Consider the following 57096-nt stretch of genomic DNA (forward strand, 5'->3'; position numbering starts at 1 on the left):
CGAGATGGGTATTGCTGACCAGTGCACCGATACGCAGGCCGCCATCCGGCAAACTCTCGATCCGGTCGAAACCCAATCCATTCACATCAACGAGATGAACCGGCGTTTCGATTTCCAGCTTCATGAGATCAAGCAGATTGGTCCCACCCGCGATGAATTTGGCACCCGGGTGACGCGAAGCGGCTGCCACGGCTTCGGCCGCCGACTGCGCTTTCTGATAGGTAAAGGATTTCATTTGCGGCCTCCTCCCACCTCGGTAATTGCTTCGACGATATTGGAATAGGCACCGCAACGACAGATGTTGCCACTCATGCGCTCGCGGATTTCGCTCTCGCTCAGCACGGGCGCCGCCAACAGATCAGGCGTCACATGGCTGGGAATGCCAAGTCGGACTTCATTGACCACCGCAACGGCAGAACATATCTGGCCCGGCGTGCAATAACCGCATTGATAGCCATCATGCTTGATGAAAGCTGCCTGCATGGGATGCAGATTATCCTTGCTACCCAGACCTTCGATGGTGGTGATGTCGGCCCCTTCATGCATGATCGCCAGCGCCAGACAGGCATTGATGCGTTGCCCATCGACAATGACCGTACACGCACCGCACTGACCGTGATCACACCCCTTCTTGGTTCCCGTCAGTTGAAGATGCTCGCGCAGTGCGTCAAGCAAGGTGGTGCGATTGTCGATCACCAATGTCTGGGGCTGACCATTGACGCGGAAAGATACCTGCGACATCGAAAGTGGCGCTGAAGAAGTATTGACTGATGGGGAAAGATTTTGGGCACCGACGACCGTCGGTACGGCCAGCGTGGTTGCCGACAGTGCGCCGACCTTAAGCACACCACGGCGACTGATCCTGATCTCGCGAAACTCATCCATTGTTTGCATCCTCTTGGCTGGTGTATTGGCTAATGATTGCTTGCCGTGCGACCAACCTCCTGCTACAAGATTAGCCAAAGCAAACAAAGGAGCGAGTGCCCCTGGAACGGTTGCAAATCGGTGGACACGATAAAGTCGCAGAAGTGCCCGAGGACGCGAATTTTGAACAGCGATGTGCGACAAACCGCACGCAAACGACTTTTCGCGCATCGATCCACAGGGATGCGTCGTTTAGCGACATATTGCGAATGAAGCTGAACAGACCTTGTTGCGACAATTCACTCCGCAATGCACGCCCTCTACCAGGGAATAGCCATATTGGTGACAAGGCGAACGAACTCGCAGTGTTCCTTATAATGCCGCCATGCCTACTTCGTCTGTCGCTCGCTCCGCACCGTCCCCATCCACACGCATCGCTTCGATCGATGCTCTGCGCGGCCTGGTGATCCTGCTCATGCTGGTCGACCATACGCGCGAGTTTTTCTTTCTGCGCGCGCAAGTCGGCGATCCGATGGATCTTTCGACGACCGAACCCGCACTATTCTTCACACGGCTGACTTCGCATCTATGCGCACCGATCTTCGTCGCCCTAACCGGTCTGGCGGCATACATATATGCCGACCGAAAAGGCAGCACGCGTGAAGCGTCCGCCTTCCTGTTCAAGCGAGGACTGTTTCTGATTATTTTGGAATGGACGGTAATCAACTTCGCCTGGACCTTCGACCTCACGCCCAAACTGTTTTACCTGCAAGTGATCTGGGCAATCGGCTTGTCAATGATCGCGCTATCGCTCTTGCTGCACCTGCCGCGCCGCTGGCTGATCGCACTCGCCATCCTGATCATGCTGGGCCACAACCTGCTCGATGCCATCTCGTTCGAGAAAAGCGAATGGGGCTATACCGTCTGGAGCATCCTGCATGATCGGGGCTATCTGTCCCTGCCCTGGCTGCCTTGGGACGCACAGGCACGGACTTCCTATCCGCTGCTACCGTGGATCGGCGTCATCATGATCGGCTATGGCATCGGCCCGTGGTTTGCTCGTAACAGACCGGCACAGCAACGGTTTTACCGGCTCGTGACAAGTGGCGCGATATGCATCGGCCTGTTTCTGGTGCTGCGTGGCGCGAACGGCTATGGAGAAACGCAACCGTGGCAGGCTGGCGATACGTTCATGCTCAGCCTCATGAGTTTTTTCAACCTGACCAAGTATCCGCCCTCGGCAGATTTTCTTTTATTGACGCTCGGCGTCGGCGCACTGCTTCTCGCCGCGCTGGAAAGGTTGCCAGGTACAGCAAGCCAATGGTTGCTGGCTTTTGGCGCAGCGCCGTTATTTTTCTACATCCTGCATCTCTATTTTTTGCACGCACTCAATCGCATGATTGGCGCCACGCTGACAAATGACTCAGGCCTGATCAGTGTACCGAATGTGCCCAGCGTCTGGCTGCTGGCCATCATCATCGCCATTCCATGCTGGTTTGCCTGCCGCTGGTTTGCCCGCTACAAGCAAACGCATAAAAAATGGTGGGTCAGCTATCTTTGATGCAACCAACACACCAACCGGCAATCCGGTCATGCATCAGTTTTTACGCTCCCTGCCATTGGCGGAGCACGGTAATGCCTTCGACTGAACCCGGCCACAAGTGCACGTCATAACGATCCTCGCCATCGAGACCATCCTCGCTTAGCGTGTCCAATCCGGTGAAGATGATCATCACCCCCAGCTCTCCCGCGGGCACACGCCTGCGCGGCGCTTGCGGCAAGTAGTCGTTCAAGCCGGCAATCACTATTTCACCTGATGTGTGAAGATGCCCCTCGACCACGTGATCCGCGGCATCTATATCGATTTGCGGCCGTCGTTCATGCAGGATCACACGCACCGGTACCGTCATGTTTCTCTCTGTGGCCACGATAAGAACGCCCGGTCCGCTTAGAAGACGTGTATTCAGCGCGTCATCATTCCAATTGGTCGGCAGATCGACATTCCCTGCCGCATCGGCCAGGTAAAACTGATGGTAGTCGGCAAGCAGACTACCGTCGAACAAAATTGGCATATGACATCCCTCCCACTCAAATTAAAGGAAAATGGTATCGGGAAGATAAAGCAGATTGGTGATCGTCACGCATGCTGCCCGCATGCTCAGTTTCGAGCGCTCCCACGCTTGCACGGGAAAGCATGCCGCAATGCTTCAGCAACCAGCGGCGCAGCATTTTCTTTCTGACGTTTCGCCGGCAAGTCGGAGAGATAGGTATAAACGCGATCGTTCAATTCATGCGGCAAGATGCCAAGAGATGGAGGACACCATATTGAACCCTGCGTCTGGTCGGCAACGCCGAGAACATACGCGCCTCCGTAAGCGTTGGAAAACAGTCGGCGCATGTCTGCATCGCTTAATTCGGACAGCCTCTTGCCTTCCAGCGCTGCAATCAACTCTGAACCAGTCAAATGCCAGGTCCGATTCTCTTCTGCCTGACAAAGACTGGACATCACCAGCATCATGGCACCGAATGTGATGAGTTTTTTTCGCATGGCATTTATCTTTAAATTTATCGAATGTTCTTGCTGCCCATATGATTTCTGCTTGCCAGCGCATCAGCATGGCAGGTTCGTAGCATGACAAACGCATCGTGGAAAATATCCTGAACATGCTTTCCTGCGATAAAAATCCACACGTCACGCCAACAGTTGAAATGGATAGGGCTGAAATGGATACGGCCTCATCCCTCTCACCGCTTTTGGTTGGTGTTGAACGATACGAATAAGCAATAAATCAATTTTAGTGACAAACCTAACCCCTGTTTTATTGCATCCACAAGCCAACAAGATCACTTCCAATGATGTCCAGCACTGATATGTTTCGGGCTTGTTGCCGACCACATGTTCCCACGCCCATCTCACAGCGTCCCAAAGAGGAACTTGCCCGCGACAATTTGGTTATAAATGGTTTTAAAACACGCTGCTACACGCCGCTAACGATGGCGAATTGACTTGATTTCGGGCCCGAGATATATTGCGCAGGTGGGCAGAAACGTAGCCTATATTGAGCACCATCCTTCATCGCTCATTCTCATCCATTTATCCGGGACGGGCCGGCTCTTAAGCATCGAGAATTTTTCTCGCATGGAGCCAGTCATGATTGCCTTGCGGCCGGTTACACGTCGTGTCATTTACGTCATCTCTTATGAGCTCGTTGCCATAGTCCTGTCTACGGCACTACTAACGTTCATGAGTAATGACGATGCACACAATTCCACACCTATCGCCATCACGATTTCACTGTTGGCCGTGATCTGGAATTACATCTTCAACCTGCTCTTTGAAACATGGGAAAAACGGCGAGGCGCAACATCTCGCAGCATCGCGACGCGTGTAGCTCATGCAACAGGATTTGAGGTTGGACTCTGCCTGTTCACCATCCCACTTTACATGTGGTGGTACGAAGTCAGCGCATTACAGGCAATGGTGATGGAATTTTTCATCTTGCTGTTTTTCCTGGCATACACCTATTGCTTCACATGGGCTTTCGACACGATCTTCGGACTATCCCAGCAAACATCAAGTCCACGGAATAAATCATGCGCTCGCGAACGAGTGCAGCCATCCAGCTAGCCAATCACAGGCAGCGCATTTCAACGCAGTCAGAAGATTTAATTTCGGCGGCAATTCCACCAAAGAACGTTTGCGCCTTGGTTTTCTGAAATTGTGCGGCTGGCGCAGTTCCCGCCATTTGCTGCAGGAAAAAAGCCAGTATTGGTCTCAGTAATAAAGCCTTTGCTGAACTGTTAAAGCCAGCAAGGGATTCGCGAGTTCTTTCAATGAAGTGTGGCCGAAGGGAAGTTCGCCTGCCGCGAATTGAAAATTAAAAAGCCCTTGAATAATCAAGGGCTTAGTATGTCTGGCGGAGAGGGTGGGATTCGAACCCACGGTACGCTTGCACGTACGCCTGATTTCGAGTCAGGTACATTCGACCACTCTGCCACCTCTCCGGATGCGGTCTGATTCGCTTTTACTGCTCACGAAGCCAAAGATTATAGCAGAGCTTTTTTGCATTGGGAAATTATTTCTACGATAGCGAATGAGGCCTTGCGAAAAACCAAGCACGGTAGCTTTCATCATCATCCTGTCATAAATGGTGCTTAGCATTCGGCCGAGATCAATCCGTTTGTGGCGTGCGTCATGTCTTCCCTCCCTCCAGCCCAGCTTCTTCCCGCATTCGCCATCCGGCACGAGGAAGGCATTGCGCCTGCTGCCAATAACACGCCACCTTATCGCTTCAAGCTCAAGGAGCCGACCTTGCCGTTTGCTATCCACGACCTTCAGTCGAGGCAACCGGCGACGCCGGCCAATGACCAAGACAGCCACCTCGTGCATCGTCTGCATGAAATCTTGCTGCACCGAGAACTGACGCCCTTGTATCAACCGATCATCGATATGCAAAGCGGCGATATCATCGGTTACGAAGGCTTGATTCGCGGTCCGTCGGATAGCCCGCTGCATTCGCCACTCAATCTCTTCAAGGTAGCGCGAAGCTGTGGCCTGAGCGTCGAAGTCGAACATTTGTGCCGACGCATCACACTCGAAAAATTCGCGGAGTTACAGCTATCTGGAAAGCTGTTTCTCAACGTCAGTCCTGAGTGTCTCGTGCAATCTGGCCAACGACGCGGTGAAACACTGGGCTTCATCGACGAAGTCGGCATTCATCCGGATCGCGTCATTATCGAACTGACGGAAAGCCACCCTACCTACGATTACGACTTGCTGCGCGAAGCCGTACGGCATTATCGCGCGCTGGGTTTCGTGATCGCCATCGATGATCTGGGCGAAGGGTTTTCCAGCCTGCGCCTGTGGTCGGAGATTCGCCCGGAATACGTGAAGATCGACATGCACTTCGTGCAGGGTATCAATCACGATCCGATCAAGTTGCAGTTCGTGCGCTCGATTCAGGAAATCGCGGAAAAATCCGGTACCGTGGTCATCGCCGAAGGCATAGAAACCGATGCCGAGCTGCTGATGATCCGCGATCTCGGCGTGCCTTTAGGCCAGGGTTACCGGATTGCACGACCGCATGCCAACCCGGACACACGCATTGCCAGCGATCTGTATACGCAATTGCGCCGTAACTGTGTGGCCATCTATCCGCAGGAGACACGGCGAACACATGAAGTGCTGACAGCCGCAAAATTGTTGCGCCGTGTTGAAGCCGTTACGCCGGAAATACAGAACAACTGCATTTACGACATGTTCAAGAACGATCCTTCTCTGGAAATCATCCCCGTGGTTGCCAGCGGGGTGCCGATCGGCCTGATTACACGTGCCAATCTGATTGATCGCTTTGCGCGCCCTTATCTGCGCGAGCTGCATGGCCGAAAATCCTGCACGCTGTTCATGGATACCAATCCACTCATCGCGGAAAAGAGCACGCCGCTGCACGCCCTGAGTCAATTGATTGTGGATGCGGATCGTCATCATCTGTTCAATGGTTTCATCATCACGGATAACGGCCAATATGCAGGCATGGGCAATGCGCATGACCTGATGCGCGAGATCACACAGATGCAGATCAACGCAGCGCGCTATGCCAATCCGCTAACAATGTTGCCAGGCAATGTGCCCATCGACGAACATATCGATCGCCTGCTGGAAAGCCGCACCCCGTTCTGCGTTTGCTACGTCGATCTTGATCACTTCAAGCCATACAACGATGTCTACGGCTACCGCAAGGGTGACGACATGATCCGGCTGACGGGTCAGCTGCTGTCGGCACATATCGATCCCGAGCGTGACTTCGTCGGCCACATTGGCGGCGACGATTTCATTGTGCTGTTTCAAAGCGAAGATTGGGAACAGCGCTGCCATGTCATCCTTGACGCCTTCGCCACGGCCATCTTGCCTTTCTACACGGAAGATCATTTGTTCCAAGGCGGCTACATCAGCGAAGACCGGTGCGGGCGACGCGTATTCCATGCACTCGCGACCATGTCACTGGGATTATTAAAGGTCATACCGGGCAACTATGGCTCGCATCACCAGATTGCGACTGCGGCTGCCGATGCAAAAAAGCAGGCCAAGAAAATCCCCGGCAACAGTCTCTTCATTGATCGCCGTCTCGGCCCTTCCCTGCCGATACAGGATTACCTGCCAGACCATGAATGAATGCGACGGCGGCGCATGAAGATGGAAAAAATCCATGCACCTCCCGCTGAATGAAAGAAAAACGCCGCTACGCAATCAAACGTAACGGCGTTATACGACGGCCTGCGCAAGCATCTCACAGCCACATGCGTAGCTCACCCAAACGAACAGCAAGTGCTACAAGCTGCAATCGTTTACACGACCTTGAGCGAAATGCTCGGCAAGCGTGCGATATACCCTTCCATCACATCGCCACGCACCACCGGCCCGACATTCTCGGGTGTTCCTGAATAAATGATGTCGCCCGGCATCAGCTCGAAAGCCCTTGAAAGATTGCTGATCTGCTCCGCTACCGACCAGATCATGTTTTTCAAATCCGAACTCTGCTTGACTTGTCCATTCACCTTCAGCCAGATCGCACCTTCACTGAAATGACCGATACTGCTGACCGGATGCAAAGGGCCGATGGGCGCTGACTTGTCGAAACTCTTGCCAATCTCCCACGGCTTTTCTTCCTTCTTCATGGCCGCCTGCAGATCGCGCCGCGTCATGTCCAGACCGACTGCGTAACCGAACACGTGATCGAGCGCCGTCTGCACCGGAATGTCTTTGCCACCTTTGTGCAAGGCCGCGACAAGCTCGATTTCATAGTGATAATTCTTTGTCAGTGTCGGGTAGGGATGATCGACAGTCTGTCCAATCGGCACGTTCTGGATCGCATCCGTCGGTTTCTGAAAAAAGAAGGGCGGCTCGCGTGTCGGGTCCGAACCCATCTCCCGTGCGTGCGCCGCATAATTGCGGCCAATGCAGTAGATACGCCGCACCTGGAACCGGTCTGCGCGACCAGCGATGGGAATCGTCGTCTGCGGCACCGAAAACAATGCCTGCTCATTGGCATTACCGCGCGAAGCGGCACAGCCACTCAACGCCCCCACGGTTAATACACCCGCTGCTTGCAACATGCCACGTCTATTCAGGTCCGTCATGGTGTCTCCTCGATAGTTATCGCTATTGATGAATCACGACATGGCCAGCAGGGGAAACCGCAAAGCGCTTCCTAGCTTTCCATCGAATGACTATAGACACGAAACACGCATGCCGCAATGCGACGATGACGATGCGATACAGCAAGCATCAAACGAATCGGCGGGCAACGAAACACTGGACGAAAAAAATCCCGGGTAACAACCCGGGATTTTTTCACAACGTATTCTGCCGATTAATCAAGCATGCGGCGCAAGACGCGTCAGCCCATTCATGTACGGACGCAGCACTTCGGGAATCGTCACACTGCCATCGGCTTCCTGATAGTTTTCCAGTACGGCAACCAGAGTACGGCCGACAGCCAGACCGGAACCATTGAGGGTGTGCACCAGTTCCGGTTTGCCTTGCGCATTGCGGAAACGCGCCTGCATGCGGCGCGCCTGGAATGCTTCGCAGTTGGAAACCGACGAAATTTCGCGATAGGTATTCTGCGCCGGCAGCCACACTTCGAGATCGTAGGTCTTGCTGGAGCCAAAGCCCATGTCGCCCGTGCACAGCGTAATCACGCGATACGGCAAACCGAGTTTCTTCAAAATCGCTTCGGCATGACCGCACATTTCTTCGAGGGCTTCGTACGACTTTTCTGGCTGCACCACTTGGACCATCTCGACCTTGTCGAATTGATGCTGACGGATCATGCCGCGCGTGTCACGGCCATAGCTGCCGGCTTCCGAGCGGAAACAAGGCGAATGCGCCGTCATCTTCAGTGGCAGTTCCTCACCGGCGAGAATCTCGTCGCGCACGATATTGGTCAGCGATACTTCTGCTGTCGGAATCAGGTACAGCGACTCGCCCTCGCCTTCCTGCCCCCCCTTCTTCACCGCAAACAGATCGGCTTCGAACTTGGGCAACTGCCCCGTGCCGAACAGGGAATCGGAATTGACGATGTAAGGCGTATAGCACTCGGTGTAACCATGTTCGCCCGTATGGGTGTCGAGCATGAACTGGGCCAGTGCGCGATGCAGGCGTGCGATCCCGCCCTTCATGACCGCAAAGCGCGAACCCGTGAGCTTGGTGGCGACGTCAAAATCCAGCCCGATAGTAGCGCCGACATCGACGTGATCCTTGATCTCGAAATCGAACTGGCGCGGCGTGCCGACCTTGCGCAACTCGATGTTTCCGCTTTCGTCCGTACCAACCGGCACCGATTCGTGCGGCAAATTGGGAATCGCCTGCATGAATTCGCTGATCTTGCCCTGCAGTTCGTCCAGACGTGCTGCCGATGCCTTGAGCTCATCGCCCAGCCCGGCGACCTGCGCCATCACGACCGACGTATCCTCGCCCTTGCCCTTGAGCATGCCGATCTGCTTGGACAGCGTGTTGCGCTTGTTCTGCAGCTCTTCAGTGCTCGACTGGATCTGCTTGCGCTCTGCTTCGAGAGCATTAAATGTCGCGACATCGAGCTGAAATTTGCGACCGGCCAGACGTGTCGCCACGCCATCGATGTCTTTGCGAAGAAGTTGGATGTCGATCATGGAAAAGGACGAAAGAAAAAATCAAACCGGGATTGTACCAAGCGCCAGCCGTTGCGGCCATGCGCGGCCCCTTACAAGGCGCACCGGTTTAGCCCTAGCGTGGTTGTACGGTACCATTGCGGAAATTCTTCTACAGACATAACGATGGCAGACCAAGACAATCCACGCCCGCTTCCGCTGACCGTTCTCCTCGTCGGTTTTTTCTTCATGGCTGCACTGGCACTGTGGACGGGCAGCCGCTTCTTTCTGCACGGTGACAGCCCTGCGTACGGGATTATCGGTGGCATCAGTCTCGGTGCCGCCTATGCCTTCGGCAAACAGATTCACCTGCATTACATGAACAAGGGGCGCGCAGGGAAATAATTCCGGCCGAGGCGTCGTCACAAACCATCAAAGGGAAAAGGAGGCACGATGCTCGCTATCGATACTAGCCACCCGGTGCTAGTAACCGGTGCCACCGGCTATGTCGCTGGTTGGATCATCGCGCGTCTGCTGGAATCCGGCCTGACTGTACACGCGGCCGTGCGCAACCCATCTGATAACACACGCCTCGCACATCTTGACAAGTTGGCGGCAAGCAGCAGCGGCACGATTCGCTACTTCAAGGCCGACCTGCTTTCTGAGGGCTCCTACGATGAAGCCATGGCGGGCTGCCGCATCGTGTTCCATACGGCTTCGCCATTCACGCTCGACGTACGCGATCCACAAACCCAGTTGATCGATCCCGCTCTGCGTGGCACACAAAATATCCTCGATAGCGTCGAACGCAGCGTCACCGTTGAACGTCTCGTCCTGACCAGCAGCTGCGCCGCCATCTACGGCGATAATCGCGATCTGAAGCAGACCGCCAATGGCGTCTTCACCGAAGACGACTGGAATACCACGTCATCACTGCAGCATCAGCCTTATTTCTATTCCAAAACGCTGGCCGAACGTGCTGCTTGGAAAGCTGCAGAACGCCAGTCACGCTGGAAGCTCGTAGTGCTCAATCCCAGCCTCGTCATCGGCCCCGGACTGAACCCGCACGCCACATCCGAAAGCTTCAATGTCATTCGCCAGTTCGGTGACGGCCGCATGCGCTTCGGCGCACCGGATCTCGGACTGGGCGTGGTCGATGTGCGCGATGTGGCCGAAGCTCACCTACGCGCCGCGTTTTTGCCAGAGGCTAGCGGGCGCCACATTATTTCTGGCTACAACACCTCACTGCCGGCGCTGGCGCAAACCCTGCTGCCTCGCTATGCGGCATATCCAATCCCGCGCCGTACTTTGCCAACATGGCTAGTGTGGTTGGCAGCTCCTCTTACCGATCGCAGCATCACGCGTCGTTTCGTGCGCAACAATGTCGGCCTGCCGTGGATTGTCGATAACAGCAAGAGCCAACGCGCACTGGGTCTGCGATATCGTCCCTTGCGGGAATCCATGCATGAGATGTTTGCGCAACTGATCGCCAGTGGCCAACTGCCAAAGCACTAACCCCAACGGAGCACGCCATACATACGGCCTCGCCTTTTTTCAAACGTCGTGTACTGGTGGCCGGGGCATCCGGGCTGGTCGGTTCGCGCATCTTGCAGCGTTTGCTGGAAGAAGAAAGTGTTGCGGAAGTACATGCCTTGTTTCGTCGTCCGGCTGAGTTCACCCATCCCAAACTGACCGTGCATGTAGTGGATTTCAACGCACTTCCACCGATGCCGCAAACTGATGAAGTGTATCTGGCACTCGGCACAACCATCCGGCAGGCCGGCAGTCAGGCGGCATTTCGCGCAGTGGATTTCACTGCCACACTCGCCGTCGCGACTGCAGCCATGCAGGCTGGCGCAAGCCGTATCGGCGTCGTGAGCGCGATGCAGGCCAATGCGCATTCGCGAATCTTTTACAACCGCGTCAAGGGAGAGATGGAAGAGGCGTTGCGTGCACTGAATCCGCAAACGCTCGTGGTGGCTCGTCCTTCAGTGCTAACAGGCGATCGCCATGTTCTGCAACAACCGGCTCGGTATGCTGAACGTATCGGCATCTTGCTGGGAAAAGTTTTGGCACCGCTGTTACCCGCAAACTATCGCCCCATCGAAGCAGACTGCGTGGCAAACGCACTCACGACATTGCTGCCGAATGAGCAAGGCATGCGCATCGTGGAATCTGGCGAACTGCAACGCTTCGCAAAAAAACGCCATCGCACCTGAGACGAAACCTACTCTTTCGCTTCGTCGTCCCACTGTTTCAACTGCGCAAGCTTGTCACCGATCTTGATTTCCAGACCGCGTGGTACCGGCTGATACCAGCGCGGTTCCTGCATGCCATCAGGCAGATAGGTTTCGCCAGCTGCATAGGCGTTCGGCTCATTGTGCGCGTAGCGATACAGCTTGCCGTAACCGAGTTCCTTCATGAGCTTGGTCGGCGCATTACGCAAATGCTCTGGCACGGGACGCGTCTTGTCTTTCGACACGAATGCACGTGCCTGATTGTAGGCGTTGTAACCCGCATTACTCTTGGCAGCAATTGCCAGATAAATGACAGCCTGCCCGAGCGCCAGTTCGCCCTCAGGCGACCCAAGACGTTCATAGGTCGCTGCCGCTTCATTGGCAATCGTCATCGCACGCGGATCGGCCAACCCGATGTCTTCCCATGCCATACGTACGATGCGCCGTGACAGATAGCGTGGATCGGCACCACCATCCAGCATGCGCGTCAGCCAGTAGAGCGCAGCATCGGGATGTGAGCCGCGTACGGATTTGTGCAGCGCCGAAATCTGGTCATAGAAATTGTCGCCGCCCTTGTCGAAGCGCCGTAACGCATCGCCCAAGGTTGCCTGCAATAGCGGCACATCTATCTCGTCCTGCTTCTTCGCCTGCGCTGCGCGCGCGACGATTTCGAGGTTGTTCAACAGTTTGCGGCCATCGCCGTCGGCACTCGCTACCAGTATGGCTTTCGCCTCGGGCGCGTATTGCATGCCATCGAGTTCTTCGATAGCGGCACGATCCAGCATGGCTGCAAGATCGTCTTCCGTGAGCGATTTGAGCACGTACACGGCAGCACGCGACAGCAATGCGCCATTGACTTCGAAAGAGGGATTTTCAGTCGTCGCACCAATAAAGGTGAACAAGCCACTTTCCACATGCGGGAGAAAGGCATCCTGCTGACTCTTGTTGAATCGATGCACTTCATCGACGAACAGAATCGTACGACGGCCCATCGCATTGCGCGAGAGCTCCGCCCGTTCGACTGCCTCGCGAATATCTTTGACGCCCGACAAGACCGCAGACAGGGCAATGAAATCTGCCTGGAAACTGTCGGCCATCAACCTCGCCAGCGTCGTCTTGCCCACGCCCGGCGGCCCCCACAGAATCATCGAATGCGGTTCACCCGATTCAAATGCAACCCGCAGCGGCTTGCCCGGCCCGAGGATATGCTGCTGGCCGATGACATCATCGAGCGTATGCGGTCGGAGTCGTTCGGCAAGCGGTATGGCCATGGTGGATTTCAATAGAAGGGAAATTCAGAAACGGGATCAATCATTGGCGATGACATCGCCATAAAGCAAACGACGCCAGCCGAACGATTCAGACTGGCGTCGCGCAGACAGCACGTGCACGTATTGTAATGCGCGTTACTGGAACACGTCCGCGCCTTTGGGGATCGCAAATTTGAACTGGCTCGCAGGCATCGATGGATTCCGCTCGAAATGGCCGAACGTCAGCAGCGACACCTGACCGAACGAATCACGCAATTCCATTGCTGCTGGCACACCATCCTTCATGCCGATGCCGATGCGCTCGAAGGTCGTATCCTTGGTTTTCGGCGTGGCTTCCAGCCATTCCATGCCATTCTTCGCGCCAGCTTCCTTCAGGCTGAAATTCTGTTCGAGATTGTTGCTGCCGAACAGGATGGCTGCCGGTGATGAACCAAGCGCATCACCGAGCTTCTTGATCGTGACCTGATTCAGGTCCTTGTCGTAGATATAGAGCTTTTCGCCATCGGCTTGCAGCAATTGCTCGTACGGCTTCTGGTAGGTCCAGATAAACTTGCCAGGGCGCGAAAAAACAAACGTACCCGTCGATTGGTTTGAGACCTTGGCCGTACCGCTATCGACCTTGACCAGTTGCTGCGTAAAGCTGCCCTTGGCCGATTGCGTAGACGAAACGAAGGACTTGAATTGCTCCAGCGCTGCCGCTTTTGCCAAGGAGGGAACTGTAATCGCCGCAGCAACCAGCAGGACGCTCAGCACAGGCAGCCGCCAGTCAAAACGACGTGCGACGGCCTTGCCATGTTCACTGCGACGCGCAGAAGCAGCAGAAGAAATCGAAGAACGCTCCATATTCACTTTCTATTCGTTTGCATTCCCCGCCGGCACGAGAATCTCGCGATTGCCGTTGGATTGCATTGTAGATACGAGCCCGCTTTGCTCCATCTGCTCCAGCAGACGTGCCGCGCGGTTGTATCCAATACGCAGATGGCGCTGCACCAGCGAGATCGATGCACGACGATTCTTGAGCACGATCGCTACGGCCTGATCGTACAGCGCATCGCCTTCACCGCCGCCCGCACCTTCTGCTCCCAGAGACAGATCACCATCCTCGGTGGTGCCCCCTTCTAGGATGCCTTCGACGTAATTTGGTTCGCCTTGCTCCTTGAGGTGGTTCACCACGCGATGTACCTCATCGTCCGACACGAATGCGCCATGCACACGAATCGGCAGGCCCGTGCCCGGCGGCATGTAGAGCATGTCGCCCATGCCGAGCAGCGCTTCTGCACCCATCTGATCCAGAATCGTGCGCGAGTCGATCTTGCTGCTGACCTGGAATGCAACACGCGTCGGGATGTTGGCCTTGATGAGACCGGTGATCACGTCTACAGATGGGCGCTGCGTCGCCAGAATCAAGTGGATGCCGGCAGCACGTGCCTTTTGCGCAATACGCGCGATCAATTCCTCGACCTTCTTGCCGACGACCATCATGAGATCAGCCAGCTCGTCGATGATGATGACTATGGTCGGCAGTTTTTCTAATGGTTCAGGTGCATCCGGCGTCAGGCTGAATGGATTCGGAATCTTCTGTTCGTTCTTTTCGGCTTCAGCAATCTTGGCGTTGTAACCGGCCAGATTACGCACACCCAGCTTGCTCATGAGCTTGTAGCGGCGCTCCATCTCGTTGACGCCCCAGTTCAGCGCATGACCGGCCTGACGCATGTCGGTAACAACGGGTGCCAACAGATGCGGGATGCCTTCGTAGATCGACAATTCCAGCATCTTCGGATCGATCAGGATCATGCGCACCTGCTTGGGATCGGACTTGTAGAGCAGCGACAGGATCGTCGCGTTGATGCCCACCGATTTACCTGAACCCGTCGTGCCCGCCACCAACAGGTGCGGCATCTTGGCGAGATCGGCCGTGACCGGGTTGCCGGCAATGTCCTTGCCCAGCGCCACGGTCAAACTCGAAGAGCTGTCGTTGTAGACCTTGGAACTCAGGATTTCTGTCAGGCGTACGATCTGCCGTTTCGGATTCGGCAATTCCAGCGCCATGTAGTTTTTGCCCGGTATGGTTTCGACCACGCGCAGCGACGTCAGCGATAGCGAGCGCGCCAAATCACGCGCGAGGTTGACGATCTGGCTGCCCTTGACGCCCGTCGCCGGCTCGATTTCATAGCGTGTGACAACCGGTCCTGGATAAGCTGCAACGACCTTCACCGAAATACCGAAATCGGACAGTTTTTTCTCGATCAAACGGCTGGTGAATTCCAGCGTTTCAACGCTGACGGTTTCCTGCGCTTCGGGTGCGTCATCCAGCAGGGACAACGGCGGCAGGTTGGTGTCTGGCATGTCGTTGAACAGCGACGATTGCCGCTCCTTATCCACCCGCTCCGACTTCTGCACCGCGACGATCTGTGGCTCGATACGCACTGGCGGTGCCTCGACGATCTTGGCACGTTCCTGCACCACGACTTCCTCACGCTTCGCAGTGGCAACCTGGCCCATCTGCCTATCCTTGCGCGCCCCATAGAAATTGCCGATCAGGCGCACGCTGCGCTCCAGCATTTCGCCGATGCGCTCGGCCACGTTCAGCCAAGACACATGAAAAAACAGGCTGAAACCCAGGCCGAACAGCAAGAGCAGCAAGAGCGTTGCCCCCATGAAACCAAAGGCATTCTGCGCTGCACTGCCGATCAACTCGCCGAGCACGCCACCGGGCGCGCGTGGCAGTTCGGCATGCATCGAATGCATCCGCAGATATTCGATGCCGACGCTGCCGATCATCATTACGAAGAAACCGATACCGCGAATCAGATTTTCATGCGGCACCGGCTCTTCCGGCTCATCCTTGAGCAGAAAACGTTGCGACAAGCGACGGTAACCGTTCCACACCAGGCGCAGGCAAAAAATGCACAGCCACCAGGCTGACAAACCAAAAATGAACAGCAGCAGATCAGCCAGCCAGGCACCAGTCTTGCCACCGAGGTTGTGCAGCTTGGTCACCATGTTGGCGTGCGACCAGCCGGGATCGACAGGCGAATACGTCAAGAAAATCAGGATCAGATAGAGCGTGACCACCGAAAGGATCAGCCAACGCGCTTCGGACAGCAGCTTGGCAATGCGGCCCGGAGGCGGCGGTGCTTTCGTATTATTGGTCTTGCGGGTATAGGCTTGGCTTGTTTTCGTCATAAATCAGGACGCGTTGCGTCAATAGGGAACCCGGCATCGCCCCTTGAGCAAAGGAAGAACGATGTCTGCCTGGTTCAGCGGCAGAGGGTAAAACAAAGTCGGCGGGACGCGCCGTCGACGCCGAGTCTGCCGGCACGGCGTCAGGAAGCACTGCTGGAGCGGCATTCATCGCGGCCCGAGCGGTTCGTCTATAATCTTAACCAGTTTTCATCTGTTACACGAATAATTCCGGCGCCCGTTGAAATTTTGCCGCCCTGCCGGCATATCCGATCAGGCAATAACCGGTTTCCCGTCTTACCCATCCAATTCCAGAAATCATTCCATGTCCACCGTCAAACACGCCAAAGTCCTGATTCTCGGTTCCGGCCCAGCCGGCTATAGCGCTGCCATTTATGCGGCACGCGCCAACCTTCATCCGGTGATGATCACCGGTGTGGAGCAGGGCGGCCAGTTGATGACGACTACCGATGTCGAGAACTGGCCAGGCGACCCGCTGGGCGTGCAAGGTCCTGAACTGATGCAGCGCCTGCTGCAACACGCAGAACGTTTTAACACCGAAATCATCTTCGATCACGTGCATACCACGCATCTGAACGAAAAACCGATCCGCCTGGTAGGCGACATGGGTGAATACACCTGCGACTCGCTGATCATCGCCACTGGCGCTTCGGCCCAGTATCTGGGTCTGCCTTCCGAGCAAGCCTTCATGGGCAAAGGCGTGTCGGCTTGCGCCACGTGCGATGGCTTTTTCTATCGTGAGCAGGAAGTCGCCGTGATCGGTGGCGGCAACACGGCGGTCGAGGAAGCACTGTATCTGGCGAATATCGCCAAGAAGGTTACCGTGATCCACCGCCGGGACAAGTTCCGCGCCGAAGCCATCCTGATCGACCGCCTGATGGCGAAGGTCGAGGAAGGCAAGATCGAGGTGAAATGGAACCACACGCTGGATGAAGTCGTCGGCAACGACAGCGGCGTGACCGGCCTGAAGATCAAATCAACCGTGGATGACAGCGTGAGCGAACTGACGGTGCACGGCCTGTTCGTCGCAATCGGCCACAAGCCGAATACCGACATCTTCGCTGGTCAGCTCGACATGCATAACGGCTACATCAAGACCAAGACCGGTCTCGAAGGCATGGCAACCTCGACCAATATTCCGGGTGTGTTTGCCGCAGGCGACGTACAGGATCACGTCTATCGTCAAGCCATTACCAGCGCCGGTACGGGCTGCATGGCAGCGCTGGATGCACAGCGTTATCTGGAAAGCCTGGAATAAACGCATGCAGGCCGGCTTCGCGCCGGCCTTATGGTGCACATACACTGCACACACTTTCCCGGATCTTTTTGCGGAGTTGCGTCATGCCGCCAGGCCCGATCAAGGATTTCAGCGCCCTCAAATCGCTGCACAAGGATTTGAAAAAGCAGGAAGAAGCGCGTCTGCTTGCCGAAGCCGAACGTGCTCGCGCCGAACAAGCAGCGCGCGTGGAAGCGGATCTGTTTCGCGCCAGCATCGGCAACATCACGCCGCTCAAACCGAGCGAAAAAATCCTGCATACGGCAACGCCGCCGTCGCCCATCGCGCGCCAGCATCTGGCCGATGAACAAGCCGCATTGCGCGAATCCCTCTCTGACGAATTCACTGTTGAATCGCTACTCGATACCGACGAATCGCTCAGTTATGCGCGCAACGGTATCGGTCCCGACGTATTACGCAAACTGCGCCGTGGGCATTGGGTGATTCAGAGCGAGCTCGACCTGCATGGCATGCGCACGGATGAAGCGCGCGAAGCGCTGGGTGGATTCCTGCGTCAGGCCGTCAAGCGCGGCCAGCGCTGTGTCCGGGTGATTCATGGCAAAGGACTGGGCTCGATCAATCGCGAACCTGTTCTGAAGAAAAAGGTGCGCAACTGGCTGGCACAGAAAGATGAAGTCATCGCCTTTTGTCAGGCTCGCGCAAACGATGGCGGCGCCGGCGCATTGGTGGTATTGCTGCGCGCCAGCTAGATTCGGCAGGTACAAACAAAAAGAGCGTTGACTTTGCAGTCAACGCTCTTTTTCATGGAGAAACACCTTAAACGGCGTCGGCGCCGGTTTCGCCGGTACGGATACGAATTACCTGCTCAACTTCGCGCACGAAAATCTTGCCATCGCCGATCTTGCCGGTACGTGCTGCCTTGATGATGGCATCGACCGCCTGTTCCAGCACACTATCGTCCACCACAGCTTCTACCTTGATCTTCGGCAGAAAATCGACCACGTATTCTGCTCCGCGATACAGCTCGGTATGCCCTTTCTGGCGGCCGAAGCCCTTTACTTCAGTCACTGTCAGGCCGGTCACGCCAACTTCGGCCAGCGACTCACGCACTTCATCCAATTTGAATGGCTTGATAATGGCAGTAATTTGTTTCATCAATACTCCTTCGATAAATGCGTCTGGTATGGGTGTTTTGCTGAAATCGTTATGGCTGCATCTTGCGCACGATCTTTTTACTGCCCGTACGACCGCTGCATGCAGCAATCCGTATCCATTGTGCCATCAATCGCGGAATTTGGAAGTAATCGGATAACGCCAATCGCGTCCAAACGCACGATGCGTGATGCGAATGCCAACCGGCGACTGCCGACGCTTGTATTCGTTGATCTTGATCAGATGCGTGACACGGTTCACATCCGTCTCGGCATACCCTGCAGCAATGATCTCGGCGCGACTGTGATTCTCTTCCATGTAGAGCTGCATGATGCCGTCGAGAATGTCGTACTCGGGCAACGAATCCTGATCCGTCTGATCCGGCCGCAGTTCGGCCGAAGGCGCGCGCGTGAGGATGCGATCAGGAATGATGTCGGACACCGAATTGCGATAGGCGCACAAGCGATAAACCAGCGTCTTCGCAATGTCCTTGATGACCGCGAAACCACCCGCCATGTCGCCGTACAAGGTGCAATAGCCAACCGCCATTTCACTCTTATTGCCGGTTGTCAGGACAATCGAACCATACTTATTGGATAGCGCCATCATGATCGTGCCGCGTATGCGTGCCTGAATATTTTCTTCCGTGGTATCGATGGGCAAGCCTTTGAATTCCTCGGCCAGCGTGCGGTTGAAGGCATCAAAGCAATCACCAATCGAGATTTCGTCGTAACGCACACCGACACGCTTGACCATGTCACGCGAATCGATCATCGAAATATCGGCGGTGTAAGGAGAAGGCATCATGATGGCGCGCACCTTGTCCGCGCCCAGGGCATCGACGGCAATTGCCAGTACCAGCGCCGAATCGACGCCGCCCGACAGCCCCAGCAACGCGCCCGGGAATCCGTTCTTGCCAATGTAATCCCTTACGCCCAGCACCAGCGCCTGATAGACCTGCGCCTCGATCGACAATTCCTCGACGATGGCCGCATCGACCGGTTGCGCGCCCTGGAATTCGACGATGCGCAAGTCTTCCACGCAATGCTGCAAATGCGCACACACCGCACCACTTTGGTCGAGCACAAAGGAATTGCCATCGAAAATCAGCTCATCCTGCCCACCAACCAGATTGGCATACACCACGCTCATGCCTTGTGCACAAACGTTTTCACGCATCGTATGCACACGCAAATGCTGCTTGTTCAGATGAAAAGGCGAACCGTTTGGCACCAGCAGCACTTGCACACCGGCAGCCGCGGCAGCCGCAGGCGCACGATTGAACCAGGTGTCTTCACAAATATTGATGCCGAAGCGCACGCCCTTGACGTCGAACGCCAACGGCTGGTCATCCGTATCGAAATAGCGCTTCTCGTCGAACACCGTGGCATTGGGCAGCTCCCGCTTGCAGTAGGTACCGGCGATCACGCCATTGAGCAGCACGGACGACGCATTGAAATGCTGCACGCCCTGCGCAAACGGATGACCGACGATCACGTGCACATCCTTCAGCGCACCGAGCTCCGCCGCCAAGGCGGACAACGCGTCGGCAGATTTTGCGTAGAATGATTCGCGCAACAGCAAATCCTCGGGCGGATATCCGACAAGAGACAACTCCGGCGTCAGAACGATATCGGCACCCTGCTCTGCCGCACGACGTGCAAAGTCGGCGATTTTCTTGCTGTTGCCGGCGAGATCGCCGACGGTGCTGTTGATTTGGGCAATGGCAACTTTAACGGTCATGGCATGAATCCGCATCGGCAGCGCGTGGTGAGCAATCTTGAACAACCATCTGCGTTGCGATACTTACAGAATGAATCGAATGAGTCGGGACGAATCCAGCGCAAACCAGGCGGACAATGACGGATCACATACCGAGCAACGGCAGCCACATGGGCAAGGAAACGACACTGCCCGGCATGAATCGGCCGGACATGAAATTGCAGAGCATTATCGCACGCGCATCGTCTCCTCTCTATCGGAAATCGGCCAAGCTGTCTGGGATGAACTCGTCGGTTTGCAGGCGGATGCCAACCCGTTTCTTTCTTTCGCCTTTCTGGATGCCTTGCACGAAAGCGGCAGTGCAGCCGCACAGTCCGGATGGCAACCGCAATTCGTCACCTTATGGCGCGACAAACAACTCATGGCTGCCATGCCGCTCTATGCGAAAGGCCATTCCTATGGCGAATATGTATTCGACTGGGCATGGGCCGATGCCTACGAACGCAACGGCCTGCGCTATTACCCCAAGCTGCTGTCCGCCATCCCGTTCACACCCGTCACCGGCGGTCGCCTGCTGGCGCGAGACGAAACCAGCCGTGAGGCATTGATTCGCACCTTGCAGGCACTGCAATCGGCCAACGATTTTTCCTCGACGCACATTCTCTATCCGCCGCAGGCACAGGCGCAGCAATTGCATGACGCCGGTTTTCTGTTGCGCAGCGGCGTGCAGTTCCACTGGCTCAATCCCGGTTACCGCCGCTTCGACGATTTTCTCGATACGCTGGAACGCAAGAAGCGCAAGAACATTCGTGCCGAACGCCGCAAAGTGCACGATGCCGATGTCCGCTTTCGTCACATCAGCGGACATCAAGCGACCGAAGCCGACTGGCAGTTCTTCAAGCGCTGCTACGACAATACCTACGCCGCACATCGCTCGACGCCATATCTGAATCTGGATTTTTTCCTGCGCATCGGTGCCACCATGCCGCAGAACATCCTGCTGATCGTGGCCGAACGCGAAGGGCAAGCCATCGCTTCTTCGTTGGTGATCCACGATGGCAAGACACTATATGGCCGCTACTGGGGTGCACTCACACATATCGATTGCCTGCACTTCGAGACGGCCTATTACCAGCCACTCGAATTCTGCATCGCCAACGGCCTGCGCTGTTTCGAAGGCGGCGCTCAGGGCGAACACAAGATGGCACGCGGCTTCCTGCCGCAACAGACGTGGTCGGCGCACTGGCTCGCCCATCCGGGATTCGCGCACGCCATCGAAGATTTCCTCACGCGAGAAACAGGCGGCATCCTTGCCTACATCGACGAACTCAACGAGCACAATCCCTTCAAGCGTTAAATCCGCGACACAGTTGTCACGGGCAACGATTTAACCTTTAAATATTGCCATAAGGAAATTACTTAGGCATGCTGACGCCACCATGTCCGCTTCGCCACATCGCATCACTTCCAGCAACGATCTTCCCGTCCGCCTCGGTCGCTTCATCATCCGTGAAGAACTCGGTCGCGGTTCGCTCGGCATTGTCTATCTGGCGCATGATCCCGTCATCGACAGGCTAGTTGCCATCAAGACCTTGCGCCCTCGCCTGGGCCACACGGAACGTCAGCTCTACGAAGAGCAATTCATCAACGAAGCACGTGCCGCCGGGCAGTTATCGCACGCAAACATTGTGGTGATCCACGATATTGGCAGCGAAGGTTCGACACCATTCATGGCGATGGAATATCTGCATGGTCGCGAGATCAGCAAGATGCTCGAGGATGGCGAACGCTTCACGCCAGACGATGTGGCATCGATCGGCTGGAAAATTGCCGATGCGCTCGACCATGCACACCAGCACGGCGTCGTGCATCGCGATGTCAAGCCGGCCAATATCTTTCTGGTGGACGATCATCAGCCCAAGATCATGGATTTCGGCATTGCCCGCATTCCCAATCGCCTGAGCGAAACACCGGCAAAAGGCGAAGCCACACCGACGCTATTTCACGACAACCTGCTCGGCACACCCCACTACATGTCGCCCGAACAGGCCAATGGGCAAGCCGTGGATCCGCGTACCGACATCTATTCGCTCGGTGCAGTCATGTTTGAAATGCTGACCGGGCACAAACCCTTTGAAGCATCCGACACCGAAAAACTGCTGCAACAGATCACCAGCCGACGCATGCTGGCGCCGCACAAGCTGGCGTCGGATGTCCCATTGGCACTGTCGCGCATCGTCAGCAAGGCCATGCATCGGGATCCCGAAAAGCGCTATCAGCGCGCAGCCGAAATGGCATTGGATATCAAGCGCCACCTGACGCTGGCTCGGCGCGAACAACGTCGCCTGCCAACGGATGAAGAAACATCCGCCATTGTCGAAACACGTCGCCCGGCACTGCTGTGGCCCTTGATCGGCCTGGCCTGCGCAGCCGCCATGATCGTCTATGCCAGATGGCCCATGCTGGGCAGGTAACGGGTCAACTGTGATTGAAAAAATGCGCTTCAGCCAAACGCGTTGCCCATGAAAAAAGCGCACCGAAGTGCGCTTTTTTACTGCAGGTATGAACAGATCAGGCCTTGGTTTTTTCGTAGGCTGCAGCGCCTGCCAGGATTTCTGCCTTGGCATCATCGGCCGAACCCCAGCCGTCAACCTTGACCCATTTGCCTTTTTCCAGATCCTTGTAATGCTCGAAGAAGTGTTGAATCTGGTTCACCAGGAAAGTGCCGGCATCTTCCGGCTTTTGCCATTCCTTGTAGATCGGGATCAGCTTGTCGACAGGCACAGCCAGCAATTTGGCATCGGTACCGGCTTCATCCGTCATGTTCAGGACGCCAATGGTACGGCAGCGAACGACCACGCCCGGTTGCAGCGGGAAAGGCGTGACGACCAATACATCGACCGGATCGCCGTCATCCGACAGCGTGTTCGGGATATAGCCGTAGTTGCATGGATAGTGCATGGCCGTGCTCATGAAGCGATCGACGAAGATCGCGCCGGATTCCTTGTCTACTTCGTATTTGACGGGTTCGCCATTCATCGGGATTTCGATGATGACGTTGAAATCGTTTGGCAGATCCTTGCCGGCAGGTACGTTGTTCAGACTCATGGTGATTTCTCAATAGATGGATGGTAATGCGAACGCGTGATTATAGCGGCAACGGCGGCCTTCGATCGGGCAGCCAGCCCCGATCCCCTCTCAGCCGACTGTTGCCAACGCGCACAAGCGATAGTGTTCGGCAGCGCGCTCGGGCTGGCTCAGCCCTTCGTGCAGTTGTGCCAGCTTCAGATGAATTTCCTGCAGCAGGCGTGGATTCGACGTATCGGACAGCGCCTGTTCCAGATGGCGCTGTGCCTTGCCCCACAACTGTTGCTGCAGGCAGAGGGTGCCGAGCGTGACTTCCAGTTCTGAATCGGCCGGATGCTGGCGGCACCATTCTTCGCAACGCTCTATCTGCGCGACCAGTGCCGGCGTGCCTTTTTCGGCAGCTGCAGCCCGATACGGCCGCAACAAGCGGTCATCCCATTCTGCGGCCATCGCCTTTTCGACAATGGTGCGTGCACCATCATGCAAACCGCGCAGATTGAAGGCATGTGCAGCACGCAATGCGACATACGGCTTGATGCGATCTTCGGCCGGAATGGCAAACCACACATTACGAATCGATTCCGCATCGTTAGCCGGATTGCGCAACAGGTCTTCATAAGCCATTTCACGCAGACGCATTGACAAGGCCGGATGCAGGGCGTTGTTCTTGTCCAGCGTTTTGACCAGGCGCAGCACTTCATGCCAGTTGTTGGCACGCTGGTTGGCCTTGAGCGCCATGCGCAAGGCATGGATATGGCGCGTGCCGTTGGCGTTGAGTTCATCGACGACCTTGAGCGCCAGTTCCGGCTGACGCTCATCGACCAGCAATTCGATGGCCGTCATCAAGCGTGCGCTTTTGAGCGACTCGTCGTTTTCAACCGTGGCAAGCCAGGTATCGCGGCGTTCGGTCTGCTGCATGCGATGGGCAGCGCGGGCGGCAATCAGGGCTGCCAGTCCGGCATTGTCCGGCGATTCGCTGGCACGCATGGCGGCTTTCTCCGCATGACCGAAACGCCCTTCGAAGTAATACTTGAGCGCTTCACGCAGCGACTGATTGCCCTTGCGTTCGAGCTTGTCGCGACGATAGGCAGCAACACGACCGGGCAGACGTTGTGCCACACGGATCGTCTTCAACACGGCATAGATGACGAAGAACAGCAGGATCGCCAGCAGAATGAAGAAATTCAGCGACAGATCGATGCGATACGGTGGGTAAAAGAAAACCACATTGCCCACGTTGTAGTGCGCCGCCACGGCGATGCCGATGGCGGAAGCAAACAGGGCGAGAATCCAGAGAAAAAGACGCATGGGCGAGAATCAGGTTGGCGATGGCAGATTGGCGCGAGGCATCAGCGTGCCTTGAAGTTGCGCACGGCATTCAGGCTTTCCGACAGCGTCGGCATTTCGATTGCCAGATTGCTCGATTGCACCTGCTTGAGGATGGCTTGCGCCGTCTGCGTCTGCTTGGCGCGCGTATCGAAATAACGGGCGATGCTGTCCTGTGCCGCCACCATGTCGCTACGGAAGGCGCTTTCGTTACGCGACAGCAGCGCCAGGCGTGCATTGAGCAATCGCAGCTTCAGATTTTCGCGTGCGTAGTAAGCCTGGCTCGGCGCGATCAGCAACGCATCGTCGTTATCCACAGTGCGAATGCGCACGAGCTGCCGTATGTCGCTCCACATTTCGCTCGACCAGCTATCCCAGCGCGCTTTCCACACCGCCGTCCATTCTTCTGCAGCAGGTTCATCCGTTGCCGCAGCGCCTGGTTTGGCCGCACGCTTCACTACCGGACGATTCTTCGGTTCGGCGGCTGCCTGAGCCGGGTGCTCATCAGCCAGCAAGGGCATGCGGTCGATCTGACCAATCACGCTGTCGATGCGCAGTGCGATGCCCGTCAGATCCAGATTCGGCAAGGCTTTCAGACGCTCGATGTCGTTTGCGATGGCGCGACGAATCTTGACGAATTGCGGCGTATCGGCACGCGCCAGGCGGGCGTCCGCATTTTGCAACGCGATCAAGGCACCGGAAACATTGCCGGCAAGTTGCAATTGCTGGCTCGCAGTGGAAAGTACCTGCTCAATCTCGGCCAGTGCCCAGTCGTCGCGTCGCTTGAACAAGTCTTGATACAGTTGCTCGAGCGCGAGTTGCTGGCTCTGCGCCTCCATCTGCTTGCTTTCGATCACGCTGACCTTGCCCTGCACTTCGGTCACGGCTTCCTGCACCGACTTGGCGATGATCTTGGTTTCGTTGCTGACTTCATCGCCGCTCTGCATGCGCTTGGCGACTTCGGTACGTAATGAAGTCAATTCCTGGTGCGAGTACCACCATTGCGCGCCGAGCAAGCCTGCCAGCACGATGACACAACCGAACAGCACAGCCTGACCGCCTCCGCCCGAACGACGTGGCGGTGTGCTGGAAGCTGGTGCAGCAGCAGGCTGGCTGACATTGCCGGCTTCGTTGGTCGGCTGCGGATGAGTGTTTTCCGGGGAATTCTGCATGTCGTTCATGAAAGGGATTGTAACGCGGCAATCAGGCCATCGTCGCCCGATCTGCTCTGATGTACGTGGGAGAAACCGAGAGAACGCGCCGTATCCGCGATGCGTATGTGCGGAACGATCAATCGTTGCTGTTGCATTTTTGCCACTCCCTGCGCATCGTCGAGTCGCGCAACCATCTGCTCCAGAAACCGTAATGCTTCCGAGCTGGTCACGATCCAGTCGTTCTGACTGTCGAGCAAGCATCGAAGTTCTTGCCGACGTTCTGCCGTCCATTCCGGCGCGGTGCGACGATAGGCTGCCACCGGCGTCACGCGCACGCCCGCAGCACGCAAGGTGTCGCCCAGCAACTCACGCCCGGTTTCACCGCGAACGATCAGCACTTCGCGTCCACGCAAGGCAGCGAGATCCAGTTCTTCGAGCAAGGTTTCGGAATCGGTACGTTCGAGATTGCGCGGCGAATAGATGGTGCAACGCTCTGCAGTCAGCCCATGCCGCGCCAGTGCGGCCCGACTGCCCTCGCCTACCACGGCCAGCGGCACATCGAACGGCCAGTCGGGCCGCACTGCCAGCGCCGCATCGATCGCATTCGGACTGACAAAGGCAACCAGTGCATAGCGCTCCAGTTCGGCCAGTGCCTTGTGCAAGATCGTCGTGTCGGGCAAGGGCTGAATATCCAGCAAGGGAAACAGAACGGCCTGGCGGCCCAACGCCGTCACACGTGCCGCAAGCTCATGGGCCTGCGCCAAGGGACGCGTGACGACGACCAGAGGCTCAGTCATCCTCGCCGGCATCCGCCTTGCAGGCGGCAAGAATGGCTTCGGCGCCCTGCTCGCGCAAGGCAACGGCAACCTGCTCGCCCAATGCTTCGGGCGCATCAGCGGCACCTTGTCGATCGACTTGTGCAATCTGTTTGCCATCCGGCGTGGCGATCATGGCGCGCAGACGCATCGTGCCACCGTCGATGGTTGCGTAGGCGGCCAGGGGAATCTGGCAACTGCCACCGAAGTTGCGCGAAACCGTGCGCTCGGCCTGCACGGTACGTGCGCTGAGATCGTCGTTAAGCGGCGCCAGCCATTCAACCAGTTCCTCGCGATTGCCGGCAATTTCGATCGCCATTGCGCCCTGGCCCGGTGCAGGCAGGCTCAGCTCGGGCGGCAGAAAAGCGCGGATGCGCGATTCCATGCGCAGGCGCTTGAGACCGGCTGCCGCCAGAATAATGGCCGCATAATCGCCGTTATCGAGCTTGCCGAGTCGGGTATCGAGATTGCCGCGCAAGGGGCGAATCTCAAGATGCGGATAACGTGCCGCGATCAGCGATTGCCGACGCAAGCTGCTGGTACCCACGACGGCACCGGCCGGCAATGCATCCAGCGAAGCATAGTGGTTGGAAACGAAGGCATCGCGCGGATCTTCCCGTTCCAGCACGCCAGCAAGGCGAAAACCTTCCGGCAGAAACATCGGCACATCCTTGAGCGAATGCACGGCCAAATCGGCACGCTGCTCGGCGATGGCAACTTCGAGCTCCTTGACGAACAAGCCCTTGCCGCCCACCTTGGACAAGGCGCGATCCAGAATACGATCGCCGCGTGTGGTCATGCCAAGGATTTCAATCGAACACTGCGGATATAATAGGGCCAATTTTTCGCGGACATGTTCGGCCTGCCACATGGCGAGCCGGCTTTCGCGCGAGGCGATGATCAGTTTTTTCGGTGGCGGGAATTTCAAATCGGCGGCTTTCGTTCTTGTTCGGAGGTGTCGATGGACTTGGCATCATTCTGGCTTCAGCATAATGTCGTTCGCGACCGTGCCGTTTGCGCAGGATCAAGCGATACTCTCGTCCAACCGCAAAATCTTATCACGCACGCGTTGCGCAAAACCTGTATCGCCTGATTCATCATCAACAAGAAGACTGCACACTTCCCTATGGCCAAACAAGCTTCCAAGACGCCCGCGCGCGCATCCGTTCGTTCGACCTCGCCTACTCCGAAAAAAGATGCACCGCTGAAGGAAGACATTCGTCTGCTCGGCCGTCTGCTCGGCGACGTGCTGCGCGATCAGGAAGGCGACGCCATGTTCGAAACGGTCGAAACCATTCGCCAGACTGCCGTGCGCTTCCGTCGCGAAGCCGATGTCGAAGCCGGCGCGGCGCTGAACAAGCTGCTCAAGAAGCTCGACCGCGAGGAAACCGTCACCGTCGTGCGCGCGTTCTCCTACTTCTCGCATCTGGCCAACATCGCTGAAGATCAGCATCAGCATCGCTGCCGCCGCGACAGCCTGCTGGCCAGCGACAAGCCCGAAGAAGGCAGCGTTGCCGCTGCGCTTGAAAAACTCGACAACGCCGGCGTCAATGGTGCGACGGTACGCAAGTTCTTCCGCGAAGCCCTGATTTCGCCGGTGCTGACCGCGCATCCAACCGAAGTGCAACGCAAGAGCATTCTGGATGCCGAAAACGAAATCGCCCGCCTGATCGCCGAACGCGATCTGCCGCTGACCAGCAAGGAACGCGCGCGCAACACGCAACTGCTGCATTCGCGCATCACCATGCTGTGGCAGACCCGCCTGCTGCGCTACACCAAACTGTCGGTGGCCGATGAAGTCAACAACGCGCTGTCCTACTATCGCCTGACCTTCCTCAATGAACTGCCGGCGCTGTACGAAGATATCGAAGACGATATCGCCGCGCAGTTCCCGCAACGCGGTGCCGCCGCCGCAAACCGCGAATTGCCGAACTACGTGCAAATGGGTAGCTGGATCGGTGGTGACCGCGATGGCAATCCCAACGTCAATGCCGACACCATGCGCTACGCGCTGTCGCGCCAGTCGACGACCATTCTCTCGTTCTACCTCGAGCAAATTCACACGCTCGGTGCCGAACTGGCGATCTCGACCTTCCTCGCCGGCGTCAGCCCCGATCTGGGTCAGTTGGCAGATGCTTCGCCAGACACCTCCGACCATCGCTCGGACGAACAATATCGCCGTGCACTCATCTACATCTACGCACGTCTGGCAGCCACCGCTCGCTCGCTCGGTGCCACGCATCTGATGCGTCCCGAAGTCGGTCCGGCACCGGCTTATGTATCGGCCAATGAGTTCGTTGCCGATCTCGATGTACTGGTCGATTCGCTGAAATCGCATCACGGTGCCGCGCTCGTCAAACCACGCTTGGCGAAGCTGCGCCGTGCCGGTGAAATTTTCGGTTTCCATCTGGCGACGCTGGACATGCGTCAAAGCTCGGACGTGCACGAACGCACGCTCACCGAGCTGTTCGCGCGTGCACAAGTCGAAGCCGATTACAGTGCATTGTCGGAAGAAGAAAAGATCGCCCTGCTGCTGGCCGAACTCGACAAGCCGCGCCTGCTCTACTCGCCCTACATCGATTACACCGAGGATACGGTTTCCGAACTCGCGATCATGCGTGCCGCCGGCGAGATTCGCCAGCGCTTCGGTTCGCGTGCGATTCGCAACTACATCATCTCGCACACGGAAACCGTCTCCGATCTGCTGGAAGTTTTGCTGCTGCAACGCGAAACCGGCCTGCTGCGTGCCGACGATGAAAAAGCCTCGGTTGGCGATGTCGAACTGATGGTCATCCCGCTGTTCGAGACCATTCCCGATCTGCGCCTGGCACCGACCATCATGGAACAGCTGATCGCGATTCCGCAGGTACGCAAGCTGATCGCCAAACAGGGCGATCTGCAGGAAGTCATGCTCGGCTATTCGGACTCCAACAAGGATGGTGGCTTCCTGACTTCCAACTGGGAGCTGTACAAGGCCGAAACCCGTCTGGTGGAAGTATTCAACAATGCCGGCGTCAAGCTGCGCCTGTTCCACGGCCGTGGCGGCACCGTCGGTCGCGGCGGCGGCCCGAGCTACGATGCGATTCTCGCACAACCACCGGGCACCGTGAACGGCCAGATCCGTCTGACCGAACAGGGCGAAATCATCGCCTCCAAATTTTCCAACCCGGAAATCGGTCGTCGCAATCTCGAACTGCTGGTTGCTGCCACGCTGGAAGCCAGCCTGACCCCGCTGCCATCCACCCGCGGCGATGTGCGCAAGCTCGCCACCTTCGAAACCGTGATGGCCGAACTGTCGGAACTGGCATACAAGGCCTACCGCAACCTGGTCTATGAAACCCCGGGCTTTACCGACTATTTCTTCTCGTCGACGCCAATCAAGGAAATCGCCGAACTCAACATCGGTTCGCGCCCTGCTTCGCGCAAGGCATCCCAGCGCATCGAAGATCTGCGAGCGATTCCATGGGGCTTTTCGTGGGGTCAGTGCCGCCTGCTGCTGCCGGGCTGGTACGGTTTTGGCAGCGCCATCGAACAATGGCTCAACGACGGTAACCAAAAGACCAAACGCCTGGCCACGCTCAAGTGCATGTACAAGGAATGGCCATTCTTTGCCACCTTGCTGTCGAACATGGACATGGTGCTATCAAAGACCGATCTGGCCGTCGCTTCGCGCTATTCGGAAATGGTGGCCGATCGCAAGCTGCGCAATGCGATCTTCAAACGCATCGTGTCCGAACACGAACGCGCTTCCAGCTACCTGACGCAAATCACCGGCCATCGCGAACGCCTTGCCAGCAACCCGCTGCTGCAACGCTCGATCAAGAACCGTTTTGCCTACCTCGACCCGCTCAATCACTTGCAGGTCGAACTCATCAAACGCCACCGCGCGCTGATGAAAGACGGCAAGATCGATGATCGTGTACGACGCGGGATTCAGTTGTCGATCAACGGGTTAGCGGCAGGATTGCGCAATACGGGTTGATCCAGCCATTCACACCATCCAAAAAAGGGAGCGCAAGCTCCCTTTTTGTTTTCCCTTCTTCATGCTCAAAATGATTTCCGTCGATATAGCAAACCATCGTTTTCAACTACGCGCTGCTGCCGTGTTCGTGCACGACAATCATGTTCTGCTGCATCGTATCGAAGGCGATGCCTTCTGGGCGCTGCCCGGTGGACGCGTGGAACCCGGCGAAGAAGCCTGCCATACGGTTGTGCGTGAAATGAAGGAAGAATTGAACGAATCGATCGTATGCAGCGAACTGCTTTATCTCGTTGAGAATTTCTTGCACTATGACAACAAACCCAATCATGAAATCGGGTTGTATTTTCTGACGCGCTTTGCGCCAGGATCCGCATGTCTCGATATATCGAGAACACATCGCGGCGTAGAGGGAGAGAAGAAACTGGAGTTCCGCTGGTTTTCCAGGGACGATCTGCACAACGTAGTGCTACATCCTGCTTTTTTACAAGCAGCCCTCGCTGCACCGGCACTACGCTTCCAACATGTCGTACAACAAGGTTAATAGGCATCTGCAAAGCTTCATGCAGAGAGGCAACTACCCTAGCGCACCAGACTTTTGACGACACTCCACTGCCTTCTGGAAATCGGCAATCGCTCCTGAATACCGCGCAGAATGACCTGCCACGCATCCTGCCCGCGTTCGGCATCATCGTCGTCACTCGCTTGCTGCGCGCGTTCGACGCCTGCAATCGCATCCTTGGCGACGAGCGCATTGCGATGCACACGAATGAAGCTGCTGGCAAGTTCCTGCTCTAGGGAAGAAAGCGAACCTTCGATCAAATATTCATGCTCGCGCGTGCGCAGGGTGATGTACTTCGCTTCTGCCTTGAGATAAATCACATCCCCTATCGGAACCAGAAGAACACGTCCCCGCTCCTGCACGGAAAAGTGTCGACGCGGACTTGGCATGCTTGTGCTGGCATTCCCGATCTCCTGCTTGTGTTGTCGTCCGGCGAGATGCAAGGTGCTCACGCGACGAATGGCTTCGGCCAGGCGCGTGGCACGTACAGGCTTGAGCAGATAATCGAATGCATGCACATCGAACGCCTTGAGTGCATATTCGTCGAATGCCGTGACGAAGATGATGGCTGGCGCATCTGGCATTGTCTGCTTGAGCTGCGCGGCCAGATCGATACCGGTCATGCCCGGCATTTGCACATCGAGCAGCACGATGTCCGGCTGCAATTCCGTAATCTGAGCCAGTGCCTGCTGCGCCTGCTCCGCTTCGCCGACGATTGCATGCGGGCATTCCTCTGCGACGTCAGACAGCAGCATCGTCAGTCGCGCCCGCGCTGGTGCTTCGTCATCGACGATGAATATACGCGGCTTCATGCCTCGCCTTTCTGAAAGGGAAACACCAGCCGCAACTCGAACACGCCGTCTTGCATCACGGTCGTCAGTTGCGCTTCGACGTCGTACAGCAAGGTCAGCCGTTCACGAATATTGTCCAGCGCCATGTGGTTGCCAACCGAGACGGCATCGGCGTGATAGGGATTGGTCATGACGATTTCAATGCGGTCGCGAATACGGGCGATGGTGATGCGAATGCAAGCTGCGTCTGGCGAAGGCTCGACACCGTAATGCACGGCATTTTCCAGCAGCGGTTGCAGCAGCAAGGCAGGCATGGCGGTTTGCTGCATTAGGGCATCGTCGGTCTGGATATCCCACGCGACCTGCAAGCGTTCGCCCAGCCGAATCTTTTCGATGGCGAGATACTGCTTGCCGATGCTCACTTCGTCGGCCAGCGTGGTGATGTCACGCGTGTCGCGCATCAAGACGCGAAACAGATCGGCCAGATCTTCCAGCGTATTTTCGGCGCGGCGTGGTTCGCTGCGAATCAGGGACAGCACAGCATTCAGACTGTTGAACAAAAAATGCGGTCGGATGCGCGCCTGCAATGCCTGCAAACGCGCCTCGGCCAGCGCGGGTGAAAAGGCGCGTGTACGCAGCTCAAAGTAATGCTGCAGCACAATACCGAACAGTGCCGCACCGGCCATGCCCTCTGCAACCGAAACGCGCGTCAGGCTGATCATGCCCGACGCATTGGCCAGAAAATAGTGAATGATCGCTCCGGTAATGGCTGCCGGCACCGCAGCGCAGGCCAGGCGCTGACACCACAAAGGCATGGTGCGAATCAGACGACGCATGCCACACAAGGCAAACAGCGAAGTCAGGCAAGCCAGCTCGATCAATAGCGAGGCTTCGACAAAGGCCGACAGCCCTGCCTGCAGCCCCGTCGCGGTTAACAGCATGACTGCCAGCACCACGCCGTTTACGAACAACAGCGCGCGCACCATGGTGCCGATATTGCAACAATCGGGAATGACGTTTTCGATCGGCGAGGCGGGAATCGGCTCAAACAGGCGCTGCATGACAAAAATGGACGAAGTTGAGGTGCATCGATGACGGCGGGTGGGTCTGGCGACAGCCTTGTTTTATAATCGCGTATTCATCAGGAAAGAACCATGACAGCACAACTCTCCAAAAAAAGCGAGGCCTGGTCGGCCCGTTTCAGCGAACCGGTCTCGGATCTGGTCAAGCGCTATACCGCATCGGTGTTTTTCGACAAGCGTCTGGCCGAAGTCGATATCCAGGGTTCGCTCGCCCACGCGGAGATGCTGGCGCATCAGAATATCATCAGCCAGGAAGACCACGCCGAAATCCGTCGCGGCATGACGCAAATCCAGCAGGAAATCGCCGCCGGTAAATTCGAGTGGCTGCTCGATCTGGAAGATGTGCATCTGAACATCGAGAAACGCCTGACCGAACTCGTCGGCGATGCGGGCAAGCGCCTGCACACGGGTCGTTCGCGCAACGATCAGGTGGCAACCGATATTCGCCTCTACATGCGCGGCGAGATCGATAACATCATCGGTCTGCTGCGCGATCTGCGCCTGGCCCTGCTCGATCTGGCCGAACAGCATGCCGATACGATCCTGCCCGGCTTTACCCATTTGCAGGTGGCACAACCGATCACTTTTGGCCATCACATCCTCGCTTACGTCGAAATGTTCGGTCGCGATGCCGAGCGCATGCAGGACGCCCGCAAGCGCGTCAATCGCCTACCGCTGGGCGCTGCGGCGCTGGCCGGCACGACTTTCCCCATCGATCGCGAACGCGTTGCCAAGACGCTCGGCTTCGAAGACGTTTGCCACAACTCGCTGGATGCGGTTTCGGATCGCGACTTCGCCATCGAATTCTGCGCGGCTGCAGCACTGGTGATGACGCACGTTTCGCGCATGTCGGAAGAACTCGTCATCTGGATGAGCCCGCGCGTCGGCTTCATCGACATCGCCGACCGCTTCTGCACCGGCTCGTCGATCATGCCGCAAAAGAAAAACCCGGACGTCCCGGAACTCGCCCGCGGCAAGACCGGCCGCGTCAACGGTCATCTGATCGCCCTGCTGACCCTGATGAAGGGTCAACCTTTGGCCTACAACAAGGACAATCAGGAAGACAAGGAACCGCTGTTCGATACCGTGGATACGGTAGTCGATACGCTGCGTATTTTCGCCGACATGGCGCGCGGCATTACCGTCAAACCCGAAGCCATGCGTTCGGCGGCCTTGCAGGGCTATGCGACAGCAACCGATCTGGCCGACTATCTGGTCAAGAAAGGCCTGCCTTTCCGCGATGCACACGAAGCCGTGGCACACGCCGTACGTGTTTGCGTCGACCGCAACTGCGACTTGTCGGATCTGACGCTGGAAGAAATGCGCGTGTTCTCGACGCTGATCGAAGCCGACATCTTTGACGTTCTGACACTCGAAGGTTCGGTGGCGGCGCGCAATCACATCGGCGGCACGGCACCGCAGCAAGTGCGGGCAGCGATTGCCCGCGTGCGTGCGTTGCTGGCATAAGCGATACGTAAAGTGGCAAACCGACTATCGCCAAACAGGTAGTCAACCATTTGCACGAAGGCAGCGCCTGTTGCCGACAACAAAAAAGGAGATGCCACGGCATCTCCTTTTTACATTCACACAAGCTGCATCAGCTACCGGCGATCGTCATGTTTTCGATCAAGATGGAACCGGTCTGCTTGGTACCGCGAACAAGCGTATCGGCACCGATGGCCACGATCTGCTGGAACATTTCCTTCATATTGCCGGCAATCGTGATCTCCTCGACCGGATACTGGATCACGCCATTCTCAACCCAGAAACCCGAAGCGCCACGCGAGTAATCGCCAGTCACATAATTGACGCCCTGCCCCATCAGTTCCGTCACCAGCAAGCCGGTACCGAGCTTGCGCAGCATGGCTTCGAAATTATCCGACTTCTTCGTCAGCGTCGAAGTCAGTGACAGATTGTGCGAGCCGCCCGCGTTGCCGGTGGTCTGCATGCCAAGCTTGCGCGCCGAGTATGTCGAGAGGAAATAGCCTTGCACGACACCGTCTTTCACCACATCGCGACGCGTAGTCTTGACGCCTTCTTCATCGAACGGCGAAGAACCAACGCCACCGATCACATGCGGGTCTTCCAGAATCTGGATGTGGGGAGCGAAGACAGACTGGCCGAGTGAGTCGAGCAGGAAGGTCGATTTACGGTACAACGCACCGCCGGACACCGCCTGTACGAACGCGCCGAGCAAGCCTGCCGCTAGTGGCGCTTCGAACAGTACAGGGCATTTGCGCGTGTCGAGCTTGCGCGCATTCAGGCGCGCCAGTGCGCGATGCGCGGCGTATTCACCGATGGCTTCAGGTTTGGCCAGTTTTTTCGGATCACGCATCGATGAATACCAATCGTCGCGCTGCATGTTGCTGCCCTTGCCAGCAATCGGCACCACCGAAATCGTGTGACGCGAATATGGATAGCCACCCATGAAACCGCGCGAATTGGCGGCAACGAAGTGCGATTGCTGTGCATACACGCCGACGCCGTCGCTGTTCGTGATGCGCTTGTCCACGGCGAATGCAGCGGCTTCGCCACGGCGTGCGAGTTCGACGGCTTCTTCGGCCGAAATCAGCCAGGGATAGTAAAGCTTCAAATCTTGAGGATTGCGTTCGAGCAAATCGTCATCCGGCAGACCGGCGCAATCATCTTCAGAGGTAAAACGGGCGATGTCATATGCGGCCTCGACGGTATCCTTGAGTGCCTGCTGCGAAAAATCGGAGGTACTGGCGTTGCCGCGACGAATCTGGCGTCCCTCACCCAGATACACGGTCACGCCAATGCCCTTGTCCTTGTTCTGCTCGATCGTTTCCACGCTCCCCTTGCGCACGGATACCGACAGCCCGCTACCTTCGCTGATTTCCACGGCGGCATCGGATGCACCTTTTTCCTTCGCATAACGCAAGACATCGCTTGCAAGCTGCTTCAACTGGTCCTGACTGTGGGTAAAAACGGAGTCGCTCATGAGGTGGTTTTCTTCGGGTAAGCCTGTAAAACAGTTATCATAGCAGTCGTTTCAAGAATGGCCCGAGTGCCACAGCAATCCATCATGCCAAATGCCAATCGCGGTTCCGTCGGTTTCAGCTCCAATGAATTCGAGCAGGAATACGAACGCCCTTCCAAATCCGAACTCAAGCGCCAGATGAGCGCCCTGCAAAAGCTGGGCGAAGAGCTGGTCGAACAACCACGCGACCGCGTCAAGCGCGTGCCCATGCCGGAAGATGTGCGTGAAGCTATCCTCGAATGCCAGCAGATCAAGGATCACGAAGGTCGCCGCCGCCAGATGCAGTACGTCGGCAAGAAAATGCGCTCGCTGGAAGAACACGAGATTGCAGAAATCCAGCGCGTCATCGATAGCTGGAAAGGCGCTTCCAAGGCAGAAACAGCGAACCTGCACGCCATTGAACGTCGCCGCGACAAGCTGCTGGCCGACGACAAGGTATTGACGCAACTGCTGGCCGATCATCCCGAACTCGATGCGCAGCAATTGCGCACGCTGATCCGCAATGCGCGCAAGGAACAGGCCGAGAACAAGCCGCCCAAAGCCTATCGCGAGATTTTCCAGATCCTGAAGCAATTGCATGCCAGTGCAGCAGCGGCGAAGAACAGCGACGAAGAACAGCAAGACGATGACGACGAACAATCCTGATCGCGCGCTCAAGATCGGCCTCGTATCGATCTCGGACCGCGCTTCGGCCGGCATCTATCAGGACGAAGGCTTGCCTGCTCTGCAAGCGTGGTTCACTGCCGCACTGACGAGCGCGTGGGAAATCGAAACTCGCCTGATTCCTGATGAACGTCCGGCGATCGAGCAGGCGCTGATCGAACTGGTGGATTACGCACGTTGCGACCTCGTCATCACCACCGGCGGCACCGGCCCATCGCGCCGCGATGTAACGCCCGAAGCGACACTAGCAGTCGCCACCAAGGAAATGCCGGGCTTCGGCGAACAGATGCGCCAGATCAGCCTGCAATTCGTGCCGACTGCGATCCTGTCGCGCCAGGTTGCCGTGATCCGCGAAACCGCCGATCACGCGGCACTGATCATGAATCTGCCGGGCCAGCCCAAGTCGATCAAGGAAACGCTGGAAGGCTTGAAAGACGCCGAAGGCAAGCAACTGGTCGGCGGCATCTTTGCGGCGGTGCCGTATTGCATCGATCTGATCGGCGGGCCGTACATCGAAACCAATGAAGCCGTCTGCAAAGGCTGGCGGCCCAAGCACGCAATCCGCACGCCCAAATAACTGTTTTCTTCCGATTTACTCACGTACTCAACGATCATGACCCTGCCTGCCGTCGAACTGCAAACCTCTCCCAATCCGACCGTTTCCATCATCTGGATGCATGGCCTCGGCGCCGATGGCAATGACTTCGTACCGATCGTCAAGGAACTGGATCTGGCCGGCTTGCCCGGCATTCGCTTTGTTTTCCCGCACGCGCCCATGCTGCCGGTAACGATTAACGGCGGCCGCATGATGCCAGCCTGGTACGACATCTGGGCAACGGAATTCGGCCGTGACGACGACGAACAAACCATTCGCGATTCGCAAAAGGAAATCGATGCGTTGATCGCGCGCGAGAACGAACGCGGTATTGCGACTGACAAAATCCTCATCGCCGGTTTCTCGCAAGGCTGTGCCATGACTTTGCAAACCGCCCTGCGCCATCCGCAAAAACTGGCCGGCCTGCTGTGCCTGTCCGGTTATCTGCCATTAGAATCCTCGTTCGAAACCGAACGTAGCGATGCCAACGAAAACACGCCGATCTACTATGCACACGGCATCGGCGATCAGGTGATCCCGATCACGCGCGCCAAGCAATCGCTGGCTGTGTTGCAGAAAGCAGGCTACGACGTGGAATGGCACGAGTACAACATGCCGCATTCGGTGTGCATGGAAGAGATCATTGATATCTCGAATTTCTTGAAGAAAGTACTGAAGTAATTTCTTCGGAAGACTTGGATCAAAAAGCACGCTTTCTGCGTGCTTTTTTTGTTTTTTGATTCTTGAGAAAATGGCCAACTTCAAGAATGGAGTTCCATGTGTTTACCAGGGGTGCCCCGGCCCGGCGGCCACTCGCTTTTCTTGTCTCGCCAAGAAAAGTAAGCAAAAGAAGGCGACCGTAACATCGCTGCCTTCCGGATTCCCAGTGCTGCAACGCAAGAAATGGGAAATACCCGAAACTCGCTTCGCTCAAACATCGGTCATTTCTAATCCATTTCTCACATCGCATCACTGGCAGCGCCAAGGCGGATGTCTATCCAATACATTGGCGCACGTATCTAACAATACAAAACCATCACTCTTCACTTCTTGCCTCTGCCAAGACCTTCAAATCCCGCTTGTACGCAGCCAATGATGGTCGATTCAAATCGGATCAGAAACGGGTGTGTTTGAGCACGCAGTGCGAGTGTCGTCCGTTTCCCGATTTGGATGGAACAGCGGCGGGAATCCGAAGGGCTGTGTAACCGCGATCGCCTTTCTTTTGCCTACTTTCTTTGGCGAAGCAAAGAAAGTAGGTAGCCGCCGGGCTACCCCCGGCAAGCCTGTCCGAAGAACCGACATCATCAGCCTCAAACAAACGAAGCAAGCAAAAAAATGCCGCTCATCCAAGCGGCATTTTTACGCACACAAAAACAACTTCACTTAAATACCACCGTCCTGTTTCCATTCAACAGAATGCGATGCTCGACGAAATATTTAACCGCCCTTGCCAGCACCACACATTCGACATCGCGCCCGATCGCGGTAAAGGTTGCCGGATCCATTGCATGATCAACGCGCGCCACGTCCTGTTCGATGATCGGCCCTTCATCCAGATCGCCAGTGACGAAGTGAGCCGTTGCACCGATCAGTTTGACGCCGCGATCATGCGCCTGATAGTAAGGCTTGGCACCCTTGAAGCTGGGCAGGAAGGAGTGATGGATATTGATCGCCCGGCCTTCGAGCGCCTTGCACATTTCGGGCGAGAGAATCTGCATGTAGCGCGCCAACACGACGAGATCGATGTCGGCACTTTCAATGATTTCCAGCACACGCTCTTCCTGCGTGCGCTTGACGGCATCCGACGCCCCGGTTGCGAGCGGCAGATGATGGAAAGGAATGTTGTAGCTGGCGGCGAGCTGATAGAAATCAGTATGGTTGGAGACAATCGCCGGAATCTCGACCGGCAGCAAGCCGCTGCGATAACGGAATAGCAAATCGTTCAGGCAATGCCCGATCTTCGACACCATCAATAACAGGCGCGGCTTGCGATGTGCATCGAACAACTGCCACGTCATTTGCAACGCATCAGCCAGTTCGGCAAATCCATGCCGCAATCCGTCACCATCGATTGAGCCGTCGCCCGAAAAATGCACGCGCATGAAAAAGCGCTGTGACGAAGGATCGCCGAATTGCGCAGAATCGAGAATGTTGCAGCCGTGATCGGCCAGATAACCGGATACGCGCTGCACAATGCCGCGCTGGTCGAGGCAGGAGAGATTGAGGATGTATTGCGGTTGCATGATGGACCTTGAGGAGGTCGCCCGCCAACCGGGCGAGACAAGGCATTCTCGCACAGCGATCCCTACAGCTTGCTTACATGGCAAGCGGAAACGACAAAGACGGGTAGCGTACTCGGACGCTACCCGAAGTGGGCAGAACGGCTAAAACCGCTCTACTTCAAACGCTCTTCGCGACAGCCGCCATTTTCGGTGGCGACGAAGCGGCACCGGTACCGACCTGCACGTCACCGGCCAGTTGGCCGCCCTCTTCGATGACTACATTGCCGTAGCGGATCTTGCCCGACACCTTGCCGGTGGCGTAGATCACGAGCTTCTGACGCACAGTCAAGTCGCCATCGAATTCGCCATGAATCTCGGCAATGTCGATACCGGCCGAGCCCTTGAACGAGCCGTCCTTGGCAATCTGGATCACGCGCGAATCCATGGTTGCCTCGACGAAGCCTTCGACCACCAGCGTATCGCAATCGGTGATCTCTACACCCTTGAGCTTGATGTTCGGACCGACGATCAGTTTGCTGCCGACTTCGTTCGTGCTCGGAGCCTGTTGCTGATTACCGCTGTTGAGGGAATTGTTCATGGCGCCCTTGTTGAATGCGTTATTGGTATTGGCTGTATTGGAAAGTACCGAGGAATTGGTGGTGCTCAGCGGAGGATTGGGGGTGTTGTTGTCACGTTTGCCAAAAAGCGTGTCGGAACGAAGCATGGAATCTCCTGGGAATAATTGTCGCAATGACGTTTGGTACGGTTTCGGTACGCTCACAGCATGAAACTGTGCATCGCGTTGTAACGACGTTGCGGGCCTACTGTTTTCACTCGGCAATGCAGATATTCAATGCTCAACAGAAATGTTGAAATATTGCATTTTTTACATCAAACAAAGCCTTGCGTCTTTGTGCGTTACCGCACATAAAAGTTCGGCGTTGTTACATTTTTTATGACAGTTTTTTGATTGCTTTCCAGAGCGAAACGACATTGCCCCAAGCACCGGCAAACACATTCCGTTTTTCATTTCCACACATCAAATTTCCGTACTCTTCTCTGGCTGATTTTCCTGCGCTGCAACTTGACAGGCACCATGACAGCGCGCGATGCTGCTGCCCACATAACAAAAACTTCAGGGGGTAACCAATGCACGAGCTGCAATCCACACGGGCTGTCATTCATGATGCCGACGATGCGCCGCAGCGCTTTTCCTTCCATGGAACGGGCAGCGAATATTTCCGCATCTGGATCGTGAATCTGCTGCTGTCCATCGTCACGCTGGGCATCTATTCAGCCTGGGCCAAAGTTCGTCGGACCAAATACTTCTACGGCAGCACACGCGTTGCAGGTGCATCGTTCGAATATCACGGCAACCCGGTGGCGATCCTGAAAGGTCGCATCGTGGCATTCGTGCTCATCGTGATTTACAACATCTCGATGGAAACATCGGGTCTCATGGGCCTGCTGATGATTGCCGCCGTCATGGCAGTCGCGCCGTGGCTGATCTGGAAAAGCCTGCAGTTCAAGCTCTACAACTCCAGCTATCGCGGCATTCGTTTCGGCCTGCGCGGATCCATGGGTGCCGCCTATCGCGTGTATCTGCTGTGGCCACTGCTGACGTTTTTCACGCTCTTTCTGGCCGCACCTTTTGCGCACCAGCGCATGAAGCAGTTCCAGCACGACGAAAGCCGCTTCGGCGCCACGCATTTCTCTTTTCACGCAACCGTTGGGCAGTTTTATCGTGCCTATCTGCTGGTGTTCGCCATCTGGCTGGCGGGCATTATTGCCATCTCGGTATTTCTCGGAGGGGGTCTCATCGCCTTTTTCATGGGCTTGCGTGAAGGTGGCGAACCCAATGCCGCAACCTTGACGGCCTTCTTTTCATTCCTGCTGGCGCTCTACGCATGGATGTTTCTGCTGTTTCCGATCTTTGTCACGCTCGTGCAAAACCTGATCTGGAATAACACGCGTCTTGGTGAACATCGCTTCACCTGCGACATGAAATGGCCACGCATGGTATTCATTACCGCGACCAATATCCTCGGCATCATCTGCACGCTGGGGCTGTTCATTCCATTTGCGAAGATTCGCATGCTGCGATATCGCGTGGAATCCATGACGCTGCTACCGGACGGCAATCTCGATGCCTTCGTCGCCGATGCCCAAGCACAAGCGTCAGCGACTGGTGAAGGCATGGCTGATTTGCTCGACTTCGATCTTTCTCTTTGAGATGGCAATGCAGGGCATTTATTACGATGGCAAGACGTCGCGTGCGCATCGCGTCACGCTGGAAGTGATCGACGATACGCTTTCCCTCCACGGCGACGTGATGCGCCAATGTCCGTTGAATGACCTGCGCGTATCTGAACGCACGCGCCATGCACCGCGCAAGGTGACCTTTCCCGATGAGGCGTATGTCGAAATCGAGGATGCGCAGGCGTTCGAAGCCTTGCTGGCGCAAACCGGCTTTGCCGATTCCGTTGTCGTGCGCGCCCAGCAAAGCTGGCGTGGCACGTTGATGGCTCTCGCCCTGACTGCCTTTGTCTTGGTAACCGGTTATCTATACGGCTTACCACTGGCGGCAGACATCGTCTCGCGCGCCTTGCCGGAACGCATCGAACGCTCAATCGGCCAAGGCATGCTGGGTCTTCTGGACCAGCGCATCCTCGCGCCCAGCCGGCTGCCTGACGCACGGCAATCGGCACTGCGCGAACGCTTCGCCGCCATGACGCCACCGCGCGACGGCGCACCGCAATACACGCTGGTATTTCGGGCGAGTCGCATCGGCCCCAATGCCTTCGCCCTGCCTTCCGGCGAAATCGTGATGACGGATGAACTAGTGCAATTGCTGGATAACGATCAGCAGGTGCTCAGTGTTCTGGCACATGAACTTGGTCATCTGCATGAGCGTCACCTGATGCGACGACTGATTCAAAGTTCGGCCGTCGGTGCCGTCGTCACCATGCTGTTCGGCGATGCCTCTGCCGTCGTTGCCAACATCCCCACCTTGCTGATGGACATGCATTATTCGCGCGAAGCCGAGCGCGAAGCAGATGATTATGCGATCGCCATGCTGAAAGCCAATGGCATACCGCTTTCGCAGATGGCTGCCGGTTTCGAAAAACTGCAACAGCAGCTCGGTGACGACAAGGAAACATCGTATTTCGCTTCACATCCTTCAACGTCGGAACGCATTGCTCGCATTCTGAAAGCGCAATAAAACGTCGACTCCCAAATCATATGGGCGAAAAAAAAACGCTGCCCGAAGGCAGCGTTTTTCGTTTGTGGCAACCGTGAATCAGTTACGCACGATTTTCTTGTATTCGTTGGTACGCGTATCGATCTCGATGATGTCGCCCTGATCAACGAACAAAGGCACCTGCACGGTGTGCTGGTTGGCTTCGATGGCGTTTTCGATCTTGGCTTCTTTCAGAACGTTACCCGAGGTATTGCCCTTGACGGCTGGTTCCGAGTAGACGACCTGGCGTGCGATCGTGGTTGGCAGTTCGACCGAAATGGCTTTGCCGTCGTAGAACACGGCTTCGCACTCCATACCGTCTTTCAGGTAGTTGATGGCATCGCCGAGGTTTTCGGCTTCGATTTCGAACTGGTTGTACTCTTCATCCATGAAGACGAACAGCGGATCGGCAAAGTACGAATAAGTGACTGGCTTCTTGTCGAGCACCACCACGTCGAACTTGTCGTCACCACGGAAAACGTTTTCCAGCGGGCTGTTGGTCAGCAGGTTTTTCATCTTCCACTTGTAGGTGAAGCCTGTGCGGCTCGAACCGTTGACGTCGGAACGCAGGACGATGAATGGTTTGGCGTCCACCATGATGATGTTGCCAACACGAACTTCTTTTGCGAATTTCATAGGGATTCAGCTAATTTAAGAGGGTTGCATGAAGGTTATCTGCCGGCCCGCGGTCAACAGCGCCCTTCATGTTCGAGCGAAAGCGGTTGCAGACTAACCGCGCATTATACCGGCTTTTTACCCTGCTCCGCGCGCAAATCGGCAGCAAAACGCAACAGGTTGCACGATAAGTCCCCATTTGCCAGCATGCTTTCCTGCCAACGATCCGCCTGGTCGGCAATTTCCGGCAATTGGTTTTGCAAGGCAGTCCAGCATGCGACAGGGTCTGCTTCGAGCGCGCCATTCCAGTACAGCGAAAATTGCGCAAGTGACGGAAAGGCAGACGCATAACGTTGCAGGAAGGCGCGCAACTTGACGTGGTGCAGATTTTCATCCTGCGGATAGATGTGCCAGACGAAAGGCCGCGCCGCCCACTGCGCCCGCACGAACGAATCCTCGCCACGTACAAAATTCAGATCGCAGGCCCATAACAATCGATCGTAATCGGGTTGCGGCACAAACGGCAGCACCTTGACCGTTAGCGCACCGTGCGTGGCACTGGCACCCGCAATCGGTGGCTGCTGCAGAAAAGCCTGCACGGCTTCGACGGCCACGCCTTCCGGAACAAGGCACGTCACAGCCTGTGTCGCTGCCTGCCAAAGCGCAAACAGTGAACGTACAGGCGCATGCGGATAACAGAACAGCGATATCTTGAATGCGGCACTTTGCTCCGGCGTCAAGCCCAGCCTCTGCAGAAACGCCTGCTGTGTTGCCCGATCCGCCTGAAATGCTTGTCGTTGCGCATGCAAGCCTGCTTCGCACAACAAGCCACCGGTTTTCGCGGTAAAACCGGGAAAGAAAAAATGCTTGGTCAATGGCAGACGCGGATGCATGGATGGCAGACGATGACAGCCTTCGACCCACTCTTCCGCCGTCAACCCTTCCAGATTCAACCAGACAGGCTTGATCGGACGCGTTGCCATTGCCTCGATATAGCCGGGGGGAATATCGCAGGCAAAGAATTCGATGACGATGTCGGCAATCTCCGCAGGTGCGAATGTGCCGGCCTGATCACGCCAGTGACGTACCGTGACGCCAGCGATGCATTGCACATCCGCTTCGCATTGCACTTCAGGACAGATGCGCTGGAAACTGCGCAGATCATCAACCCAAAGCGTGACCGCTACGCCGTGTTCATGCTGCAACTGGCGCGCCAGACGCCAGCAAATGCCGATGTCACCATAGTTATCGACGACTTTGCAAAACAAGGCCAGCGTTATCGGAGAAGAGTAGGACAATGCCATAAAGTCAGGATTCGGAAACGCACAATTCGTATACGCGCAGCTTGCGGTGATCCATCAAGCGAAACCCGCATGATAGATCACACTGCCTGCATTCACTGCACGCCAGCATGCGTATGACGCTCTAGTGCGCGCCACCGGCATCCACAGGGGCAGCAGCTTTGCTGCGTTTGGTCAGCCAGATAAAGCCGATCAGCACGAGGAACATGATCGAAGATAACCAGAACAGATCGGTTGCACCGAGCGTACTGGCCTGTACCGTCATCGACCGATCGATCACCGCCCATGCCGCCTGTTCTGACATGCCCTGCGCCATCAGGCCATTCACGGCTTGCGTGAATGCCGGATTGTGCGGCGCCATGTGCTCGGCCAGTTGCGCATTATGCAGGATGGAACGGTTGTCCCACATGGTCGACATGACCGAAGTGCCGATGCCACCGAACATGATGCGCACGAAATTGGACAAGCCTGCCGCGGCCGGAATCTTGTCCGGCGACAACCCCGACAGGATGATCGACGTCAGTGGAATGAAGAACATCGCCATCGATGCGCCCTGAATGATGGTTGGAATCATCAGCGTCATCATGTCCACATCCTGCGTGAATTGCGCACGCATGTGAAAGACCAACGCAAACGTCAGGAAGGCTGTCGTTGCGACCCAGCGCGCATCGATCTTGGGCAACAGCTTGCCGACCACCGGCGACAGCAGGATTGCGAAGATCCCGACCGGCGCCATCACTTTGCCAGCTTCGGTCGCCGTGTAGCCAAGCTGTGTCTGCAACCACAAGGGCAAAATTACCAGGCTGCCGAAGAACAGGCCGTAGGCCACCGAAATAGCGATTACGCCTGCGCTGAAGTTGCGCCCCTTGAACAGCGACAGATCAACAACCGGATGTTTTTCGCCGATTTCCCAGATCAGGAAGAAGACGAAAGCGATCACGGCAACTGCCGTCAGCAGCACGATCTCGCCCGAATGGAACCAGTCGAGCTCCTTGCCCTTGTCCAGCATCAACTGCAGCGAACCGACCCACACCACCAGCAGCGCCAGACCGACCTTGTCGATTGGCAGCTTGCGTGTTGCGGATTCGCGCGAGCGATAGATGGAGAGCGTCGCCCAGGCCGCAAACAGACCGATCGGAATATTGATGTAGAAAATCCACGGCCAGGTGTAATTGTCGGAAATCCAGCCGCCTAGCAACGGCCCCATGATGGGCGCCACCAGCGTGGTCATGCCCCAGAACGCCAGCGCCATACCACTTTTTTCGGGCGGATAGCTCGACAGCAGCAAGGCTTGCGACAGCGGAATCATCGGCCCGGCGACCGCACCTTGCAAGATACGCGCAGCGATGAGGATTTCAATGCTGGGCGCAAGACCGCACAGCGCCGATGCAAGCACGAACAGGATAATGGACGTGATGAACAACCGCACCTGACCAAAGCGTTGCGTGAGCCAGCCCGTAAGCGGTACCGAAATGGCATTCGATACCGCGAACGAGGTAATGACCCACGTACCCTGCTGCGGCGAAACGCCGAGATCGCCGGAGATCGCGGGAATCGAGACATTGGCAATCGACGAATCGAGCACGTTCATGAACACCGCCAGCGACAGGGCCAGCGTGCCGAACACGAGCGGCATGCCGCTCAGCGGTGCCAATGCGGGACGCGATGGATTACTCATGATCAGTGCGCCGATTTCCCTGCCTGCGCCCCCGTGTTGGCAGCAATGATCTGTGCCACGCGTGCTTCGGCCTCATTCCCCGCCGTGTCGAATACATCGGTGGCATATGCCGGATTGTCACGCGCCGGCGCAGCCGCCGTCAGCGATGTCCCTTCGTCATTGGCGATATCGACCTTCACCTGCATCGACAGACCAACACGCAATGGATGCGCCTCAAGATCCTTGGGATCGAGCGAGATCCGCACCGGAATACGCTGCACGACCTTGATCCAGTTGCCGCTCGCGTTCTGCGTCGGCAACAGCGCAAACGCAGCGCCGGTGCCGGCCGACAAACCAACGACCTTGCCGTGATATTCGACCTTGCTGCCGTAGACATCGGATTCCAGCGTCACAGGCTGACCAACGCGCATTCTCGCAACCTGCACCTCCTTGAAATTGGCATCCACCCACAAGGCATGCAGCGGCACGATGGACAGCAAAGGCGCGCCAGGTGCCACGCGCTGACCTATCTGCACAGAACGCTTGGCGACATAGCCCGTCACAGGTGCAGGCAAGGTGGTACGCGCATAGTTCAGATATGCCGCCTGCACCTGCGCCGCTGCGCGTTGCACGTTCGGATGCTTGGCGACCGAAGTCTGCTCGGTCAGCACCTGGTTGGAAGCCAGTTGCTCACGTGCCGCCTGCAATGCGGATTCGGCACTCTGCAATGCCGTGCGTGCATGTGCGAGTTCTTCCTTGGAAACCGCACCGGTGCCGTCCAGTTCCTGACGACGGGCCAGATCGGCACGTGCGCGTTCCAGATCAGCGGTACGTGCCGTCACGGTTGCATTGAGCGCACCGTTATTGACGAACAGCGTGCGCACTTCACGCACGGTTTGCGCCAGTTGCGCCTCGGCCTGTTCGAGTGCCACCTTGGCATCGCTGCGATCGAGTTCGATCAGCGGCTTTCCGGCCTGTATCAGTTCGGTATCGTCGGCATGGATCGCGATCACGGTGCCGCCAACCTGTGGCGTCACCTGCACGACATTGCCGGCGACATAGGCGTCGTCGGTGTCTTCGAAATGACGCGCGTAGATCGCCCACCAGATGCCATAACCGATCAGCAATAGCAGAATCAGTGCGCTTGCGACAATCAGACGACGCTTGCGTTTGCCATTGGCCGCCGCGCCATTTTCCGCAGTGTCGACCTGGGCATTAGTCTGATCGGCGTCAGGCGAAGATTGGGAAGTTTCGTTTGCATTCGTGTTCATGATGCGTTTCTCGCAGAAGTGGAGCTTGTCGAAGTGTCGGTTGATGCAGGTATAGATGGCGTGGTCGCGCTAGTCGACGCGCCGTTCAGCGGCTCGGTAGTTAGATTGGCGGCTTGTGCATCGAAGCCACCACCCAAGGCCTTGATCAGCGTGATGTGCAAATCGCTACGACGCGCCAGCGAATCCAGATCGCTACGCTGTTGCTGCAGCAAACCCAGCTTGGCGATCAGCACGGGCAGCATGTTGCTGGTACCAACGCGTTCGCGCTCTTCGGCCAGTTTTAAACCGGCTTGTGCTGCCTGCGTACCCAGTTGCTGCTGAAGATTCTGCTGCTCCGCAGCACGCAGCGACTGCACCTGATCGGCCACATCGTGCAACGCATCGACCAGCGCCTGGTTATACGTCGCCACCATGGCGTCGTACGAAGCCGTCTGCTGCTTCAGATTGCCACGCAGCGCATTGCTCGAAAGGATGGGCAAGGTGATTGCCGGGCCGATGCCAGCCACGCGGCTACCGCTTTCCAGCAGATTGCCGAGTCCCAGACTCGAAAAACCGGCGAATGCCGCAAGGTTGATGTTCGGATAAAACGCTGCCTTGCTGGCGTCAATCGTGCCCTCGGCCGCTTCCACGCGCCAGCGAGCTGCCACCAGATCGGGGCGACGTCCCAGTAGCGCCAGCGGCAACGCATCCGGCAAGGCGACTACCGTCGCCGCCGGCAATTCCGGTCTGGCGATCTGCAGTCCACGATCCGGTCCCTGCCCCAACAGCGCAGCGAGCTGATGACGCGTCAGGGCAATGCCCTCGTCCAGCGAGGATTGCTGCGCGCGCAGGAAAGCCAGCGCCTGTTCGACTTGTTGGCCGCGCGATTCATCCTCAAGGCCGGCGCGCACCCGCAGTGCCGACAATTTCTGAATCTGCTGCGCCACTTCCACCTGCTGCTGATTCAGATCGCGCTGTGCATATTGATGGCCCAATTGCACCCAGGCACGTGCCACCGCAGTGGATAGAATCAGCCGCGCATTGTATTCCTCGGCCTGGGCAGCCTTGTCCTGCGAAATGGCACTGCGGAATTCAGCAGCATGACGCCCCCAGAAATCCAGATCATAGGAAAAATTCAGCGTCAGGCTGTTATCCGATTGCCAGGTACCGGCCAACGGTGCTGGCACCAAACCATTCTCGGTGTAGCGCTGGTACGTGCCCTGCAAACCGGCACTACCCTTGATTTCGCCATTGGCACGCGCCACTTGTGCCGCCGCCTTGGCTGCTGCCACACGCGCAGCAGCGACTTGCAGATTGGGATTGCCGGCCAGCGCCTCGTCCACCAGCGCCTGCAAAGGTTCGCCGCCAATCTGTTTCGCCCATGCCGCATCCGGCCACTGACCGTGCTGATCCGGCAAGGACTGGCTGGCCTGCATGCTCTCGGTCGAACGCATGGTCGCCGTGGGCGCGATGCCCTTGTAGCTTGCGCACGAAGCCAGTAGTACGGTTGCGCAACTTGCCGTCACAACGGCACGTGCCATTTTCATCGTCCAGTTCATGATCACATCTCGCTTTCCGATGCCGCGCCGGTCTGGTCTGCGGGCAATACGTCTGTGTCGAGCAGCTTGCGCAGCAAATGCTTGAGCGTATCGACCTCGTCCTTGGAGAAGGACGCAAAATATTTCACCAGCACTTCGTTATAGAGTGGCCGCAATTGCTCAGCCAAAGCTGCACCAGCCTCGCTCAATTGCAGATTGAAAACACGACGATCGGTTGCGCTGGGCATGCGCACGATCAATGCACGCTTTTCAAGTCGATCCAGCATGCGCGTCATGGAAGCCGAATCAATGAACAGGTCGCGTACCAGGTCGGCCGCCGTGGCATAACGTCCGGTCGACAGCATCATCAGTACACTGCCCTGCGCCTGCGTAATGTCGTGCCTGACAGTCAGTTCCGCATCGATCGCCTTGGCCAATTTGGTACGGCAGCGCGCCAGCAGATAGCCGACACTCTCTTCAAGACACCACGTGCCGGAAGGAAACATTTTTTGCAAATCACTCATTTTCCTGGCTCATCAATATTTTCATAATGAATTACTGCATAGGCAGCAATATAGCAGGCTTTATTTGTTTGTACAGGGGTAATCAAGAAAAGTGTCATGACGCCCAAAAGGCTGTGAAGAAGCCGCCAAGGAAGCGTGAAAGACACATCAAAAATGCACAAATATTGACAAAATTACATTCTCCTGCCATCTATTCGAATACAGGCAATGGAAGTAATTTTCTTGCTGGTGGATACAGGTATGGCCTGCCTTCGCCTTCCCTCTGCACACCGAGTGCAACGGCAAAATACAGGCGACAAATGAAAACGGCATGCCTGCTGGCATGCCGTAAAAAGAATGACGTTTCCGGAAAAACATCAGGAACGTGATTTGCCACCTTTGCGCTCGCGGCCGATTTCTGCAATCGCATCCTGGAATTCGGCCACATCCTCGAAACTCTTGTAAACCGAAGCAAAGCGGATGTAGGCAATCTTGTCGAGCTTTTGCAATTCATGCATCACAAGTTCGCCAATCTGCCCCGAGACGACTTCGCGTTGTCCGCTCGACAGCAGCTTCTGCTCAATGCGCCGGATCGCTGCATCGAGTGCTTCTGCCGAAACCGGGCGTTTGCGCAAGGCGAGTTGCAGGCTGCCCTGCAATTTTTTTTGATCGTATTCGGTGCGGCTGCCATTCTTCTTGACGATGGTCGGCATCGTCAGTTCGACACGTTCATAGGTGGTAAAACGCTTGTCACACGCCACGCAGCGGCGGCGGCGGCGAATGCTGTCGCCCTCCTCCGAAATGCGCGTATCGAGGACCTGGGTATCGTCAGACTGGCAAAAAGGGCATCTCATCTGCGTTGCATTCGCAAGTTGTTGAATACATGCCCAAAAGCCACGGGCATGACATCTATTTATTCGAATGGCCTTACCCGTTTATCGGGCAAGGCCATTCTGCTTCATCAAACGACTGCTTCCGAATCAGCGATTCAGCCGTAGACCGGGAATGCATCGGTCAATTTCTTGACCTCTGCCTTTACGCGCTCGATGGTCGCCGCGTCGTGCGGATTATCGAGTACATCGGCAATCAAATCGCCAACCTTGGCCGCCTCGGCTTCCTTGAAACCGCGCGTCGTCATCGCCGGACTGCCCAGACGAATGCCCGACGTCACAAATGGCTTCTCAGGATCATTCGGAATCGCATTCTTGTTGCAGGTGATGTGCGCCGAACCGAGGATCGCTTCCGCATCCTTGCCGGTAATCTTCTTGGCACGCAGATCGACCAGCATCACATGCGATTCGGTACGGTTCGAGACGATGCGCAAACCGCGTGCGATCAACGCCTTGGCCAGTGCATCCGCATTCTTCACCACTTGCTGCTGATAGGTCTTGAACTCAGGCTGCAATGCCTCGTTGAATGCCGTCGCCTTGCCAGCGATCACGTGCATCAACGGGCCACCTTGCAAGCCTGGGAAGATCGCCGAGTTGATGATCTTTTCATGCTCTGCCTTCATCAGGATGAAGCCACCACGCGGACCACGCAGCGATTTGTGGGTGGTCGAGGTAACGAAATCGGCATGCGGTACCGGATTCGGATATTCACCTGCAGCGATCAGGCCGGCGTAATGCGCCATATCGACCATGAAATAGGCACCGATTTCCTTGGCGACCTTGGCAAAGCGTTCGAAGTCGATGCGCAGCGCGTAGGCCGATGCGCCAGCGATAATCAGCTTCGGCTTGTGCTCGCGTGCCAGACGCTCCATCTGTTCGTAATCGAGCTCTTCCTTGTCGTTAAGACCATAGGAAACTACGTTGAACCACTTGCCCGACATGTTCAAGGCCATGCCATGCGTCAGATGACCGCCTTCCGCCAGCGACATGCCCATGATGGTGTCGCCCGGTTTCAGCACAGCCAGAAAGACACCCTGATTCGCTTGCGAACCCGAATTCGGCTGCACGTTGGCAGCATCGGCGCCATACAGTTTCTTCAGGCGATCGATCGCCAGTTGCTCGACGATATCCACATACTCGCAACCGCCGTAATAACGCTTGCCCGGATAGCCTTCGGCGTACTTGTTCGTCAACTGCGAACCCTGCGCCTCCATGACGGCCGGCGAAGTGTAATTCTCCGAAGCGATCAGTTCGATATGGTCTTGCTGGCGGGTGTTTTCCTTCTGGATGGCCGACCACAGATCAGGATCGGTTTTGGCGAGAGTCTGGTCTTTCGAAAACATGCATCACTCCAATCGTTCAAAAAGGTATGGACATGGGCGCTTCTCAGCCCATCGGCAACGCGGTCGATGCCGGCACAACAACATCAAAAAACGAGTGGGAAAAAGGTGCCGTATAAAATGCGCAGGCAGCCTCGATCCCTGTTTCCATTCGGGGCTACCCAGGCGCACGGCAAAGAATCTCGCGCTTCACGGTGGATAAACCCACCTTGGGACCCAATCGACACAAGAAGCGCGAAGATGAGCCGAATTCGCCAGTCACGCGAGACGGAAATGGTGCAAAGATTCTACGTGATGGCCGAAGTTTGGGCAAGCTGCACCGAATATGCTCAGCGCGCATACAATAGCCCCCTTTCCCTACTGCAGTCTTACGATGAAACTCGCCACCTGGAACGTCAATTCGCTGAAAGTCCGCCTGCCCCATGTCCTTAAATGGCTGGAGGAGAACCCGGTCGATATCCTCTGTTTGCAGGAACTCAAAACGATAGACGAAAAATTTCCGCTCGCCGAGATCGAGGCGGCCGGTTATCACGCGGTGTTTTCCGGCCAAAAGACGTATAACGGGGTAGCCATCCTGTCGCGCCATCCGATGACCGACATCGTCAAGAACAACCCGCTGTTTCCGGATGAGCATCAACGCATCATTGCAGCCACCATCGAAGGCATGCGCATCATCTGCGTCTACATTCCGAACGGGCAGTCGCTGGATTCGGACAAGTTCGTCTACAAGATGAACTGGCTGAAATCGCTGCACGCGTGGGTGCGATCGGAAATAGCGCGCTACCCGCAACTGGCGATTCTGGGCGACTACAACATTGCGCCCGAAGACCGCGATGTGCACGACCCTGCTGCATGGGTCGGCATGACGCACGTTTCCGAGCCGGAGCGCAATGCTTTCCACGATCTGCTGGCACTGGACATGAAGGATGCTTTCCGCATGTTTGAACAGCCGGAGAAATTATTCAGTTGGTGGGATTATCGCCAGATGGGCTTCCGCCGCAATGCGGGACTGCGCATCGATCATATTCTGCTGACGCAGCCATTGGCCGAACGCTGCAACGAGTGCGTGATCGACAAGGTGCCGCGCAAGTGGGAGCAGCCGTCCGATCATGCGCCGGTGATCGCCACGCTGACTTGAAGAACATGCAACCTAACAACAAACAAAAACGCCCGTGATCAACACGGGCGTTTTTCATGGAATGGCAGCAGTGAAAATCAATCGACCGTCGCGCCACTTTCCTTCACGACCTTCGACCACTTGACGGACTCTTCCTTGACGAACTTGGCAAAGTTCTCAGGCGTGTCGCCAACGTAATCCGAACCCGTATCGGCCAGAATCTTCTGGAATTCAGGCTGCTTCATGATTTTCTGGGTTTCGACGTTGATTTTTTCAACGATTGCTTTTGGCGTACCGTGTGGCGCGAAGAAACCATACCAGGCGTACGACACGACAGCAGGCAGACCCGACTCTGCAAAGGTCGGTACATCAGGCAGCAGCGGCGAACGCTTGTCGCTCGATACGGCAATGACCTTCACCTTGCCACTCTTGATGTGCGGCATGATGGCAATCATGCTGTCGAACATGACAGGGACATGGCCGCCAAGCAGATCGGAAATGGCCGGTGCCGAACCCTTGTAAGGTACGTGCGTCATTTCCAGCTTAGTCACGCTGCGGAACAGTTCACCCGTCATGTGCTGTGGCGTACCCGAACCAGCCGAAGCGTAGGAGAACTGGCCTTTCTGCGCCTTGATGTAAGCCATCAGCTCTTTCAGGTTGTTGGCAGGCACCGAAGGATGTGCGACCAGCACCAGCGGCACGCGCAGCAGGTTGGTGATTGGTACCAGATCCTTGGATGGATCGAACGGCATTTTCTTGTACAGGCTTGGGTTGATCACGATCGGTGCGCTCGACGTAATCAGCAGCGTATTGCCATCAGCTGGCGCACGCGCCACGGCCGCGCTACCGATGTTGCCGCCGCCGCCGCCGCGGTTATCGATGACGAACGGTTGCTTGAGATCTTCCGTCAGGCGCTTGGCGATCGGACGTGCCGCGATATCCGATGGGCCGCCCGGTGGCCACGGGACGACGATCGTCACGGTGGAATTGGGCCACGATTGTGCGAATGCACTGGCCGACAGGGTAGCTGCGGCAAACATGCCCAGCAGGAATTTACCGCCTCGCGATAACTGTCTCATTTTGACTCCTCTTTATACAAATGAACCGCAACGGATCGGCATCCATCAGGACGCCATGCAGCAATCAATCCCGTTGCCCCGGCAGCAAGGATACCCGAGATGCCGGCATTCCGACATGTTTCATTACATCGCAATACGACCATGTGAAGAACAAGCACCTCGGCGTGATGCCCTGCCGTGAATCAGCGAGTATCGACCTCGACATAGGCAGAGCCAAGTGGCCCATGACGCAAGCCATAACCCGCGTCTTCCAGAACAGTCTGTGCCTGCTCCAAAAAACGAAAGGTTGCCTGGTCCGGCTGATAGATCGAACGCAGATCGATCACGCATTCCCGTCCGCGCGCACCGGGATGCGCCAAATAAAGCTCGCCACTTTCAATCCACTGCAGGCAGGCATTGATTCTTTCCTGCGTGGCGAACAGCTGCGTGTCATTCCACTCTTCGCAGATCAGCAGCGTCAGAATGCAGGCATCGCTGGTCGCATCAAGGCTGATGCTGTCGAATGGCTGATGCATTTGGAGAGTGACTGGCGTGGGTCAGAAAGCTGGGCAATGTGAAAAACATCGGTGCCTACTTCTTTTTGACCAACTGCTTTTCAAACGCAATATCGGATTTGGTTTGCCGGCGCACCACCTGCGGCCCCAGCGTTTTGACGAACGCCACGAATTCGTCGAGCGGCAGGCGTTCGCCTACCGCGACCGGCTGTCCGCTTGATCGGTCCAGCAATTGAAACGTTTCATCAGCATTGCGCACGAGGGCGTAATCTTCGTTGCCGGTTCTTTCCTTGAGTCGCTCGATGGCAGCGGCTGCCTTGGTCGATCGCATGCTCAGTCTCCTTCCAATGCTGCCATTAACGGAAACGTCCGGTCAGCATCCAGTAATGATCATAGCGATGAATGCGCATGTCCTTCAGCAAGGGCGAAAACCGTTTGCGCAGCGTACTGTAAGTAAGATAGTTCTTGATGATCTCGTAACGTTCGCCCGATGGCACGGCGTGGATCTGGTAGGTATTGCCTTCGGCATCAGTGCGCGCAATCACGGTCTGTCCTTCCAAAAAGGAATTGTCGACCAGCACCAGCAAGCCATCCTTGCCGACGATATTGCGCCAACGGCCAATCACCTCGACCTGATCCTGGCGACGTACGTGCGACCACCAGAAGCCTGCAAAGCACGCGGAGAAATCGCCGGATACCTGCGGATCGTTGGCATCGGCAACAGCAAATTCCACAACGTCTTCCGGCAATTCGCGCGTCTTCGCTACATCCAGCAAGGCCGGATTGATATCGGTCGCCAGCACATAATCCGCCACGTCGGCCAGCTCATCGGTCCAGTAACCGTCGCCGCAAGCGAGCTCCAGCACGCGCTGCCCGCTCAACTGCGTATGCAGCATTTCCATGATTTCATCGAGCGCATCCATGCCATCCGGATTCTCGATGTCTTCCTCGTCGTAATTGCCGCGCTGCACATAATAGGCAGCCATATCCGTTAATACATTACTCATTCTCTGTTCCATTCAAGCCGCCCTTGCCGGTCGGCAGTGATTGCCGTGCTGCAGGCATCACAGTTCGTACATATCCTTTTCGCCACTCAGCAACTGCTCAACCAGCTTGCGGTTCAGTGTGGGCGTTAGCAGTTCGATGAAGGTGTAGACATAGCCACGCAGATAGGCGCCCTGCTTCAGCGCCAGACGCGAGACATTGGTGCCGAACAGGTGTCCTGCCGGAATCGCACGCAGATTGCGGTCGCGTTCGGGATCGAAAGCCATGCCGGCGATGATGCCAACACCCAGGCCAAGTTCGACGTATGTCTTGATCACATCCGCATCGATCGCCTCCAGCAACACATCGGGCTTGATGTTGCGCAGGTTGAAGGCATGATCGATCTTGCCACGGCCGGTAAAGGCACTGTCATAGGTAATCAGCGGGAATTCGGCCAACTCTTCGAGTGTGACCGAACGCGATTTCAGCAACGGATGATCGACCGGCGCCACAATCTGGTGTTCCCACTGATAACAAGGCATGGAAATCAGGCCATCGATATTGGCGATGGATTCGGTCGCAATTGCCAGATCGGCCTGATCCATCAAGACCATATCGGCAACCTGCTTCGGATTGCCTTGCAACAAAGACAACCTTACCTTCGGGAATTTTTGCGTGAACGCCTGCACGACCTTCGGCAAGGCATAGCGCGCCTGCGTATGCGTTGTGGCAATGGTAAAACTGCCACTGTCGTGCGCGGCAAACTCGTTGCCGATGCGTTTCAACCCATCGATTTCCTGCATGATGACTTCGACCGACTTCAGCACGGCGCGCCCCGGCTCGGTCAGGCCGCGGATCCGCTTGCCGTGGCGCGAAAAGATATCCACGCCCAGCTCTTCCTCCAGCTCGATAATGGCCTTGGAAACGCCGGGCTGCGAAGTAAAAAGGGCTTTCGCCGCCTCGGTGAGGTTGAAATTTTGCCGGACAGCCTCGCGCACGAAGCGAAGTTGATGGAGATTCACGTTTCCTCCCTGGCAAGCCGCAAGGCGGCGATGGGCATGCTATTCATCATTTTTCGTTTTTACTTATATCAAAAAAGAATATAAGCAAATAATCAGGAAGTAGTTTGGCATAAGGCGCAAGTTTATTACTATTCACCCTCCTTTGCGTGGGGTCTTATGTCTGTTACTTATATGGTGTCGGGTTTTGCTGTCGGTTTGCTGGTCGGTTTGACCGGTGTCGGCGGCGGCTCACTCATGACGCCTTTGCTTACCTTGCTATTCGGCATTCACCCCACGGTTGCCGTCGGTACCGATCTCGCTTTCGCCTCTGTCACCAAGGTTGCGGGGACATTTGCACATCGCTACAAGGGCAATGTGCACTGGGATATCGTGCGCCTGCTGTGCATCGGTGCCTTGCCTGCCGCCGTCGTGACCACGCTGGTGCTCAAGTACGTGGGCGGCCTGAGCGACGAAATCGGCCATATCATCCGCTA

General features: G+C 56.5%; 54 protein-coding genes, 1 tRNA gene and 1 riboswitch (2 of these 56 running past the window's edge). Of the genes, 20 read left to right on the top strand and 35 right to left on the bottom strand.

Features of this window, described 5'->3' with window-relative positions:
• Both QZ725_RS04070 and paoA read right to left on the bottom strand, forming a co-directional pair.
• Nucleotides 1-235, bottom strand: partial view of a xanthine dehydrogenase family protein subunit M gene (locus tag QZ725_RS04070; protein ID WP_293776460.1) — the beginning only. 719 nt of this gene lie to the left of the window's left edge; only the first 235 of its 954 coding nucleotides appear in the window; the start codon lies at nucleotides 233-235; the stop codon falls past the left edge of the window.
• A complete protein-coding gene (gene paoA, locus QZ725_RS04075; RefSeq protein ID WP_293776463.1) occupies nucleotides 232-885 on the bottom strand; it encodes an aldehyde dehydrogenase iron-sulfur subunit PaoA in 654 nt (217 codons plus the stop codon). The genes QZ725_RS04070 and paoA overlap by 4 nt, the downstream gene beginning before the upstream one ends.
• A gap of 364 nt (nucleotides 886-1249) precedes the next feature.
• Between paoA and QZ725_RS04080 the strand changes: the two genes are divergently transcribed.
• On the top strand, nucleotides 1250-2425 hold the full coding sequence (locus tag QZ725_RS04080; RefSeq protein ID WP_293776466.1) for a heparan-alpha-glucosaminide N-acetyltransferase domain-containing protein: 1176 nt from the start codon (nucleotides 1250-1252) through the stop codon (nucleotides 2423-2425).
• Between the two features lie 43 nt (nucleotides 2426-2468).
• Here the strand turns inward: QZ725_RS04080 and QZ725_RS04085 are convergent, their stop codons facing one another.
• Both QZ725_RS04085 and QZ725_RS04090 read right to left on the bottom strand, forming a co-directional pair.
• On the bottom strand, nucleotides 2469-2936 hold the full coding sequence (locus QZ725_RS04085) for a hypothetical protein (RefSeq protein WP_293776469.1): 468 nt from the start codon (nucleotides 2934-2936) through the stop codon (nucleotides 2469-2471).
• 86 nt (nucleotides 2937-3022) lie between these two features.
• The gene (locus QZ725_RS04090) at nucleotides 3023-3412 is read right to left on the bottom strand and encodes a Rap1a/Tai family immunity protein (RefSeq protein WP_293776471.1); all 390 of its coding nucleotides are present in this window, start codon (nucleotides 3410-3412) and stop codon (nucleotides 3023-3025) included.
• Nucleotides 3413-4015: 603 nt separating this feature from the next.
• Here QZ725_RS04090 and QZ725_RS04095 point away from each other — a divergent pair.
• On the top strand, nucleotides 4016-4492 hold the full coding sequence (locus tag QZ725_RS04095; RefSeq protein WP_293776473.1) for a PACE efflux transporter: 477 nt from the start codon (nucleotides 4016-4018) through the stop codon (nucleotides 4490-4492).
• Between the two features lie 287 nt (nucleotides 4493-4779).
• Here QZ725_RS04095 and QZ725_RS04100 read toward each other — a convergent pair.
• Nucleotides 4780-4869, bottom strand: a tRNA-Ser gene (locus tag QZ725_RS04100).
• Between the two features lie 190 nt (nucleotides 4870-5059).
• On the opposite strand from QZ725_RS04100, the gene QZ725_RS04105 reads away from it, so the two are divergent.
• Nucleotides 5060-7036 carry a GGDEF domain-containing protein gene (locus QZ725_RS04105; protein ID WP_293776475.1) on the top strand — a complete coding sequence of 659 codons (1977 nt, stop codon included), beginning with the start codon at nucleotides 5060-5062 and terminating at the stop codon, nucleotides 7034-7036.
• A gap of 173 nt (nucleotides 7037-7209) precedes the next feature.
• Here QZ725_RS04105 and QZ725_RS04110 read toward each other — a convergent pair whose 3' ends face one another.
• Both QZ725_RS04110 and serS read right to left on the bottom strand, forming a co-directional pair.
• Nucleotides 7210-8001 (bottom strand): fumarylacetoacetate hydrolase family protein, encoded by a 792-nt coding sequence (locus tag QZ725_RS04110; RefSeq protein ID WP_293776477.1) that lies wholly within the window; start codon nucleotides 7999-8001, stop codon nucleotides 7210-7212.
• 237 nt (nucleotides 8002-8238) lie between these two features.
• Entirely contained in the window at nucleotides 8239-9534 is a 1296-nt protein-coding gene (serS, locus tag QZ725_RS04115; protein WP_293776479.1) for a serine--tRNA ligase, read from the bottom strand.
• 144 nt (nucleotides 9535-9678) lie between these two features.
• Between serS and QZ725_RS04120 the strand changes: the two genes are divergently transcribed.
• Genes QZ725_RS04120 through QZ725_RS04130 form a run of 3 tightly spaced genes read left to right on the top strand, consistent with a single transcriptional unit; the run spans nucleotide 9679 to nucleotide 11711 of the window.
• Entirely contained in the window at nucleotides 9679-9897 is a 219-nt protein-coding gene (locus tag QZ725_RS04120; RefSeq protein WP_293776481.1) for a hypothetical protein, read from the top strand.
• 48 nt (nucleotides 9898-9945) lie between these two features.
• The gene (locus tag QZ725_RS04125) at nucleotides 9946-11007 is read left to right on the top strand and encodes an NAD-dependent epimerase/dehydratase family protein (RefSeq protein ID WP_293776483.1); all 1062 of its coding nucleotides are present in this window, start codon (nucleotides 9946-9948) and stop codon (nucleotides 11005-11007) included.
• Nucleotides 11008-11063: 56 nt separating this feature from the next.
• Entirely contained in the window at nucleotides 11064-11711 is a 648-nt protein-coding gene (locus QZ725_RS04130) for an NAD(P)H-binding protein (protein WP_366773661.1), read from the top strand.
• A gap of 8 nt (nucleotides 11712-11719) precedes the next feature.
• Here QZ725_RS04130 and QZ725_RS04135 read toward each other — a convergent pair whose 3' ends face one another.
• The 3 genes from QZ725_RS04135 to QZ725_RS04145 all read right to left on the bottom strand — a co-directional run bounded on the left by QZ725_RS04135 (nucleotide 11720) and on the right by QZ725_RS04145 (nucleotide 16186).
• Nucleotides 11720-13000, bottom strand: a complete 1281-nt coding sequence (locus QZ725_RS04135) for a replication-associated recombination protein A (protein WP_293776485.1) — start codon at nucleotides 12998-13000, stop codon at nucleotides 11720-11722.
• A 135-nt stretch (nucleotides 13001-13135) separates the two neighbouring features.
• Complete coding sequence (gene lolA / locus QZ725_RS04140) at nucleotides 13136-13843, bottom strand: outer membrane lipoprotein chaperone LolA (protein WP_293776487.1); 708 nt, start codon at nucleotides 13841-13843, stop codon at nucleotides 13136-13138.
• Between the two features lie 9 nt (nucleotides 13844-13852).
• Nucleotides 13853-16186 (bottom strand): DNA translocase FtsK, encoded by a 2334-nt coding sequence (locus tag QZ725_RS04145; protein ID WP_293776489.1) that lies wholly within the window; start codon nucleotides 16184-16186, stop codon nucleotides 13853-13855.
• Nucleotides 16187-16508: 322 nt separating this feature from the next.
• Between QZ725_RS04145 and trxB the strand changes: the two genes are divergently transcribed.
• Nucleotides 16509-17462, top strand: a complete 954-nt coding sequence (trxB, locus tag QZ725_RS04150) for a thioredoxin-disulfide reductase (RefSeq protein ID WP_293776491.1) — start codon at nucleotides 16509-16511, stop codon at nucleotides 17460-17462.
• Nucleotides 17463-17545: 83 nt separating this feature from the next.
• On the top strand, nucleotides 17546-18190 hold the full coding sequence (locus tag QZ725_RS04155; protein WP_293776494.1) for a Smr/MutS family protein: 645 nt from the start codon (nucleotides 17546-17548) through the stop codon (nucleotides 18188-18190).
• 67 nt (nucleotides 18191-18257) lie between these two features.
• Here the strand turns inward: QZ725_RS04155 and QZ725_RS04160 are convergent, their stop codons facing one another.
• Both QZ725_RS04160 and QZ725_RS04165 read right to left on the bottom strand, forming a co-directional pair.
• On the bottom strand, nucleotides 18258-18596 hold the full coding sequence (locus QZ725_RS04160; protein WP_293776497.1) for a P-II family nitrogen regulator: 339 nt from the start codon (nucleotides 18594-18596) through the stop codon (nucleotides 18258-18260).
• Nucleotides 18597-18722: 126 nt separating this feature from the next.
• A complete protein-coding gene (locus QZ725_RS04165; RefSeq protein ID WP_293776500.1) occupies nucleotides 18723-20336 on the bottom strand; it encodes an NAD+ synthase in 1614 nt (537 codons plus the stop codon).
• 79 nt (nucleotides 20337-20415) lie between these two features.
• On the opposite strand from QZ725_RS04165, the gene QZ725_RS04170 reads away from it, so the two are divergent.
• Nucleotides 20416-21672 (top strand): GNAT family N-acetyltransferase, encoded by a 1257-nt coding sequence (locus tag QZ725_RS04170; protein WP_293776503.1) that lies wholly within the window; start codon nucleotides 20416-20418, stop codon nucleotides 21670-21672.
• Nucleotides 21673-21754: 82 nt separating this feature from the next.
• Nucleotides 21755-22789 (top strand): serine/threonine-protein kinase, encoded by a 1035-nt coding sequence (locus QZ725_RS04175; protein ID WP_293776506.1) that lies wholly within the window; start codon nucleotides 21755-21757, stop codon nucleotides 22787-22789.
• 97 nt (nucleotides 22790-22886) lie between these two features.
• Here QZ725_RS04175 and ppa read toward each other — a convergent pair whose 3' ends face one another.
• From ppa to hemC, 5 genes are all read right to left on the bottom strand, one after another.
• A complete protein-coding gene (gene ppa, locus QZ725_RS04180; RefSeq protein WP_293776509.1) occupies nucleotides 22887-23423 on the bottom strand; it encodes an inorganic diphosphatase in 537 nt (178 codons plus the stop codon).
• Between the two features lie 90 nt (nucleotides 23424-23513).
• On the bottom strand, nucleotides 23514-24710 hold the full coding sequence (locus tag QZ725_RS04185; RefSeq protein ID WP_293776512.1) for a heme biosynthesis protein HemY: 1197 nt from the start codon (nucleotides 24708-24710) through the stop codon (nucleotides 23514-23516).
• 41 nt (nucleotides 24711-24751) lie between these two features.
• Complete coding sequence (locus tag QZ725_RS04190) at nucleotides 24752-25909, bottom strand: uroporphyrinogen-III C-methyltransferase (protein ID WP_293776515.1); 1158 nt, start codon at nucleotides 25907-25909, stop codon at nucleotides 24752-24754.
• Complete coding sequence (locus QZ725_RS04195; RefSeq protein WP_293776518.1) at nucleotides 25906-26679, bottom strand: uroporphyrinogen-III synthase; 774 nt, start codon at nucleotides 26677-26679, stop codon at nucleotides 25906-25908. The genes QZ725_RS04190 and QZ725_RS04195 overlap by 4 nt, the downstream gene beginning before the upstream one ends.
• Nucleotides 26672-27625: a hydroxymethylbilane synthase gene (gene hemC, locus QZ725_RS04200; protein WP_293776521.1), complete on the bottom strand. Its 954-nt coding sequence runs from the start codon at nucleotides 27623-27625 to the stop codon at nucleotides 26672-26674. Before hemC ends, QZ725_RS04195 begins: the two co-directional genes overlap by 8 nt.
• Before the next feature lie 198 nt (nucleotides 27626-27823).
• Between hemC and ppc the strand changes: the two genes are divergently transcribed.
• Both ppc and QZ725_RS04210 read left to right on the top strand, forming a co-directional pair.
• Nucleotides 27824-30679 (top strand): phosphoenolpyruvate carboxylase, encoded by a 2856-nt coding sequence (ppc, locus tag QZ725_RS04205; protein WP_293776523.1) that lies wholly within the window; start codon nucleotides 27824-27826, stop codon nucleotides 30677-30679.
• Nucleotides 30680-30749: 70 nt separating this feature from the next.
• Nucleotides 30750-31220 carry an NUDIX domain-containing protein gene (locus QZ725_RS04210; RefSeq protein ID WP_293776526.1) on the top strand — a complete coding sequence of 157 codons (471 nt, stop codon included), beginning with the start codon at nucleotides 30750-30752 and terminating at the stop codon, nucleotides 31218-31220.
• A 38-nt stretch (nucleotides 31221-31258) separates the two neighbouring features.
• Here QZ725_RS04210 and QZ725_RS04215 read toward each other — a convergent pair whose 3' ends face one another.
• Complete coding sequence (locus tag QZ725_RS04215) at nucleotides 31259-32050, bottom strand: LytTR family DNA-binding domain-containing protein (protein ID WP_293776529.1); 792 nt, start codon at nucleotides 32048-32050, stop codon at nucleotides 31259-31261.
• On the bottom strand, nucleotides 32047-33090 hold the full coding sequence (locus QZ725_RS04220; protein WP_293776531.1) for a histidine kinase: 1044 nt from the start codon (nucleotides 33088-33090) through the stop codon (nucleotides 32047-32049). The genes QZ725_RS04215 and QZ725_RS04220 overlap by 4 nt, the downstream gene beginning before the upstream one ends.
• 93 nt (nucleotides 33091-33183) lie before the next feature.
• Between QZ725_RS04220 and argH the strand changes: the two genes are divergently transcribed.
• On the top strand, nucleotides 33184-34578 hold the full coding sequence (gene argH / locus QZ725_RS04225) for an argininosuccinate lyase (RefSeq protein ID WP_293776534.1): 1395 nt from the start codon (nucleotides 33184-33186) through the stop codon (nucleotides 34576-34578).
• Between the two features lie 130 nt (nucleotides 34579-34708).
• Here the strand turns inward: argH and pmbA are convergent, their stop codons facing one another.
• Nucleotides 34709-36073, bottom strand: a complete 1365-nt coding sequence (gene pmbA / locus QZ725_RS04230; RefSeq protein ID WP_293776537.1) for a metalloprotease PmbA — start codon at nucleotides 36071-36073, stop codon at nucleotides 34709-34711.
• An 84-nt stretch (nucleotides 36074-36157) separates the two neighbouring features.
• Here pmbA and yjgA point away from each other — a divergent pair, with 84 nt between their 5' ends.
• From yjgA to QZ725_RS04245, 3 genes are read left to right on the top strand one after another with little or no spacing between them, the layout of a single operon-like run.
• Nucleotides 36158-36757: a ribosome biogenesis factor YjgA gene (gene yjgA, locus QZ725_RS04235; RefSeq protein WP_293776539.1), complete on the top strand. Its 600-nt coding sequence runs from the start codon at nucleotides 36158-36160 to the stop codon at nucleotides 36755-36757.
• Nucleotides 36738-37352 (top strand): molybdopterin adenylyltransferase, encoded by a 615-nt coding sequence (gene mog / locus QZ725_RS04240; protein ID WP_293776542.1) that lies wholly within the window; start codon nucleotides 36738-36740, stop codon nucleotides 37350-37352. Before yjgA ends, mog begins: the two co-directional genes overlap by 20 nt.
• Nucleotides 37353-37388: 36 nt before the next feature.
• Nucleotides 37389-38051: an alpha/beta hydrolase gene (locus QZ725_RS04245; protein WP_293776545.1), complete on the top strand. Its 663-nt coding sequence runs from the start codon at nucleotides 37389-37391 to the stop codon at nucleotides 38049-38051.
• A gap of 698 nt (nucleotides 38052-38749) precedes the next feature.
• On the opposite strand, the gene purU is transcribed toward QZ725_RS04245, so the two are convergent.
• Both purU and QZ725_RS04255 read right to left on the bottom strand, forming a co-directional pair.
• The gene (gene purU / locus QZ725_RS04250) at nucleotides 38750-39616 is read right to left on the bottom strand and encodes a formyltetrahydrofolate deformylase (protein ID WP_293776631.1); all 867 of its coding nucleotides are present in this window, start codon (nucleotides 39614-39616) and stop codon (nucleotides 38750-38752) included.
• A 154-nt stretch (nucleotides 39617-39770) separates the two neighbouring features.
• A complete protein-coding gene (locus QZ725_RS04255) occupies nucleotides 39771-40316 on the bottom strand; it encodes a polymer-forming cytoskeletal protein (protein ID WP_293776548.1) in 546 nt (181 codons plus the stop codon).
• Nucleotides 40317-40741: 425 nt separating this feature from the next.
• On the opposite strand from QZ725_RS04255, the gene QZ725_RS04260 reads away from it, so the two are divergent.
• Entirely contained in the window at nucleotides 40742-41824 is a 1083-nt protein-coding gene (locus QZ725_RS04260) for a YjgN family protein (protein WP_293776550.1), read from the top strand.
• Nucleotides 41825-41831: 7 nt separating this feature from the next.
• The gene (locus tag QZ725_RS04265; RefSeq protein ID WP_366773672.1) at nucleotides 41832-42815 is read left to right on the top strand and encodes a M48 family metallopeptidase; all 984 of its coding nucleotides are present in this window, start codon (nucleotides 41832-41834) and stop codon (nucleotides 42813-42815) included.
• Between the two features lie 78 nt (nucleotides 42816-42893).
• Here QZ725_RS04265 and QZ725_RS04270 read toward each other — a convergent pair whose 3' ends face one another.
• From QZ725_RS04270 to glyA, 8 genes are all read right to left on the bottom strand, one after another.
• Nucleotides 42894-43469: an elongation factor P gene (locus tag QZ725_RS04270; protein WP_293776553.1), complete on the bottom strand. Its 576-nt coding sequence runs from the start codon at nucleotides 43467-43469 to the stop codon at nucleotides 42894-42896.
• Between the two features lie 104 nt (nucleotides 43470-43573).
• Nucleotides 43574-44752, bottom strand: coding sequence for an elongation factor P maturation arginine rhamnosyltransferase EarP (earP, locus tag QZ725_RS04275; RefSeq protein ID WP_293776556.1), 1179 nt, complete (start codon nucleotides 44750-44752; stop codon nucleotides 43574-43576).
• Between the two features lie 121 nt (nucleotides 44753-44873).
• The gene (locus QZ725_RS04280; protein WP_293776558.1) at nucleotides 44874-46427 is read right to left on the bottom strand and encodes a DHA2 family efflux MFS transporter permease subunit; all 1554 of its coding nucleotides are present in this window, start codon (nucleotides 46425-46427) and stop codon (nucleotides 44874-44876) included.
• A 2-nt stretch (nucleotides 46428-46429) separates the two neighbouring features.
• Nucleotides 46430-47677, bottom strand: coding sequence for an HlyD family efflux transporter periplasmic adaptor subunit (locus QZ725_RS04285; RefSeq protein ID WP_293776560.1), 1248 nt, complete (start codon nucleotides 47675-47677; stop codon nucleotides 46430-46432).
• The gene (locus tag QZ725_RS04290) at nucleotides 47674-49197 is read right to left on the bottom strand and encodes an efflux transporter outer membrane subunit (RefSeq protein WP_293776563.1); all 1524 of its coding nucleotides are present in this window, start codon (nucleotides 49195-49197) and stop codon (nucleotides 47674-47676) included. The genes QZ725_RS04285 and QZ725_RS04290 overlap by 4 nt, the downstream gene beginning before the upstream one ends.
• A 20-nt stretch (nucleotides 49198-49217) precedes the next feature.
• Nucleotides 49218-49718, bottom strand: a complete 501-nt coding sequence (locus QZ725_RS04295; RefSeq protein ID WP_293776566.1) for a MarR family transcriptional regulator — start codon at nucleotides 49716-49718, stop codon at nucleotides 49218-49220.
• Between the two features lie 356 nt (nucleotides 49719-50074).
• Nucleotides 50075-50551 carry a transcriptional regulator NrdR gene (gene nrdR, locus QZ725_RS04300; protein WP_293776569.1) on the bottom strand — a complete coding sequence of 159 codons (477 nt, stop codon included), beginning with the start codon at nucleotides 50549-50551 and terminating at the stop codon, nucleotides 50075-50077.
• A gap of 134 nt (nucleotides 50552-50685) precedes the next feature.
• Entirely contained in the window at nucleotides 50686-51930 is a 1245-nt protein-coding gene (gene glyA, locus QZ725_RS04305) for a serine hydroxymethyltransferase (protein WP_293776572.1), read from the bottom strand.
• Nucleotides 51931-52079: 149 nt separating this feature from the next.
• Nucleotides 52080-52199: riboswitch (ZMP/ZTP riboswitch) on the bottom strand.
• Between the two features lie 101 nt (nucleotides 52200-52300).
• Between glyA and xth the strand changes: the two genes are divergently transcribed.
• A complete protein-coding gene (gene xth, locus QZ725_RS04310; RefSeq protein WP_293776575.1) occupies nucleotides 52301-53065 on the top strand; it encodes an exodeoxyribonuclease III in 765 nt (254 codons plus the stop codon).
• Nucleotides 53066-53142: 77 nt separating this feature from the next.
• Here xth and QZ725_RS04315 read toward each other — a convergent pair whose 3' ends face one another.
• From QZ725_RS04315 to QZ725_RS04335, 5 genes are all read right to left on the bottom strand, one after another.
• A complete protein-coding gene (locus tag QZ725_RS04315; protein ID WP_293776578.1) occupies nucleotides 53143-54123 on the bottom strand; it encodes a tripartite tricarboxylate transporter substrate binding protein in 981 nt (326 codons plus the stop codon).
• Nucleotides 54124-54305: 182 nt separating this feature from the next.
• Entirely contained in the window at nucleotides 54306-54638 is a 333-nt protein-coding gene (locus QZ725_RS04320; protein ID WP_293776581.1) for a DUF6572 domain-containing protein, read from the bottom strand.
• A 55-nt stretch (nucleotides 54639-54693) separates the two neighbouring features.
• Entirely contained in the window at nucleotides 54694-54948 is a 255-nt protein-coding gene (locus QZ725_RS04325; RefSeq protein WP_293776584.1) for a hypothetical protein, read from the bottom strand.
• A gap of 25 nt (nucleotides 54949-54973) precedes the next feature.
• Entirely contained in the window at nucleotides 54974-55624 is a 651-nt protein-coding gene (locus QZ725_RS04330) for a class I SAM-dependent methyltransferase (protein WP_293776587.1), read from the bottom strand.
• 57 nt (nucleotides 55625-55681) lie between these two features.
• On the bottom strand, nucleotides 55682-56623 hold the full coding sequence (locus QZ725_RS04335; protein WP_293776589.1) for a CysB family HTH-type transcriptional regulator: 942 nt from the start codon (nucleotides 56621-56623) through the stop codon (nucleotides 55682-55684).
• A 156-nt stretch (nucleotides 56624-56779) separates the two neighbouring features.
• Here QZ725_RS04335 and QZ725_RS04340 point away from each other — a divergent pair, with 156 nt between their 5' ends.
• Nucleotides 56780-57096: the 5' end (the start) of a sulfite exporter TauE/SafE family protein gene (locus QZ725_RS04340; protein ID WP_293776591.1), read on the top strand. 457 nt of this gene lie beyond the right edge of the window; 317 of the gene's 774 nt are visible here — the first part of the coding sequence; it begins with the start codon at nucleotides 56780-56782; its stop codon lies beyond the right edge, outside the window.

The sequence above is a fragment of the uncultured Oxalicibacterium sp. genome (assembly GCF_913776015.1).
Taxonomy (GTDB): domain Bacteria; phylum Pseudomonadota; class Gammaproteobacteria; order Burkholderiales; family Burkholderiaceae_D; genus Oxalicibacterium.

What these genes read in the sequence shown, in the direction of transcription:
- earP (WP_293776556.1), bottom strand. Translation starts at nt 44,752, where the DNA reads ATGGCATTGTCCTACTCTTCTCCGATAACGCTGGCCTTGTTTTGCAAA.
- QZ725_RS04095 (WP_293776473.1), top strand. Translation starts at nt 4,016, where the DNA reads ATGATTGCCTTGCGGCCGGTTACACGTCGTGTCATTTACGTCATCTCT.
- QZ725_RS04195 (WP_293776518.1), bottom strand. Translation starts at nt 26,679, where the DNA reads ATGACTGAGCCTCTGGTCGTCGTCACGCGTCCCTTGGCGCAGGCCCAT.
- QZ725_RS04210 (WP_293776526.1), top strand. Translation starts at nt 30,750, where the DNA reads ATGATTTCCGTCGATATAGCAAACCATCGTTTTCAACTACGCGCTGCT.
- lolA (WP_293776487.1), bottom strand. Translation starts at nt 13,843, where the DNA reads ATGGAGCGTTCTTCGATTTCTTCTGCTGCTTCTGCGCGTCGCAGTGAA.
- QZ725_RS04280 (WP_293776558.1), bottom strand. Translation starts at nt 46,427, where the DNA reads ATGAGTAATCCATCGCGTCCCGCATTGGCACCGCTGAGCGGCATGCCG.
- QZ725_RS04120 (WP_293776481.1), top strand. Translation starts at nt 9,679, where the DNA reads ATGGCAGACCAAGACAATCCACGCCCGCTTCCGCTGACCGTTCTCCTC.
- QZ725_RS04085 (WP_293776469.1), bottom strand. Translation starts at nt 2,936, where the DNA reads ATGCCAATTTTGTTCGACGGTAGTCTGCTTGCCGACTACCATCAGTTT.
- paoA (WP_293776463.1), bottom strand. Translation starts at nt 885, where the DNA reads ATGGATGAGTTTCGCGAGATCAGGATCAGTCGCCGTGGTGTGCTTAAG.
- QZ725_RS04105 (WP_293776475.1), top strand. Translation starts at nt 5,060, where the DNA reads ATGTCTTCCCTCCCTCCAGCCCAGCTTCTTCCCGCATTCGCCATCCGG.
- glyA (WP_293776572.1), bottom strand. Translation starts at nt 51,930, where the DNA reads ATGTTTTCGAAAGACCAGACTCTCGCCAAAACCGATCCTGATCTGTGG.
- pmbA (WP_293776537.1), bottom strand. Translation starts at nt 36,073, where the DNA reads ATGAGCGACTCCGTTTTTACCCACAGTCAGGACCAGTTGAAGCAGCTT.
- QZ725_RS04135 (WP_293776485.1), bottom strand. Translation starts at nt 13,000, where the DNA reads ATGGCCATACCGCTTGCCGAACGACTCCGACCGCATACGCTCGATGAT.
- QZ725_RS04320 (WP_293776581.1), bottom strand. Translation starts at nt 54,638, where the DNA reads ATGCATCAGCCATTCGACAGCATCAGCCTTGATGCGACCAGCGATGCC.
- QZ725_RS04330 (WP_293776587.1), bottom strand. Translation starts at nt 55,624, where the DNA reads ATGAGTAATGTATTAACGGATATGGCTGCCTATTATGTGCAGCGCGGC.
- ppc (WP_293776523.1), top strand. Translation starts at nt 27,824, where the DNA reads ATGGCCAAACAAGCTTCCAAGACGCCCGCGCGCGCATCCGTTCGTTCG.
- QZ725_RS04145 (WP_293776489.1), bottom strand. Translation starts at nt 16,186, where the DNA reads ATGACGAAAACAAGCCAAGCCTATACCCGCAAGACCAATAATACGAAA.
- QZ725_RS04190 (WP_293776515.1), bottom strand. Translation starts at nt 25,909, where the DNA reads ATGAACGACATGCAGAATTCCCCGGAAAACACTCATCCGCAGCCGACC.
- QZ725_RS04170 (WP_293776503.1), top strand. Translation starts at nt 20,416, where the DNA reads ATGAGTCGGGACGAATCCAGCGCAAACCAGGCGGACAATGACGGATCA.
- QZ725_RS04175 (WP_293776506.1), top strand. Translation starts at nt 21,755, where the DNA reads ATGTCCGCTTCGCCACATCGCATCACTTCCAGCAACGATCTTCCCGTC.
- QZ725_RS04315 (WP_293776578.1), bottom strand. Translation starts at nt 54,123, where the DNA reads ATGAGACAGTTATCGCGAGGCGGTAAATTCCTGCTGGGCATGTTTGCC.
- serS (WP_293776479.1), bottom strand. Translation starts at nt 9,534, where the DNA reads ATGATCGACATCCAACTTCTTCGCAAAGACATCGATGGCGTGGCGACA.
- xth (WP_293776575.1), top strand. Translation starts at nt 52,301, where the DNA reads ATGAAACTCGCCACCTGGAACGTCAATTCGCTGAAAGTCCGCCTGCCC.
- QZ725_RS04285 (WP_293776560.1), bottom strand. Translation starts at nt 47,677, where the DNA reads ATGAACACGAATGCAAACGAAACTTCCCAATCTTCGCCTGACGCCGAT.
- QZ725_RS04260 (WP_293776550.1), top strand. Translation starts at nt 40,742, where the DNA reads ATGCACGAGCTGCAATCCACACGGGCTGTCATTCATGATGCCGACGAT.
- QZ725_RS04215 (WP_293776529.1), bottom strand. Translation starts at nt 32,050, where the DNA reads ATGAAGCCGCGTATATTCATCGTCGATGACGAAGCACCAGCGCGGGCG.
- QZ725_RS04090 (WP_293776471.1), bottom strand. Translation starts at nt 3,412, where the DNA reads ATGCGAAAAAAACTCATCACATTCGGTGCCATGATGCTGGTGATGTCC.
- QZ725_RS04080 (WP_293776466.1), top strand. Translation starts at nt 1,250, where the DNA reads ATGCCTACTTCGTCTGTCGCTCGCTCCGCACCGTCCCCATCCACACGC.
- nrdR (WP_293776569.1), bottom strand. Translation starts at nt 50,551, where the DNA reads ATGAGATGCCCTTTTTGCCAGTCTGACGATACCCAGGTCCTCGATACG.
- QZ725_RS04290 (WP_293776563.1), bottom strand. Translation starts at nt 49,197, where the DNA reads ATGGCACGTGCCGTTGTGACGGCAAGTTGCGCAACCGTACTACTGGCT.
- QZ725_RS04325 (WP_293776584.1), bottom strand. Translation starts at nt 54,948, where the DNA reads ATGCGATCGACCAAGGCAGCCGCTGCCATCGAGCGACTCAAGGAAAGA.
- QZ725_RS04125 (WP_293776483.1), top strand. Translation starts at nt 9,946, where the DNA reads ATGCTCGCTATCGATACTAGCCACCCGGTGCTAGTAACCGGTGCCACC.
- QZ725_RS04110 (WP_293776477.1), bottom strand. Translation starts at nt 8,001, where the DNA reads ATGACGGACCTGAATAGACGTGGCATGTTGCAAGCAGCGGGTGTATTA.
- QZ725_RS04270 (WP_293776553.1), bottom strand. Translation starts at nt 43,469, where the DNA reads ATGAAATTCGCAAAAGAAGTTCGTGTTGGCAACATCATCATGGTGGAC.
- trxB (WP_293776491.1), top strand. Translation starts at nt 16,509, where the DNA reads ATGTCCACCGTCAAACACGCCAAAGTCCTGATTCTCGGTTCCGGCCCA.
- QZ725_RS04265 (WP_366773672.1), top strand. Translation starts at nt 41,832, where the DNA reads ATGCAGGGCATTTATTACGATGGCAAGACGTCGCGTGCGCATCGCGTC.
- ppa (WP_293776509.1), bottom strand. Translation starts at nt 23,423, where the DNA reads ATGAGTCTGAACAACGTACCTGCCGGCAAGGATCTGCCAAACGATTTC.
- QZ725_RS04155 (WP_293776494.1), top strand. Translation starts at nt 17,546, where the DNA reads ATGCCGCCAGGCCCGATCAAGGATTTCAGCGCCCTCAAATCGCTGCAC.
- QZ725_RS04220 (WP_293776531.1), bottom strand. Translation starts at nt 33,090, where the DNA reads ATGCAGCGCCTGTTTGAGCCGATTCCCGCCTCGCCGATCGAAAACGTC.
- QZ725_RS04165 (WP_293776500.1), bottom strand. Translation starts at nt 20,336, where the DNA reads ATGACCGTTAAAGTTGCCATTGCCCAAATCAACAGCACCGTCGGCGAT.
- QZ725_RS04185 (WP_293776512.1), bottom strand. Translation starts at nt 24,710, where the DNA reads ATGCGTCTTTTTCTCTGGATTCTCGCCCTGTTTGCTTCCGCCATCGGC.
- mog (WP_293776542.1), top strand. Translation starts at nt 36,738, where the DNA reads ATGACGACGAACAATCCTGATCGCGCGCTCAAGATCGGCCTCGTATCG.
- QZ725_RS04245 (WP_293776545.1), top strand. Translation starts at nt 37,389, where the DNA reads ATGACCCTGCCTGCCGTCGAACTGCAAACCTCTCCCAATCCGACCGTT.
- yjgA (WP_293776539.1), top strand. Translation starts at nt 36,158, where the DNA reads ATGCCAAATGCCAATCGCGGTTCCGTCGGTTTCAGCTCCAATGAATTC.
- QZ725_RS04295 (WP_293776566.1), bottom strand. Translation starts at nt 49,718, where the DNA reads ATGAGTGATTTGCAAAAAATGTTTCCTTCCGGCACGTGGTGTCTTGAA.
- QZ725_RS04160 (WP_293776497.1), bottom strand. Translation starts at nt 18,596, where the DNA reads ATGAAACAAATTACTGCCATTATCAAGCCATTCAAATTGGATGAAGTG.
- QZ725_RS04255 (WP_293776548.1), bottom strand. Translation starts at nt 40,316, where the DNA reads ATGCTTCGTTCCGACACGCTTTTTGGCAAACGTGACAACAACACCCCC.
- argH (WP_293776534.1), top strand. Translation starts at nt 33,184, where the DNA reads ATGACAGCACAACTCTCCAAAAAAAGCGAGGCCTGGTCGGCCCGTTTC.